The sequence below is a fragment of the Sulfitobacter sp. W027 genome (assembly GCF_025143985.1).
Taxonomy (GTDB): domain Bacteria; phylum Pseudomonadota; class Alphaproteobacteria; order Rhodobacterales; family Rhodobacteraceae; genus Sulfitobacter.
The window spans coordinates 2,436,791-2,492,258 of the sequence record NZ_CP083564.1 but is presented as its reverse complement, the minus strand read 5'-3'; the positions used below and the strand labels follow the sequence as shown (position 1 = coordinate 2,492,258).

The 55,468-nt window shown below is 60.3% G+C and carries 54 protein-coding genes, 2 tRNA genes and 1 pseudogene (1 of these 57 only partly in view); 18 read left to right on the top strand and 39 right to left on the bottom strand.

Annotated features, from left to right (window positions below; translation table 11 throughout):
- Window positions 1-37 precede the first annotated feature (37 nt).
- A complete protein-coding gene (locus K3759_RS12255) occupies window positions 38-928 on the bottom strand; it encodes a LysR family transcriptional regulator (RefSeq protein ID WP_259982171.1) in 891 nt (296 codons plus the stop codon).
- 95 nt (window positions 929-1,023) lie between these two features.
- On the opposite strand from K3759_RS12255, the gene K3759_RS12250 reads away from it, so the two are divergent.
- Window positions 1,024-1,518, top strand: a complete 495-nt coding sequence (locus K3759_RS12250) for a lactoylglutathione lyase family protein (RefSeq protein WP_243261161.1) — start codon at window positions 1,024-1,026, stop codon at window positions 1,516-1,518.
- A 17-nt stretch (window positions 1,519-1,535) separates the two neighbouring features.
- Here the strand turns inward: K3759_RS12250 and rimO are convergent, their stop codons facing one another.
- Window positions 1,536-2,909 (bottom strand): 30S ribosomal protein S12 methylthiotransferase RimO, encoded by a 1,374-nt coding sequence (gene rimO, locus K3759_RS12245; RefSeq protein ID WP_259982168.1) that lies wholly within the window; start codon window positions 2,907-2,909, stop codon window positions 1,536-1,538.
- 61 nt (window positions 2,910-2,970) lie between these two features.
- Between rimO and K3759_RS12240 the strand changes: the two genes are divergently transcribed.
- The 6 genes from K3759_RS12240 to K3759_RS12215 all read left to right on the top strand — a co-directional run bounded on the left by K3759_RS12240 (window position 2,971) and on the right by K3759_RS12215 (window position 8,284).
- Window positions 2,971-4,911 (top strand): AsmA family protein, encoded by a 1,941-nt coding sequence (locus K3759_RS12240; RefSeq protein WP_259982166.1) that lies wholly within the window; start codon window positions 2,971-2,973, stop codon window positions 4,909-4,911.
- 96 nt (window positions 4,912-5,007) lie between these two features.
- Window positions 5,008-6,240, top strand: coding sequence for a tryptophan synthase subunit beta (gene trpB / locus K3759_RS12235; protein ID WP_067625961.1), 1,233 nt, complete (start codon window positions 5,008-5,010; stop codon window positions 6,238-6,240).
- Between the two features lie 435 nt (window positions 6,241-6,675).
- Window positions 6,676-6,924, top strand: a complete 249-nt coding sequence (locus K3759_RS12230; protein ID WP_259982165.1) for a tryptophan synthase subunit beta — start codon at window positions 6,676-6,678, stop codon at window positions 6,922-6,924.
- A gap of 51 nt (window positions 6,925-6,975) precedes the next feature.
- A complete protein-coding gene (locus K3759_RS12225; protein ID WP_259982164.1) occupies window positions 6,976-7,242 on the top strand; it encodes a tryptophan synthase subunit beta in 267 nt (88 codons plus the stop codon).
- Between the two features lie 39 nt (window positions 7,243-7,281).
- Window positions 7,282-7,548, top strand: a complete 267-nt coding sequence (locus tag K3759_RS12220) for a tryptophan synthase subunit beta (RefSeq protein WP_259982162.1) — start codon at window positions 7,282-7,284, stop codon at window positions 7,546-7,548.
- A 202-nt stretch (window positions 7,549-7,750) separates the two neighbouring features.
- Entirely contained in the window at window positions 7,751-8,284 is a 534-nt protein-coding gene (locus K3759_RS12215; protein WP_259982160.1) for a LuxR C-terminal-related transcriptional regulator, read from the top strand.
- A gap of 16 nt (window positions 8,285-8,300) precedes the next feature.
- Here the strand turns inward: K3759_RS12215 and K3759_RS12210 are convergent, their stop codons facing one another.
- The 8 genes from K3759_RS12210 to trpA all read right to left on the bottom strand — a co-directional run bounded on the left by K3759_RS12210 (window position 8,301) and on the right by trpA (window position 14,917).
- A complete protein-coding gene (locus tag K3759_RS12210) occupies window positions 8,301-8,879 on the bottom strand; it encodes a DUF4893 domain-containing protein (protein WP_259982159.1) in 579 nt (192 codons plus the stop codon).
- 2 nt (window positions 8,880-8,881) lie between these two features.
- Window positions 8,882-9,265, bottom strand: a complete 384-nt coding sequence (locus K3759_RS12205; protein ID WP_259982157.1) for a DUF2237 family protein — start codon at window positions 9,263-9,265, stop codon at window positions 8,882-8,884.
- Window positions 9,266-9,281: 16 nt separating this feature from the next.
- Window positions 9,282-10,457: a serine hydrolase gene (locus K3759_RS12200; RefSeq protein ID WP_259982155.1), complete on the bottom strand. Its 1,176-nt coding sequence runs from the start codon at window positions 10,455-10,457 to the stop codon at window positions 9,282-9,284.
- 79 nt (window positions 10,458-10,536) lie between these two features.
- The gene (pth, locus tag K3759_RS12195; RefSeq protein WP_259982153.1) at window positions 10,537-11,235 is read right to left on the bottom strand and encodes an aminoacyl-tRNA hydrolase; all 699 of its coding nucleotides are present in this window, start codon (window positions 11,233-11,235) and stop codon (window positions 10,537-10,539) included.
- 178 nt (window positions 11,236-11,413) lie between these two features.
- Window positions 11,414-12,070, bottom strand: coding sequence for a 50S ribosomal protein L25/general stress protein Ctc (locus K3759_RS12190; protein ID WP_243261152.1), 657 nt, complete (start codon window positions 12,068-12,070; stop codon window positions 11,414-11,416).
- 114 nt (window positions 12,071-12,184) lie between these two features.
- Complete coding sequence (locus K3759_RS12185; RefSeq protein ID WP_243261151.1) at window positions 12,185-12,805, bottom strand: hypothetical protein; 621 nt, start codon at window positions 12,803-12,805, stop codon at window positions 12,185-12,187.
- Window positions 12,799-13,989, bottom strand: coding sequence for an alpha-hydroxy acid oxidase (locus K3759_RS12180; protein WP_259982150.1), 1,191 nt, complete (start codon window positions 13,987-13,989; stop codon window positions 12,799-12,801). Before K3759_RS12180 ends, K3759_RS12185 begins: the two co-directional genes overlap by 7 nt.
- A gap of 136 nt (window positions 13,990-14,125) precedes the next feature.
- Window positions 14,126-14,917: a tryptophan synthase subunit alpha gene (trpA, locus tag K3759_RS12175; protein ID WP_259982148.1), complete on the bottom strand. Its 792-nt coding sequence runs from the start codon at window positions 14,915-14,917 to the stop codon at window positions 14,126-14,128.
- A 154-nt stretch (window positions 14,918-15,071) separates the two neighbouring features.
- On the opposite strand from trpA, the gene K3759_RS12170 reads away from it, so the two are divergent.
- Together K3759_RS12170 and ychF are read left to right on the top strand one after the other, a co-directional pair.
- On the top strand, window positions 15,072-15,263 hold the full coding sequence (locus K3759_RS12170) for a hypothetical protein (protein ID WP_067261693.1): 192 nt from the start codon (window positions 15,072-15,074) through the stop codon (window positions 15,261-15,263).
- Between the two features lie 59 nt (window positions 15,264-15,322).
- Entirely contained in the window at window positions 15,323-16,420 is a 1,098-nt protein-coding gene (gene ychF / locus K3759_RS12165) for a redox-regulated ATPase YchF (RefSeq protein WP_243261148.1), read from the top strand.
- 88 nt (window positions 16,421-16,508) lie between these two features.
- On the opposite strand, the gene K3759_RS12160 is transcribed toward ychF, so the two are convergent.
- Window positions 16,509-16,811, bottom strand: coding sequence for a hypothetical protein (locus K3759_RS12160; RefSeq protein WP_259982147.1), 303 nt, complete (start codon window positions 16,809-16,811; stop codon window positions 16,509-16,511).
- 434 nt (window positions 16,812-17,245) lie between these two features.
- Here K3759_RS12160 and K3759_RS12155 point away from each other — a divergent pair.
- Window positions 17,246-17,335, top strand: a tRNA-Ser gene (locus K3759_RS12155).
- 609 nt (window positions 17,336-17,944) lie between these two features.
- Entirely contained in the window at window positions 17,945-19,531 is a 1,587-nt protein-coding gene (locus K3759_RS12150; protein WP_259982145.1) for a gamma-glutamyltransferase family protein, read from the top strand.
- 67 nt (window positions 19,532-19,598) lie between these two features.
- Here the strand turns inward: K3759_RS12150 and K3759_RS12145 are convergent, their stop codons facing one another.
- Entirely contained in the window at window positions 19,599-19,988 is a 390-nt protein-coding gene (locus K3759_RS12145) for a DoxX family protein (RefSeq protein ID WP_259982144.1), read from the bottom strand.
- A gap of 267 nt (window positions 19,989-20,255) precedes the next feature.
- On the opposite strand from K3759_RS12145, the gene K3759_RS12140 reads away from it, so the two are divergent.
- Window positions 20,256-20,330 (top strand) — tRNA-Asn (locus K3759_RS12140).
- A 119-nt stretch (window positions 20,331-20,449) separates the two neighbouring features.
- On the top strand, window positions 20,450-22,780 hold the full coding sequence (locus K3759_RS12135; protein WP_259982142.1) for a hypothetical protein: 2,331 nt from the start codon (window positions 20,450-20,452) through the stop codon (window positions 22,778-22,780).
- Between the two features lie 40 nt (window positions 22,781-22,820).
- Here the strand turns inward: K3759_RS12135 and K3759_RS12130 are convergent, their stop codons facing one another.
- From K3759_RS12130 to K3759_RS12120, 3 genes are all read right to left on the bottom strand, one after another.
- On the bottom strand, window positions 22,821-23,138 hold the full coding sequence (locus tag K3759_RS12130; RefSeq protein ID WP_259982140.1) for a hypothetical protein: 318 nt from the start codon (window positions 23,136-23,138) through the stop codon (window positions 22,821-22,823).
- A gap of 96 nt (window positions 23,139-23,234) precedes the next feature.
- Window positions 23,235-23,543 (bottom strand): hypothetical protein, encoded by a 309-nt coding sequence (locus K3759_RS12125; protein ID WP_259982138.1) that lies wholly within the window; start codon window positions 23,541-23,543, stop codon window positions 23,235-23,237.
- A gap of 106 nt (window positions 23,544-23,649) precedes the next feature.
- Window positions 23,650-24,042 carry a hypothetical protein gene (locus tag K3759_RS12120; protein WP_259982136.1) on the bottom strand — a complete coding sequence of 131 codons (393 nt, stop codon included), beginning with the start codon at window positions 24,040-24,042 and terminating at the stop codon, window positions 23,650-23,652.
- Between the two features lie 434 nt (window positions 24,043-24,476).
- On the opposite strand from K3759_RS12120, the gene K3759_RS12115 reads away from it, so the two are divergent.
- Window positions 24,477-25,976, top strand: a complete 1,500-nt coding sequence (locus K3759_RS12115; protein WP_259982135.1) for a YfjI family protein — start codon at window positions 24,477-24,479, stop codon at window positions 25,974-25,976.
- Window positions 25,977-26,207: 231 nt separating this feature from the next.
- Here the strand turns inward: K3759_RS12115 and K3759_RS12110 are convergent, their stop codons facing one another.
- From K3759_RS12110 to K3759_RS12100, 3 genes are read right to left on the bottom strand one after another with little or no spacing between them, the layout of a single operon-like run.
- Window positions 26,208-27,617 carry a hypothetical protein gene (locus K3759_RS12110; RefSeq protein WP_259982134.1) on the bottom strand — a complete coding sequence of 470 codons (1,410 nt, stop codon included), beginning with the start codon at window positions 27,615-27,617 and terminating at the stop codon, window positions 26,208-26,210.
- Complete coding sequence (locus K3759_RS12105) at window positions 27,614-29,707, bottom strand: site-specific integrase (RefSeq protein ID WP_259982131.1); 2,094 nt, start codon at window positions 29,705-29,707, stop codon at window positions 27,614-27,616. The genes K3759_RS12110 and K3759_RS12105 overlap by 4 nt, the downstream gene beginning before the upstream one ends.
- A gap of 27 nt (window positions 29,708-29,734) precedes the next feature.
- Window positions 29,735-29,959 (bottom strand): helix-turn-helix domain-containing protein, encoded by a 225-nt coding sequence (locus K3759_RS12100; protein ID WP_259982130.1) that lies wholly within the window; start codon window positions 29,957-29,959, stop codon window positions 29,735-29,737.
- A gap of 836 nt (window positions 29,960-30,795) precedes the next feature.
- On the opposite strand from K3759_RS12100, the gene K3759_RS12095 reads away from it, so the two are divergent.
- Entirely contained in the window at window positions 30,796-31,851 is a 1,056-nt protein-coding gene (locus tag K3759_RS12095) for a hypothetical protein (protein ID WP_259982129.1), read from the top strand.
- Here the strand turns inward: K3759_RS12095 and K3759_RS12090 are convergent.
- The 9 genes and pseudogenes from K3759_RS12090 to K3759_RS12050 all read right to left on the bottom strand — a co-directional run bounded on the left by K3759_RS12090 (window position 31,828) and on the right by K3759_RS12050 (window position 43,779).
- On the bottom strand, window positions 31,828-32,808 hold the full coding sequence (locus tag K3759_RS12090; RefSeq protein WP_259982126.1) for a DNA cytosine methyltransferase: 981 nt from the start codon (window positions 32,806-32,808) through the stop codon (window positions 31,828-31,830). The genes K3759_RS12095 and K3759_RS12090 overlap by 24 nt on opposite strands.
- 279 nt (window positions 32,809-33,087) lie before the next feature.
- On the bottom strand, window positions 33,088-35,247 hold the full coding sequence (locus tag K3759_RS12085) for a hypothetical protein (protein ID WP_259982123.1): 2,160 nt from the start codon (window positions 35,245-35,247) through the stop codon (window positions 33,088-33,090).
- 898 nt (window positions 35,248-36,145) lie between these two features.
- Entirely contained in the window at window positions 36,146-37,087 is a 942-nt protein-coding gene (rarD, locus tag K3759_RS12080) for an EamA family transporter RarD (protein ID WP_259982122.1), read from the bottom strand.
- Window positions 37,088-37,236: 149 nt separating this feature from the next.
- Window positions 37,237-37,481, bottom strand: a pseudogene (locus K3759_RS12075) (3-oxoadipyl-CoA thiolase); the annotation flags it as partial.
- Window positions 37,482-37,892: 411 nt separating this feature from the next.
- On the bottom strand, window positions 37,893-38,459 hold the full coding sequence (locus K3759_RS12070) for a poly-gamma-glutamate hydrolase family protein (protein ID WP_259982119.1): 567 nt from the start codon (window positions 38,457-38,459) through the stop codon (window positions 37,893-37,895).
- Window positions 38,460-38,493: 34 nt separating this feature from the next.
- Entirely contained in the window at window positions 38,494-39,429 is a 936-nt protein-coding gene (locus tag K3759_RS12065; protein ID WP_259982117.1) for a class II glutamine amidotransferase, read from the bottom strand.
- 231 nt (window positions 39,430-39,660) lie between these two features.
- The gene (locus K3759_RS12060; RefSeq protein ID WP_259982115.1) at window positions 39,661-39,948 is read right to left on the bottom strand and encodes an SH3 domain-containing protein; all 288 of its coding nucleotides are present in this window, start codon (window positions 39,946-39,948) and stop codon (window positions 39,661-39,663) included.
- A gap of 61 nt (window positions 39,949-40,009) precedes the next feature.
- Complete coding sequence (locus tag K3759_RS12055; protein WP_259982113.1) at window positions 40,010-42,403, bottom strand: PAS domain S-box protein; 2,394 nt, start codon at window positions 42,401-42,403, stop codon at window positions 40,010-40,012.
- Window positions 42,404-42,630: 227 nt separating this feature from the next.
- Complete coding sequence (locus tag K3759_RS12050; RefSeq protein WP_259982111.1) at window positions 42,631-43,779, bottom strand: alpha-D-ribose 1-methylphosphonate 5-triphosphate diphosphatase; 1,149 nt, start codon at window positions 43,777-43,779, stop codon at window positions 42,631-42,633.
- Window positions 43,780-43,826: 47 nt separating this feature from the next.
- Here K3759_RS12050 and K3759_RS12045 point away from each other — a divergent pair, with 47 nt between their 5' ends.
- The gene (locus tag K3759_RS12045; RefSeq protein ID WP_259982109.1) at window positions 43,827-44,504 is read left to right on the top strand and encodes a DUF1045 domain-containing protein; all 678 of its coding nucleotides are present in this window, start codon (window positions 43,827-43,829) and stop codon (window positions 44,502-44,504) included.
- On the opposite strand, the gene phnN is transcribed toward K3759_RS12045, so the two are convergent.
- From phnN to phnG, 7 genes are read right to left on the bottom strand one after another with little or no spacing between them, the layout of a single operon-like run.
- On the bottom strand, window positions 44,480-45,028 hold the full coding sequence (phnN, locus tag K3759_RS12040; protein ID WP_259982107.1) for a phosphonate metabolism protein/1,5-bisphosphokinase (PRPP-forming) PhnN: 549 nt from the start codon (window positions 45,026-45,028) through the stop codon (window positions 44,480-44,482). The two genes, K3759_RS12045 and phnN, sit on opposite strands and share 25 nt — an antisense overlap.
- Entirely contained in the window at window positions 45,025-45,708 is a 684-nt protein-coding gene (gene phnL, locus K3759_RS12035) for a phosphonate C-P lyase system protein PhnL (RefSeq protein ID WP_259982104.1), read from the bottom strand. The genes phnN and phnL overlap by 4 nt, the downstream gene beginning before the upstream one ends.
- A gap of 52 nt (window positions 45,709-45,760) precedes the next feature.
- The gene (gene phnK, locus K3759_RS12030; protein WP_007117460.1) at window positions 45,761-46,531 is read right to left on the bottom strand and encodes a phosphonate C-P lyase system protein PhnK; all 771 of its coding nucleotides are present in this window, start codon (window positions 46,529-46,531) and stop codon (window positions 45,761-45,763) included.
- Window positions 46,528-47,397, bottom strand: coding sequence for an alpha-D-ribose 1-methylphosphonate 5-phosphate C-P-lyase PhnJ (locus K3759_RS12025; RefSeq protein ID WP_259985636.1), 870 nt, complete (start codon window positions 47,395-47,397; stop codon window positions 46,528-46,530). Before K3759_RS12025 ends, phnK begins: the two co-directional genes overlap by 4 nt.
- Window positions 47,398-47,444: 47 nt before the next feature.
- Window positions 47,445-48,548, bottom strand: a complete 1,104-nt coding sequence (locus K3759_RS12020; protein WP_259982102.1) for a carbon-phosphorus lyase complex subunit PhnI — start codon at window positions 48,546-48,548, stop codon at window positions 47,445-47,447.
- A complete protein-coding gene (phnH, locus tag K3759_RS12015; RefSeq protein WP_259982101.1) occupies window positions 48,548-49,108 on the bottom strand; it encodes a phosphonate C-P lyase system protein PhnH in 561 nt (186 codons plus the stop codon). Before phnH ends, K3759_RS12020 begins: the two co-directional genes overlap by 1 nt.
- Window positions 49,108-49,566 (bottom strand): phosphonate C-P lyase system protein PhnG, encoded by a 459-nt coding sequence (gene phnG / locus K3759_RS12010; RefSeq protein WP_259982098.1) that lies wholly within the window; start codon window positions 49,564-49,566, stop codon window positions 49,108-49,110. Before phnG ends, phnH begins: the two co-directional genes overlap by 1 nt.
- A 101-nt stretch (window positions 49,567-49,667) precedes the next feature.
- Between phnG and phnF the strand changes: the two genes are divergently transcribed.
- Window positions 49,668-50,381 carry a phosphonate metabolism transcriptional regulator PhnF gene (gene phnF / locus K3759_RS12005; protein WP_259982096.1) on the top strand — a complete coding sequence of 238 codons (714 nt, stop codon included), beginning with the start codon at window positions 49,668-49,670 and terminating at the stop codon, window positions 50,379-50,381.
- On the opposite strand, the gene K3759_RS12000 is transcribed toward phnF, so the two are convergent.
- The 5 genes from K3759_RS12000 to phnC form a co-directional block, all read right to left on the bottom strand.
- Entirely contained in the window at window positions 50,378-50,992 is a 615-nt protein-coding gene (locus K3759_RS12000; RefSeq protein WP_259982094.1) for a chloramphenicol acetyltransferase, read from the bottom strand. The genes phnF and K3759_RS12000 overlap by 4 nt on opposite strands.
- Window positions 50,992-52,227 carry a phosphonate ABC transporter, permease protein PhnE gene (gene phnE, locus K3759_RS11995; protein WP_259985634.1) on the bottom strand — a complete coding sequence of 412 codons (1,236 nt, stop codon included), beginning with the start codon at window positions 52,225-52,227 and terminating at the stop codon, window positions 50,992-50,994. Before phnE (K3759_RS11995) ends, K3759_RS12000 begins: the two co-directional genes overlap by 1 nt.
- A gap of 65 nt (window positions 52,228-52,292) precedes the next feature.
- On the bottom strand, window positions 52,293-53,171 hold the full coding sequence (gene phnE / locus K3759_RS11990; protein WP_259982093.1) for a phosphonate ABC transporter, permease protein PhnE: 879 nt from the start codon (window positions 53,169-53,171) through the stop codon (window positions 52,293-52,295).
- A 73-nt stretch (window positions 53,172-53,244) separates the two neighbouring features.
- Window positions 53,245-54,153, bottom strand: a complete 909-nt coding sequence (gene phnD, locus K3759_RS11985) for a phosphonate ABC transporter substrate-binding protein (protein ID WP_259982091.1) — start codon at window positions 54,151-54,153, stop codon at window positions 53,245-53,247.
- A 45-nt stretch (window positions 54,154-54,198) separates the two neighbouring features.
- Window positions 54,199-54,993 carry a phosphonate ABC transporter ATP-binding protein gene (phnC, locus tag K3759_RS11980; protein WP_259982088.1) on the bottom strand — a complete coding sequence of 265 codons (795 nt, stop codon included), beginning with the start codon at window positions 54,991-54,993 and terminating at the stop codon, window positions 54,199-54,201.
- A 416-nt stretch (window positions 54,994-55,409) separates the two neighbouring features.
- Here phnC and K3759_RS11975 point away from each other — a divergent pair, with 416 nt between their 5' ends.
- Window positions 55,410-55,468, top strand: partial view of a hypothetical protein gene (locus K3759_RS11975; protein ID WP_259982086.1) — the start only. It continues 181 nt past the right edge of the window; only the first 59 of its 240 coding nucleotides appear in the window; the start codon lies at window positions 55,410-55,412; its stop codon lies beyond the right edge, outside the window.

Sequence of the window (55,468 nt, the reverse complement as noted above, 5' to 3'; positions counted from 1 at the left end):
GGTGTTTTGGTTCCACAATATCGGCGAATTACTCAACCTAGTGTAGCCTTGTGGCAGCCTCGGCGATGAGGTCTGCCGCCCTGCGCATTCGCGCAGGCAAGGGGCGTCCGCGACGTGAGGCGAGCCAGAGGTCATGCCAGCGTCGTTTGGGCAACGGCAGCAGCTGCAGTTGGTCTTTCGCGGCAAAAGTCTCGACCCCGCTGCGGGGCAAGAGCGTATAGCCCAGACCCCGCGCGACCGCTGCCGGGATTTGGCCGATCTGATTTACATAACCCCGCAGGCGCATCCGGTCCGCTCCTGGGTAGCTGTCGGGGAAATTCAACTGCAACAGGTCATCGGCGTAGGCAAAGCCATCGGGGTGCGCGATAAAACCGCGGGCTTCGAGATCAGCGAAACTCTCTATATCTTCCAGTGCATTAACCGGCAGGATGAGGCAAAGTTCCTCCCGCCCCAAATGCTGGGCTTCCAGCCGAGCGTGGGCGGGGTCATCGGCCAAAACGCCGAGATCAAATCGCCCATCCAGCAGCCCGGCGCGGATCGTGGCTTGGGGGGCGGCCTCGAGATGCAGGGTAAGGTCCGGCGCTTGGGTCATCCAATCCAACAGCAGGGGGTGTAGCAGCATGGCGAAACTGCCGGAACAGGCGATATGCACTGCACCGCGATCGGGCAGGTCAGTGGCAATCCGTTCGCGCAGAAGCTGCTCTTCGCGGCGGCGGGCTAGGCCCGTTTCAAACAGCGCCTCACCCGCTGGGGTCAGGGTAAAACTTTTTCCCTCCCGTGCGATCAGCGGTTGGTCCAGTTGATCCTCAAGCTTGCGCAAATGTTGCGACACGCCGGGCTGGGTCATGTTCAGCCGCTCCGCCGTGCGGGTGAAATGACCCGTTTCGCAAAGGGTAGTGAAGGTCTCAAGCCAAGTGGCGTTCAGCATGGGAAACGTTTCATTTTGATTTCTATGATGTTTGATAATTTCACATATGGGGTGCGCCTGTCTATCTCGACTTCAACGCAAACAGGAGAACACATATGACCACCCCCCGTACCTTTTCCCACATCGGCCTATCCGTGCCGGACCTCGACGCCGCCGTGAAGTTTTACTCGGAAGTTCTGGGCTTTTACGTCGTGATGCAGCCCACCGAAGCGGTGGAGGATGACACCGCCATCGGCGTCATGTGCACCGATGTCTTCGGCCCCGGCTGGGGTTCGCTGCGCATTGCCCATCTTGCGACAGCGGATGGTATCGGCATCGAAATCTTCGAATTCCCCGGCAATTACGCCCCAGAGGAAAAGCTGGAGCACAAGCGCCACGGCACCTTCCACTTCGCCATCCAAGACCCGGACGTCGAAGGGTTACTTGAGCGGATCGTCGCGGCGGGCGGCAAGCAGCGGATGCCGGTTCGGGAATATTTCCCGGGCGAGAAACCCTACCGCATGGTCTATGTCGAGGATCCTTTCGGCATCGTGTTCGAGCTTTACAGCCACAGCTATGAGCTGACCTATTCGGCGGGCGCCTACGTCTAAGGCCGCCCTAGGGGGCGTCAGGTGATCTGACGTCCCCAAAGATCGTATTCGCCGGCCTCTTCAGCTTCGACGGTGACGATATCGCCGACTTTGAGGTTCTGAAAATCCTCGTCGATGAAAAGGTTGCCGTCGATCTCAGGCGCATCGGCCTTGGTGCGGCAGGTGGCCGCGTCTTCGTCGATCTCGTCGACGATCACGTCGATGCGCTTGCCGACCTTGGCGGCGAGCTTGGCCTCGGAAATGGCCTGCGCCTTTTCCATGAAGCGGTCCCAGCGGTCTTGTTTGACCTCTGGCGCGACATGGTCGGGCAGGGTTTTCGATCGCGCCCCTTCAACGTTTTCGTATTGGAAGCAGCCGACCCGGTCGAGTTGCGCCTCGTCCAGCCAATCGAGCAGGGTCTGGAACTCTGCCTCAGTCTCACCCGGATAGCCGACGATGAATGTCGAGCGCAGGGTGATGTCGGGGCAGGTATCGCGCCATGCGGCGATCTCATCCAGCGTCTTGGACGCTGCCGCGGGCCGCGCCATGCGTTTCAGCACGTCCGGGTGGGCGTGCTGAAACGGGATGTCGAGGTAGGGCAGCACCAGACCTTCGGCCATGAGCGGGATCAGTTTGCGCACATGGGGGTAGGGGTAGACGTAGTGTAGCCGCACCCATGCACCAAGCGAGCCGAGGTCACGGGCCAGATCGGTGATATGCGCGCGGTGGCCGCGATCTTCGGCGTGTTTGATGTCAACGCCGTAGGCGGAGGTGTCTTGGCTGATGACCAGCAGTTCCTTCACGCCATTGTCGACCAGCCGTTCGGCCTCGCGCAGCACCGCATGGGCGGGGCGGCTTTGCAGACGGCCGCGCATGTCGGGGATGATGCAGAATTTGCACTTGTGGTTACAGCCCTCGGAAATCTTGAGATAGCTGTAGTGCCGCGGGGTCAGAGAGACCTGTTGCGCGGGCAGCAAATCGATGAATGGGTCGGGGCTGGGCGGCACCGCGCCATGCACCGCGTCGAGCACCTGTTCGTATTGATGCGGTCCGGTGACGGCGAGGATCTTGGGATGGTGCTCGCGGATGTAGTCGGGCTCGGCCCCGAGGCAGCCGGTGACGATCACCTTGCCGTTTTCGGTCAGCGCTTCGCCAATGGCGTCGAGACTCTCGGCCTTGGCACTGTCGAGGAAACCGCAGGTGTTCACGATCACCGCATCGGCACCTGCGTAATCAGGCGATACGCCATAGCCCTCGGCGCGCAGCCGCGTCAGGATGCGTTCAGAATCCACCAGCGCCTTGGGGCAGCCAAGGCTGACCATGCCGATGGTCGGCTGGCCGGGGCGGGCGGGGTTGCTGATCTTCGCCTGCGGGGCGAGGTCGGGGCGTAGATTGGGTGGGTTTGTGCTCATGCGGGGGCTATAAGGCAAGCAAACGGGCGGGGGAAGAGCCGCCGGGCAGGAGGAGAGAGCCATGAGATGGATTATTCGGGGCATCGGCGCGCTGTTGCTGATCGTTGTGATCATGCTGGGGGCGCTGTTCTTGCTGCCCGGCGAACGGATCGCGCGGATCGCTAGTGACCAACTCAGCCGGATGACCGGGCGCGAGGTGTCGATCACCGGAGATGTGGATGTGACGCTCTGGCCGGTGCTGGGGGTGACCGCTGGCGGGCTTGAGGTTGGCAATGCTGACTGGACCGATAAGGGCGCGATGCTGACGGCGGCCAATGCGGCGATCGGGGTGGATGCGGGTGCGCTGCTTCGTGGTGAGATACGCATTACCAATATCGCGGCGCAAAGCCCGGTGATCCGGTTGGAGCAACGCCGCGACGGGCGGGCAAGCTGGCAATTCACCGACAGCGCCAGCGGCGCGCAGATTGAGACAGAGAGCGAGCCGACCTCCAATAGGCGGCCCCTAAGCATCCAAAAACTGACGGTGACAGATGCCACGCTGATCTATGACGCGGAAGGGGCCGATGTGCTGCGTTATGAAGGCGTCGATCTGGAACTTGATTGGCCCGAGCGGGGCGGGGCGGCGGATATTACTGCCAGCATGGCGTCGGCGGGGGAAGCGGTGCAGCTTACCGCGCGGATCGACGGCTTTGCGGATTTTCTCGAGGGCGGCGTGCAGCCCTTGCGTGCGGATGTCGCGACGCGGGGCGGCGAAGTCTCTTTTGACGGGCGCGGATCGCTTAACGGTGCGCTGGCGGGCGACCTGCGGATCGACAGCGCGGATACGGCGCGGTTTCTAGCATCCTTTGGTGCGGGCGGTGTCACGCTGCCGCGGGGCTTGGGGCAGTCGGTCGATCTGCGCAGTGGGCTAACGCTGACGGCAGATCGGCGCTTGGCGCTGCGCAATATCGCGCTGGATTTGGGAGGCAACAGCCTGACCGGGCAAGCCGATCTGGCGCTGAACGGCACACCGAGGATCACCGCAAACCTGCGCACCGGGGCGCTGGACCTCTCGGCCCTGTCGGAAGACGGTGCCGAAACGAATGGCAGCAGCAGCCCAATGGAGGGCGACGGCATGGAGGGCTGGTCCCGGCAAGAAATCAACGTGGACTGGCTTGCCGCTTTTGACGGCGACATCGCGCTGAGCGCGGAAAGCATTGATCTGGGGCAACTCGACCTCGGCCCCACACGGGCCGTGCTGCGCAACGACCGCGCGCGGATGGTGTTCGAACTGCAGGATATGAGCGCCTATGGCGGCAAGGTCGCCGGTGAATTCGTGATGAACAACCGCAGCGGCCTATCCGTGGGGGGCAAGCTGAGGGCGCAGGGCGTGCAGATGCGCGACCTGTTGGAGGATGCCGCCGGAGTGACGCGCTTTACCGGGGACGGGACTGCGGAGGCGTCGTTCCTCGGCTCCGGGCAATCGGTGGATGCGATCATGCGCTCGCTCAATGGCAGTGGGACGCTGACCATGGGGCGCGGCACGATTGCCGGGATCGATCTGGACGCGCTCTTGGGGTCGGTCGATGCCAAGGGCGGCAGTACGGTGTTCGATTCCGTGGAGGCGAGTTTTGACATTGCCGGGGGCATCCTGCGCAATGACGATCTGCTGATGCTGCTGCCGAACTTCAACGCGACCGGGGCAGGGCAGGTCAATCTGGGCGCACGGACGCTCGACTATACCGTCACGCCAAAGGCGCTGCGCGTCAATGCGTCGCGCGGCGGGCTGGCGGTGCCGGTGCGGATCAGGGGGCCTTGGGCCGACCCTGAGATCAAGGCCGATCTGCGCGCTGCGATTGATCTGAACTTTGCCGAAGAAAAGCAGCGGGCTGAGGATGTGGTGCGCCAGAAAATCCAAGAAGAGTTGAACATCGCGCCGGATGACAGCCGCTCGACCGAGGATATCGTGAAGGATGAGCTGGAGAATGCCTTGAAACGCGAGTTGTTCAAACTCTTCGACTAGCGCGGAGCCTTGCCCGCCCGCCCTTCGCGCGAAACTCATGGTGGCGCAAGCGGGCGGGCTGCGGTAAGGCTGGCGCGACATTCTAGGAGAGGCGCAATGGCCAACGATCTTTTCAACAGCTTCATGACCGGCCCCGACGAACAGGGCCGTTTCGGCGATTTCGGCGGGCGCTTTGTCTCGGAAACGCTGATGCCGCTCATTCTTGAACTGGAAGAGCAATATGAGAAGGCCAAGACCGATGACAGTTTCTGGGCCGAGATGCATGATCTCTGGACCCACTACGTCGGCCGCCCCAGCCCGCTTTATCACGCCGAACGGCTGACCGAGCATCTGGGCGGTGCTAAGGTCTATATGAAGCGCGACGAGCTGAACCACACCGGCGCGCATAAGATCAACAACGTGCTGGGCCAAATCATCCTTGCCCGCCGCATGGGCAAGAAACGCATCATCGCGGAAACTGGGGCGGGGCAGCACGGGGTCGCGACCGCGACGGTCTGTGCCAAGTTTGGTCTGAAATGCGTCGTCTACATGGGCGCGCATGACGTGGAGCGTCAGGCGCCCAACGTCTTCCGCATGCGCCTGCTTGGTGCCGAGGTGGTGCCCGTGACCTCTGGTCGTGGCACGCTGAAGGACGCGATGAACGACGCGCTGCGCGACTGGGTGACCAATGTGCGCGACACCTTCTATTGCATCGGCACCGTGGCCGGGCCGCACCCCTATCCGGCGATGGTCCGTGATTTTCAAAGCATCATCGGCAAGGAAGTCCGCGAGCAGATGCAGGAGGCCGAGGGCCGTCTGCCCGACACGCTGATCGCCGCCATCGGCGGTGGGTCCAACGCGATGGGTCTGTTCTACCCGTTCCTTGACGACAAATCGGTCAACATCATTGGCGTCGAAGCAGGCGGCAAAGGCGTTAACGAGAAGATGGAGCATTGCGCGTCGCTGACTGGTGGCCGCCCCGGCGTGCTGCATGGCAACCGCACCTATCTGTTGCAAGACGACGATGGGCAGATCCTCGAAGGCTTTTCAATCTCGGCGGGGCTCGACTATCCGGGCATCGGGCCAGAGCATTCGTGGCTGCACGATATTGGCCGCGCCAAATACGTCTCGATCACCGACCGTGAGGCGCTGGAGGCGTTCCAGCTGTGCTGTTCCCTTGAAGGCATCATTCCGGCGCTGGAGCCCAGCCACGCGCTGGCGCATGTGATGAAGATCGCGCCTGAACTGCCCAAGGACCACCTGCTGGTGATGAACATGTGTGGCCGTGGTGACAAGGATATCTTCACCGTCGCCCGCGCATTGGATTTCGATATGGGTGAATTCGCCTAAAACCGCCTCCGAATCTGAGCCGAATTTGACGGGCCTGCGTGAGAACGCGGGCCCGTTTTGCTTTCGCTGTCACAAAGTTTGAGATTTGCGCATAAACTTTGGGAAGGGGGTGAAGTTCTTTCCAGAAAGAGCACGAAAAAACTTTCCCAATGAGAATAGAACAGCTAGCCTTTCTCTACCGACAGCGCGCCTGCCTGCGAAACCCGGTTTCACCCTTACAGGCTTGACGCTAAGGAATCCTCCCGTCGTTTTTTGCTTTGCAAAGGCACCGTAAACCAAAGTTTATGATGCTCCTACAGGGGTTTAGATCGGACGATTTAAACCCGAGGCTGATAGCCAATCCCCCCTCGAATGCCCTTTTCCCTGTCATCCCAACGACGCCGCGTCACTGATGATCGGCGCGCAACCCACCCCGGGACTGAAAAGGAACACGATATGAAAAACGCATTCGCAACCGCTGCATTGATCTTCGCTACAGCAGGCACCGCCGCTATCGCTCAAGGCATGGAAGGCCAGCAAGTTGGCTATAACGCGGATAACACAGACGCTGCTTATTCCACACGCAACGTCACATCCGACGCTCTGAGCTTTGATGATCTGCGCGCCGAGAAACCTGCCGAAGCGACCGCGACCGTATTCGTGACCACCGAAGACGCACAAAAAGATGGCCGCTTCGTCCGCTAGTCGCGACCGACGGCTCCTCCCCCTAACTTTCCTCCCCGAAAGGCTACGACAATGAAAATGACACTCGCAACAACCGCCCTGATCCTCGCCACAGCAAGCACCGGTGCTTTCGCTCAAGGCATGGAAGGCCATCGCATCGGCTATAACGACAAGACCGACAATGGCGTTTCCTATTCCAGCCGCAGCGAAGCTGTGGATGAGACCAAACTCGACGTCTTCAAAGACGGTATTCTGCGCGCGGAAGACCTCTCCGACATCACGATCACCGTCTTCCCGACCGCGCAAAGCGACGAGTCCGTGAACCGCTTCCCGCGCTAATCGCGGACCAAACCCAACTTTCCCCCGAAAGGACACGACATGAAAAAGACACTCGCAACAACCGCCCTGATCCTTGCCACAGCAGGTTCCGCCGCTTTCGCACAGGGCATGGAAGGTCACCGCATTGGCTATCACGATCAGACCAACGCAGGCGTCTCCTACTCCAGCCGCAGCGAAACCGTGGATGAGGCCAAACTCGAAAACTTCAAGAAGGGCAACCTGCGCGCAGAAGACCTGTCCGATGTGACCATCACCGTCTTCCCCGCCACTCAAAGCGACGAGTCTGTGAATCGCTTCCCGCGCTAATTTCGACCTGCTGCCTGATAGGGGCGGCGCTGAAAGACTCTTTCGGTCAGTGAATTGACTTAAGAACTGGCCTCAAGAAATTGCACTCGCCCTTTGGGGCGGGTGCCAAATCACTAAGGGTTGATCGTGGCGCATGGCCGCCATCCCTTGCACTTCGGTGTGCCGCGGTTAAATACGGCGGATACTAAGGCAAGGCTTCACCATGAATAATAAGAAAAAAATCGCTCTGTGGGTTATCGCCGCTCTACAGTTTAACGCCACTGTGTATTTCGTGCTCGTTTTTGCATTGGAAGGGCGCGGTGTGACGTTTTTGGGGACACCGCTCGCTGATATTGGACCGAACAAGGGAATTCAGGTTCTGGGCCTGATCCTCGGGGTCATTCTGGGCTGGATCGCCCTGCGGATGAGCCTTCAACGTGCTGAGCGGGCAGAGACGGCCCTGCGCCATTGCACGGTGGAATTCGCTGACGTGCTCGAAGAACACTTTCGCGAATGGCACCTCACCCCGGCTGAACGGGATGTGGCGATTTTTCTGACTAAGGGTTTGAATACACGGGACATTGCTGAGATGCGCGGCACCTCTGAAGGGACCGTGAAGGCGCAGACCAATGCGATCTATCGCAAGGCCGGCGTTACCGGGCGGACGCAGCTTTTGAGTACATTTATCGAAGACTTGATGGACGACGCGCTGATGCCGCGCCCCAAGTCCAAGCTGCACCTCTGCCATGCGGCCTAAGGGCGGCGTGGCGCCTTTAGCGCGTCAATTCCAGAATATCGAAATCGCTTTCCACCGCTGGTAACGGAAACAGCAGCCGGGCCCGTGTCGAGCTGATCCGCTGGAACACCGCTACATCGCTTTGCACCTTACCACCCGATGAGAAATCTTCGGGCAGGTCGGCATAGTCGGGCGCTGTTTCACCATTCACATAGCCCACGCCAGCATAAACCGCGCGGCCATCGCGCAGGGTAATCTCCCCGCGGGTCAGCTGCGATCCCGTCAGCTTTTCAAAGGCGAAACCGCGATCGGTGGCGGTAAAGCGGCATTTGAACGGGGAATAGACAACAAGTGGGCTGATCCCGCCGAGCTTGATCGTGCGGCAAGACCAATCGCCCTGCAGATCGGCCGAGAAAGCGACCTGCGGTTCGCCCGACAGCGCGCGCGTCAAAGCGGTTACATCCTTAGCCTCGCTTGCGGCAAGTGCCTGCATCACGGCATTTCCAAAGGCCGCATCAAGGTTATCCAGCCGCGCGCTGTCGGCGGGGCGTAGCGTTGTTTCGGCCCAAGAGGTGGCCGGGAGAAGCAGCAGGAAGGGCAGGAGGCACAGGCGCATGGTTACCCCTCGCTCTGGTCGATGGCATGGTCGCGCAGTACCTCCAGCGGCACGATATCGAGCGCGCGCAGATGTGTGGCGGCCAAGTGGACCCGTGGTGCGCAGCCCTCATCAGCGGCCTGCAAAAAACGCGCAGCACAAAGGCACCAAGGATCACCCGGCTTGAGCCCGGCAAAGCCAAACTCGGGGCGCGGGGTGCTGAGGTCGTTGCCGACGTATTTGGAATAGGCCAGAAACTCGGCCGTCATTACCGCGCAGACCGTGTGGCTGCCCTGATCCTGCGCGCAGGTGTTGCAATGTCCATCACGGAAGAATCCCGTCACCGGGTCAGTCCCGCAGATCACAAGCGGCTGGTTCAGGACGTTAATGCTGCTGTCGGGTGTCATATCTTGCCTTTCTGCCTTAGGTCCCGCCTGAGACGGAGGCCGCGATTTCGCGGAAAATCTCAATGTTCTGCTCTGAAACGCCGGCTTCACGGAATTTGCGGTCGGCGGCGTTGGTGGCGATGACCACATCGCGGGCGGTGTCGACATAGATGTACTGCCCATAGATGCCGCGCGCCATATATTCCCCCTCTGCTGCGCCCACGGGGACCCACCATTGGTAGCCGTATCCGATCTGCCCCTCCGCAGTGGGGGCGGTGGGGCTGGTTGATGCTGTCACCCAGTCTTCGGGCACGACCTGCTTGCCGTTCCATTGCCCACCTTGGGCGTACATCTGGCCAAAGCGGGCATAGTCGCGCGTGGTCATGTTCAGCCCGCCCAAGACAAAGGCGGTGCCTGAACCATCAACGATGTAATAGGGCGCATGTTCCAGCCCCAAGGGCGCAATGACCTTTTCGCTCAGCAACTCCGGAATACCGCGCCCGGTGGCTCCGCGCACCACCATGCCGATCACATGGGTATCGATCGAGACATACTGCCATTGGCTGCCGGGTTCCGCGAAAGTCTCGGTCAGTTCGGCAGTGAAGTCATCCAGCCTGCCGCCCAAGGCCACGACCCGGCCCATGCGGTTGATGTCAGAATCATAGTCAAGATAGTCCTCGTCAAAAGTGACGCCGCTGGCCATATGCAGCACATTGCGTAGGCTTGCCCCGTCATAGGCGCTGCCCTCGAGATTAGGCGCATATTTCGTGACCGGATCGTCAAGGGATGCGATCTTGCCTTCGTCCAGCAGGATGCCCACCAAGGCGGAGAGATAGCTTTTCGCCACCGACCAGCTTATCCGGCGATCTTCGGGGCCGGTGCCCTTAAAATAATTCTCATAGACGATGGCGCCGTCTTTCAGCACCACCAGCGCGGTCACATCGCGGGCGGCGATCCAGTCATCGACCGTTTCGGGCAATTCGGTCTCGGGGCCGTAGGGCAGCTCGCTCGTCAATCCATCCCCGCGCGAGACGGAGACCGAGAGGAAGGCACCATCCATATGGCTGAAGTTGTGCACGATCTTTTCCTCCGAGAACAATGAGTTCACGGCGAGCAGGCGCGCAATCTCTTCGCGCTTCCAGAGCCCGATGACGACCGCCGCCACCAAAAGCGCCAGCAAGACCCGGCCAAGCCATTTTCCGAATGTACGCATGATGTCCCCTCAATATTGACCTGAGTGAACCACGCGGCGCGGGCGGGGACCAGCCCGACATTGCGTCAGGCGGAATTGCTCAGCGGAAGCGATCCATCAACTTTTGCAGCGGCGACTGTGGCTCGGCCTCCGGCTCGGGCTTGCTGGAGGCGGGCTTTGGCGAGGCTTCTGCGGGTTTCTGTGGGCCTTTGCTTCCGGTTCCCGAACGGGGCGGGGTCACGCGTAGGGCCACGGCATTCATAAACCGCCCCGTATCGCCTCGCGCCAGATCGGCAGCGCCGTCTGAAATCCCGCGCAGCACATCGTCCAGCCAGCCTTCGTCAGCCTTGGGAAAATCGCGTAGCACATAGCCCGCCACCGCGTCCTTATGGCCGGGGTGGCCAATGCCGAGACGCACGCGGTCATAGTCAGCGCCGATATGCGCATGGATCGAGCGCAGGCCGTTGTGGCCCGCATGGCCGCCGCCGGTCTTGCATTTGACCTTGCCGGGGGCGAGGTCGAGCTCATCGTGAAAGACGATCACATCGCCCGCGTCGATCTTGTAGAACTTCATCGCCGCCTGCACCGATTGGCCGGAGTTGTTCATAAAGGTCTCAGGCTTGAGCAGCACCGCCCGGTCAGAGCCGAAACGCCCTTCGCTGACGCTGCCCTGAAACTTGCCCTTCCACGGGGCAAAGCCGTGATCGTCGGCAATGCGGTCCAGCGCCATGAAGCCGATATTGTGGCGATTACGGGCGTATTTGCCGCCCGGATTGCCAAGGCCGACGATGAGTTTCATGGGCTTTCTCCTGTGGTTCGGTGGAGTTTAACAAGCGGGGCAGGGGGATGGAATGGCCTGCTGGGTATCGGAATTTTTTGAAAATTCCGTAGTGATTTCTTTTAAAGAAATCACCGTTTAAACGCAAAACGGGGCCGCGTGATGCGACCCCGTTCCAGCAGTGCCTTGCGACAGATGCTTATTCTTCACCGTCGGGCGGGCCCATTTCGGTTGTTGGCACTTCGTCTGCCGCAGTTTCGTCCTCGTCGTCATCCGACGCGGACAGACCGGCAGGAGCCGAAACCGTAGCGACAACGAAGTCGCGGTCGATCGTGGGCTTGGCACCTTCGGGCAGATCAACACGGCTGATGGTCGCGCTGTCGCCGATCTCAAGACCAGTGACGTCGACGGTCACGAACTCAGGGATGTCCGCAGCAGTCACGACCAGTTCAACTTCCGGACGGACCAGAGTGAGCACGCCACCCTTTTTCAGGCCGGGGCATTCTTCTTCGCCTTTGACTTCGACGTTGATGAACAGGTTGATCTTGGTGGTCCGCTTCAGGCGCATCAAGTCGATGTGTGTGGGCAGGTCTTTGACAACGTGGCGCTGAACGTCGCGGCAGATCACACGAACGTCGTCGTGGCCTTCAACCTTGAGGTTGAACAGAGTCGCCTTAAAGCGGCCCTGACGCAGACGGGTCAGTAGCTTGTTGAATGGGATGTTGATCGGCAGCGGCTCTTTGTCGCCACCAAATACAATACCAGGAACCATGCCGTCACGACGTGCTTGGCGAGCGGCGCCCTTGCCTGTCCCCGCGCGTACCTGGGCTTCAAGATCAGGAATCTCTCCGGCCATTTTAGTCTCCAAATTTGTTAGGGCGGGAATCCTCCAAGGCTGTATTCCCGCGTGAAGCCGCGCGTATAGACCGGTTTTGTCCGGCTGGAAAGGGCAAAAGGGCCGGGAAGCCCGCTATTCCTGTGGCGTATGCAGGTAGCCATCCGCGGCCATCAGCCGGTCATAGAGGGCGAACTCCTTGGCTCGTGCAGCGCGCAATTGGGATTCGACGTTCCCTGACAGTGGCGCGGGCAGATCAGGCGAGACGTTCTTCGGCTTCAGTTTGATCTCACGTCCCAACCGCTCGGCCAGGAAGTCGCGGAAGGCGGGCTGACGTTCGTAGGCAAAAAGGTGCTGCACCAGCAGGTCGTCCTGGTCGGATGTCAGAAAGGAAAATTGGCTGCCGATCTGCGCGCGGGGCGGGGGCGTGTCTGAGATAACCTCAAGGGCGAATTCCTCGAATGTCAGGCCCTTGGTGCTCAGCTTTTTGCCATCAAGCCGGGGCTGGCTGCGATAACGATACCAGCTGCGGATTTGCTCTACAGGATCGCGCATCACGGCCAGTGGTTCGGGCGAGGCCGAGAAGGTCTCTTGCAGGAAGGGCAGCACGCGCCGCTGATAGCGCAGCGCGGTGAGATGTTTGCGGCTGCGCGAAAAGACAATCTCGGCTTCGGGTTTCAGCGCCATTTCCACGGCGGTGGTCCCGGTTTTCGGCGTGGCGAGAAAGGTCAGTTCGCGGCTGAGAAAGATCAGCATTTGGCGGGATCACGCGGCCATTCCTGCCAATCGCCGCTAAAGTTACGTGGGATCAACAGGTTATGGCGTCCAAGGTTGGCGACCTGTGTCTCGCCGCAAAGCGCCATGGTCAGGTCCAGTTCGCGGTGGATCACCTCCAACGCGCGGGTCACGCCTTGCTGGCCCATCGCGCCCAGCCCATAGATGAAGGCGCGTCCGATATAGGTGCCTTTCGCGCCCATCGCCATGGCCTTCAGCACGTCCTGACCCGACCGGATGCCGCCATCAAGGTGCACTTCGATCTGGTCGCCGACCGCGTCGAGGATCTCTGGCAGCATGCGGATCGAACTTAGCGCCCCGTCCAACTGTCGCCCGCCGTGGTTGGAGACGATAATCGCATCCGCCCCGACCTTCAGCGCCATCCGCGCATCCTCGGCATCCAGAATGCCCTTGAGGATCACCTTGCCGCCCCATTGCTCTTTGATCTTAGCAATTTTGTCCCAATCGAGCGACGGGTCAAACTGCTCTGCCGTCCAGGCACCAAGGTCGGCGTTGTCGGTCACCCCATGCACATGGCCGACGATATTGCCGAAATGCCGCCGCTTCGCGCCCAGCATTTCGATCCCCCAGCCCCATTTGGTGGCAAGGTTGGCGAGTGTTTTGGCCGTGAGTTTGGGCGGAGCCGACAGGCCATTTTTCAGATCCTTATGCCGCTGTCCAAGGATTTGGAGGTCGAGTGTGATGACGAGGGCTGAGCAGTTAGCGTCTTTCGCCCGCTGGATCAGGCGGCTGACGTAGTCCTGATCGCGCATGGTATAGAGTTGAAACCATAAGGGTTTCGTCGTCGCCTCGGCCACGTCTTCGATGGAGTTGATTGACATGGTCGAGAGGGTGAAGGGCACGCCAAAGGCTTCTGCTGCCCGAGCGGCTTTAATCTCCCCATCCGCGCATTGCATGCCGGTCAGCCCAACCGGAGCAAGTGCCACCGGCATGGCCACATCTTCGCCGATCATCTGGGTTGCTGTGCTGCGGCCCGACATATCCACCGCGACCCGCTGGCGCAGGCGGATTTGGTCAAAATCACTGCAATTCTCGCGAAAGGTCTGCTCCGTCCAACTGCCCGATTCCGCGTAATCGTAGAACATCCGTGGCACGCGCCGTTGGTAGATACGCTTGAGGTCGTCGATGTTGGTGATGACGGGCATGGGCCACCTATGTTGCATGGGTCAACTTTGGGTAGCAAGTGGCGGGGGACTTGGCAATTGTGAAGGGCGTGGAAGCGACAAAGCCCGCGCGGCCAATAGGGCAGCGCGGGCTTTAGTTCGTCTCTTTAAAATAGGCTTACGCTGAATGCGCCCCATCGGCGAGGGCTTTGACGAAAGCCAAAACATCCTCGGTGCTGTCGCCATTGGCAATGCGGTTCACGATGGCCGAGCCGATCACCACACCGTCAGCCACTTCCGCGATGGCACGGGCTTTTTCGGGGGTGTTCACGCCAAAGCCCACGATCACCGGCAGGCCGCTGGCCTTTTGGATGCGCTTAACTTCAGGGGAAACATCCGTAGCATTAGCCTCGGCCGAGCCGGTGATGCCGGTGATCGAGACGTAATAGACAAAGCCAGAGGTGTTTTGCACGACGCGGGGCAGGCGTTTGTCATCGGTGGTCGGCGTGGCAAGGCGAATGAAGTTCAGCCCGGCGTCCTGCGCGGGCAGGCATAGTTCGATGTCTTCTTCGGGTGGCAGGTCAACCACGATCAACCCGTCGATGCCGGCATCCTTGGCTTCGGTTAGGAATTTCTCAACACCCATGGAATAGATCGGGTTGTAATAGCCCATCAGCACGATCGGTGTCGTGTCGTCATTCTCGCGGAAGGCGCGGACCATTTCGAGCGTGCGGTTCAGCGTCATGCCCCCTTCTAGGGCGCGTTGACCGGCAAGCTGGATCGTGGGGCCGTCGGCCATTGGATCGGTGAAGGGCAGGCCAAGTTCGATGATATCCACCCCGGCGGCTGGCAGGCCGCGCACGATCTCAAGGGAGCGATCGAAATCCGGGTCCCCGGCCATGACATAGGAGACAAACGCCTTTTTGCCGCGGGCGCGGAGGTCTTCGAATTTGGCGTCGATACGGGTCATGTGGCTTGCCTCATTTGGTGCTTTCCTCGGCAATGCCGAATGTGGCGGCGAAAATCAATCCACCGCGGGGCAGGGGGCGGCAAAATTCCCTGATCAAGGCCGTTTCGCGCGTTGCGCCCTTCCATTTGGCGCAAAGCCTCCTATCTCATGGCGCATGAATTATGTACTCGCCCTTTTCCTGCCGCCGCTGTCGATCCTTTTGATCGGACGGCCGATCCTGTCCATCGTGGTGTTCCTGATCTGGCTGCCCGCGATCATCTTCTCAGGCGGGCTGACACATCCGATGTTCATCCTGCTGGCGTGGATCTTGATCTATCAGGCGCATCAGGACCGCCGCGCGCGCTGAGCCTTGCGCTTTGCCCCGGCTACCCCTAACACACGCGCAGCTTTTATAGGGGTATCGTCATGGGTTTCAAAATGGGCATCGTCGGTCTGCCGAACGTCGGCAAATCGACCCTTTTCAACGCGCTGACCCGCACCGCAGCGGCACAGGCGGCGAATTTTCCGTTCTGCACGATCGAGCCCAATGTCGGCGAAGTGGCCGTGCCCGACGCGCGGCTCGACACGCTGGCTGAAATCGCCAAGTCGAAAAGCATCATCCCTACGCGCATGACTTTTGTCGATATCGCTGGTCTGGTGAAGGGCGCGTCGAAGGGCGAAGGCTTGGGCAATCAGTTCCTCGCCAACATCCGCGAAGTCGACGCTATCGCCCATGTGCTGCGCTGCTTTGAAGACGGGGATGTCACCCACGTCGAAGGCCGCGTGGACCCGGTGGCGGATGCCGAAACGATCGACACCGAACTGATGCTGGCCGACATTGAAAGCATCGAGAAACGCTTGCAAAATATCGTGCGCAAAGTGCGCGGCGGCGACAAGGAAGCGGTGCAGCAGGAACGTCTGATGCGCATGGCGCTTGAGGCATTGGAAGCTGGCAACCCCGCGCGCGTGGTTGAGGTAGACGAAGATGACGCCAAAGCATGGCGGATGCTGCAACTGCTGACCACGAAACCGGTGCTCTACGTCTGCAACGTAGGCGAGGCGGAAGCCGCTGAAGGCAACGCGCATTCCGCGAAAGTGGCCGAGATGGCCGCAGCGCAGGGCAATTCGCATGTCGTAATTTCGGCCCAAATCGAAGAAGAGATCAGTCAGCTAGAGGCCGAAGAGGCCGAGATGTTCCTCGAAGAGATGGGGCTGAAAGAGGCCGGTCTCGATCGTTTGATCCGTGCTGGCTATGAGTTGCTGCATCTTGAGACCTACTTCACCGTCGGCCCCAAGGAAGCGCGTGCTTGGACGATCAAATCCGGCACCTCTGCTCCGAAAGCGGCTGGTGTGATTCACGGCGATTTCGAAAAGGGATTCATCCGGGCCGAAACCATCGCCTATGACGACTTCGTAAGTCTGGGTGGAGAAGGTCCTGCCAAAGAGGCGGGCAAGATGCGCGCGGAAGGCAAAAGCTACATCGTTAAAGATGGCGACGTGCTGCACTTCCTTTTTAACACCTGAATATCTTTTTGCGTGGGTCGCAGGGCCCACGACCATAAAAAGCCCGGCAGCCTGCGCTGCCGGGCTTTTTCGCTGGGAGGCTAACAGCTTATTTGCTGTCGTTGCCGGGGCCGAAACCACCGTAGACATAACCTTCACCGGGGCTGCGCAGAGCGTTGCGCGTGCTCAGCACCGTGTCATCGTTCTTGGCTGTGTCGGCAGTGTTCAGCATGATGTCATTGGCGCGTGTCGACTCGCCTGTGGTCCGCATGCGGTCATTGTTGCCATAGACGTCGTTTGTTTCAACAGAGGCCGATGTGTCCAGAAAGATGTCGTTGTAGCGGCTGGAGTTATCCGCAACGGCGGCGGTGGAGATCAAAGCGGCGGCGGCTGTTGTAAGAATAAGTTTCATTATCTGTTCCTTCGGGTTTGTCTAATTTCGCATGATTGCGATGTCATCGTTTGTGGTGAAGTAACGGCCCTCGGCGTGGGAAAGTTTCGGCTCTGCAGCGAGATTGAGTGGAAGCTTGGGTGTCTAAGGGTGATGAAAGCGAGGGTTGGGGTCTGAAATCCTATGATAACAGGGGGATAGAATGGATTTTTCCGGGCTTCACATGTCATTCACGCTCCCGTGTAAGTTGCTACAGGGGCGCTTGATTGCCGGAAAACAGCACCGAATTGCATCCCGTCTGAGGCGTCTTTCTGCAGAGCAGCACCGTAGCCTGAGCTTATCCACACCCGAAAAACCGCACCCGTTGGGCCGGACAAGCGGGACCCGGAGAAAATGCGAAATTTCTGGCCAATTTCGCCTTGTCACTCGGGCGCGACCTCTCTAAACGGGTCGACGGAGACGTGGCCGAGTGGTCGAAGGCGCTCCCCTGCTAAGGGAGTAGGCCCGGAAGGGTCTCGAGGGTTCGAATCCCTTCGTCTCCGCCATACCCGCCTTAAACCTCGGCGTCTTGCCCTGCGTTCCGGCCTGTCATCAATCCCAATTCCACCCACCGTACGCCTGTTACGCGAAGCCTTAATGTTCGCACCGCATGGTTTAAGCTCCCCTCCGCCTTATTCTCGGCAGAATTCTAGGCCAGCATGCAAACCATCGGGGGGACCAAATCCTAGGCTTCAAAGGCATCGAAATGTCTTGGCGCCATGCGAAAGGAAGGTTCCAGATGTGGGTTAATGTTCGAGACTGGTCTCGCGTCCTTCACAATTGCATCTTCGCAGATGCCGATCAGTCGCTTTGTGCAAGGGCATGGCAATATCGGAAAGATAGCCGCCTTTGGGCGATCTGGGTCATGGTCTTCACCCCATCTCATTGCGAACGAAGCTTTAGGCATCACAGAACAGTTCTGCGCCTAAACGCCCGTAAGCGGGGCGGCAGGCCGGGCTAAAACCTTCGGCCCTACTCCTGACTTCCAAAACCAACTGTCACGGAATTATCCCGCTGAGCAGTTGCATGCAGATGCATTCGCGTTCAGTTTGCCGGCAATGCCGCAGGCGGCCGGTTTGACCGCGCCGCTGGCCTTACCCAAGCAAAGGACAGCTATGCTTCGTCACGATCCAATTTACCCGTCCCACCGATCCCCCGTGGTTGCCGATAATGTCGTCGCCACGTCCCAGCCGCTTGCGACGCAGGCCGGTCTTTTGATGATGCAGCAGGGGGGCAATGCGGTGGATGCGGCGATTGCGACCGCTGCGGCGCTGACGGTGGTGGAGCCGACGGGCAATGGGTTGGGCTCTGACGCCTTCTGTATCCTGTGGGACGGGGAGAAGCTGCACGGGCTGAATGCCTCGGGCCGCGCCCCGGCGGCCTGGTCGCCTGAGCGTTTCCCCGATGGCATGGTCGAACATGGCTGGGAGAGTGTCACGGTGCCGGGGGCGGTCAGCGCTTGGGTTGAGTTGATGGAGAAGTTCGGCAAGCTGGATCTGGCGACCGTGCTGGCCCCGGCGATCCGCTATGCCGAAGAGGGTTTTCTCGTCTCGCCCACCATCGCGACGCTCTGGGCCCGTGGGGCCGAGGTTCTGGGCAAGCAGCCGGGCTTTGCCGAAACCTTCCTCCCCGAGGGCCGCGCCCCGAAAGCGGGCGAGCGGTTCCGCAATCCCGGTGCTGCGCGCACCCTGCGTCTGATCGCGCAAACCAATGGCCGCGCCTTTTATGAAGGGGAGATCGCCGAAGAGATCGTCGCCCATGCCAAGGCCAATGGCGGCGCGATGACCATGGAGGATCTGGCGGCCAACAAGCCGGAATGGTGCGGTACAATCAGCCAGAGTTTCGACGACGTGGAACTGCATGAGATTCCGCCAAACGGGCAGGGCATCGCCGCGCTCATGGCGCTCGGCATTCTGGAGCATAGCGATATTCGGGATCACGGCGCTGATGATCTGATGGCGGTGCATCTGCAGATCGAGGCCTGCAAGTTGGCCTATAGCGATTTGCACGCCTATGTCGCCGACCGCTCTGCCATGACTGAGGTGGATGAAAAGGCACTGCTTGATCCGACCTATCTCAAATCCCGGGCGACGTTGATCTCAACCGAAAAGGCGCAAGATTTCGGTGCAGGCGCGCCGAAACAGGGCGGAACCGTCTTGATGAGTACTGCCGATGCTTCCGGCATGATGGTCAGTTTCATCCAGTCGAACTACGCGGGCTTCGGCTCGGGCGTGGTGGTGCCGGGGACGGGGGTGTCGATGCAAAACCGTGGCTTTGGTTTTACCACCGAGCCGGGGCATCAGAATATCGTGGCGGGGGGCAAGCGGCCCTTCCATACGATCATCCCCGGTTTCGCGATGAAGGACGGCCAACCGCTGATGGCCTACGGCATGATGGGCGGCCCGATTCAGGCACAGGGCCATATGCAACTTCTGCTGCGCACGCAGCTTTGGGGGCAGGACGTTCAGGTCGCCGCCGACGCGCCGCGCTGGCGTATTCTTTCGGGGTTGGAGGTTGCTTGCGAACCGGCGATGGCTCCCGAGCTTTTGCAAGGGCTGCGCGATCTGGGCCATGTCGTCCATGTAGAAGCGCCTGATAACGCTTTTGGCTTTGGCGGGGCACAATTGGTGCAGCGTTTGCCCGAGGGCGGATACGCCGCCGGGTCCGATCCACGCAAAGACGGGCAGGCTGCGGGTTTCTGAGCCGTACAGAATGTTCTTAGGCGATCGGCATGGCCCACAACGGGCCATGCCTTTTTCATATCCGGCCTCAGCTCTGGTCACGCATCGCATCAACCGACCATGGCCCGGGGCCTGCGGCGGCAAGGTAAAGGAAGGCAAAGCTGTAAAGCGCTGCCAATTCGCCGCCGTTCAACAGCGGATAGAACCCCTGCGGCATATGCGCGATGAAATAGGCTGCAGCCGTCAAACCGCTAAGAATAAAGGCTGACAACCGCGAGAAGAGGCCGATCACCAGCAGAATGCCGAAGACCAGCTCAATGACGCCTGCAATGCCACCCATGGAGGTGATAGGCACGCCGCTCATCTGACTTGCCGGAAAGCCGAGGATCTTGGTCGTGCCATGTTGCAGCAGCAACAGGCCCGACATGATGCGGAAGATCGATAATATCTGCGGTTGGTAAGGGGTGAGGAAGGTCATGGTTTTCCTTTTCATAACGTAAGGTTGCGGTAGCTGCGAAAGTATCAACCCCAGTCCGCAGCACCCGTCCAGCGTGAAGGGCCGAGAAGGGGCGATTGTCACACAGCTGTGATCGCTAGACGTCTGTGTCGATAGTCACTTTCACAGGCGGATGCAGGTAATCGAAAAAAATTCGAGATTAAGCGCCAATTGCTCTTGCGCACCCCGGACCGCCCACGCTAAAGAGCCGCTGTCCGGTGGTGTTGCCCATCAGACAGACATAGGCATTCCGGCGTAGCTCAGCGGTAGAGCAGTTGACTGTTAATCAATTGGTCGTAGGTTCGATCCCTACCGCCGGAGCCAATTTCCCAGCTACCTTCTGAAATCATTGCGATTTCCCGCTTCGGAATCGAAGCTCGACGACGAGGTGCACAATCTGGTGCACACGGCGGTGCACAACGTGTGCACAGGAGGGCATTTGCATGCCCCGAAATCGCAACTTTCCACCCCACCTCGAGCTCCGCTGTTCAAGCTTCTTCTGGCGCAGACGTCTGCCCCGGTCCCGTAAGGACCGGTGTAACTCTCGATCCGTCGAGGCCGAAAAGAAGATCTGCACCCCATCGAAAAAATCGTCCCTCTGCTTCTCGCTGCGCACCCACGTCCTCCGCGACGCGAAGATCCTGGCCCGTCGTCTCACCGAGATGAGCGATCTGGTCTTCGCCGCAGAAGCGGAGATGACGATGGAAATGACACTGGAAACGAAGGCTTGGATTTTGGAATCCCTCGTTCGCTTCGAGATCGAGGCCTTCGAACGTGCCCGTGCCACTGCCGCCCCCCGCAGTTCCGAGCTCGCCGCCATGGATCTCCGCCGCGAGGAGGTGCTCCAGCACACGCTTCGACAGGCGCTCTACTGCGGCAACCGAGAAGTGGCACGGAATCCGCTTCGTCATGTTGCCGGTCAACTCGGCATTACCCTCGATGAAGACGACAAGGACTGGGTGACGCTCGCTTACGACGCCACCAAGGTCCTTCTCGACATCAGCCAAGAACGCGCCCGTCGGCAACAGGGTGTCTACGAACAGCCTACGGTGTTCTTCCGTCGTGCCGTAAGCGCGCCCGCGAGTGGCTTGGCGGCGCAAGTTTCAACGCAACCTGCTTCGAGCATCGCTCCGGCGACCTTCGCCGCGTCGAACCCGACGCCGATCGTTATGCCCGCGGTATCGGTGACCGAGGAGCAAGCACAGGCTACTGCGCCGCAAAGTGCAGCGCCCGCTGCTCCGCAGGAACAGGCTTCCTCACCCGCGTCTTCGGAACCGGCCCCGTTGCACGAAATGGCATCTGCCAAAGCACGCGGACCGCTCGCGAACTCGACCTTCCTGACGCCCATCATCATACCGGCAGGTCTCGAACAGCCCGCGAATTGTGACGAGACCCGCTGGCAGCAGGCCCGCATCATCGCGCGGCCGCCACGCATCCTGGTCGACAAGAGCCTTCTGTCGAAAGGATCGCGCGAAGCCCTCAAGAAACAGCGCGGCATCACGCTCGTCGAAGCGATCGAGCTCTATTTTGAAGTTTTGAGTTGGGGTTACAAAGCCCCGTTTTCGAAGCAGCAGAAGCGGAAGAAAAAGATTTTGGAACAGGACAGAAACGTGACCCTGGAGGAGCGTCTTTGTGAAGATCACCGGAACAAATATCGGCTTGCACGGGGTTTCTGGCCGTCCGTAATCGGAGATGTGCCTGTAGACGAGATCTGCTTCGAAGACGTCAATGATGCCCTCGAGCGTTTCTGGGCCGTCCCGGCAAATCATGCGCGCTCTTCGAAGGATCGGGCCAAATACAGCCTGATCGAGCGTATCGAGAAGGCGGTTGCTGCTGAAGCGCAATTGGAGAAAGATATTCAGGCCGCAGAAGCCCGAGGCGCCGGGGCCGAGGAAATCGACAAGATGCGACTAAAGGGCCACAAACCGCGCATCACGGTTGCCACCTACGTCAAGCATGGACGTGTGCTGCGCGCCATTGGCGAAATGTTGTGGGATATGCAACTGATCGACAATGATCCTTTCGCCATCTGCACGTGGTCCAACGATGAAGAAGTGGCCCTGAAAAAATCCGAAGGCCAGCGCAAACGAGAAGCTTGGGACGACCGCATCTACCATCTGTGGGGCTCGCGTATCTACCAGGAGCATCTTGAAGATGTGGGAGATCCCCTGTTCTGGGCACCACTGATCGCGCGGCATCAGGGAATGCGCATGGAAGAGATCCTTCAGCTCGGACCAGACGACTTCGGCACGGACAAAGGCATCCCTTATCTGCGCATCCAGAACACCATCATCAACGGTGTGAAGACCCTCAGCAGCGAGCGGACGCTTCCCATCCACCCGCAGCTGATCGAACTTGGATTGCTGAAGTTGGTTGCCCTGCGCAAGAAGCAGGATCGCATCCGGCTCTTCCCGTTCCTGAACCGCGGGAAGCAGAAGGGCACGTTTTCGGCGAACTTCAGCAAGAACTTCGGATACTACCGGCGGACCAATGAGTGCTACTGGCCCGGCCTGGATTTCCACGCTCTGCGCACGACGTTCCATCATGACCTGCTCGGCGACGACAAATCTGACGCGATCCGTTGCCGCCTGATGGGACATACCTATACCGACGAGGGTGATCGTCACTACGGACAGAACCTCGGGATTGAGAAGCTTGCAGAGCGCATGAAGTCGGTTGTGGTCGACATCTCGATGATCCGGCGGCCCTTCGATACGCTGAGGGCTGGTGCCGAAACCCCGGCCCAGGGTAGCCACCTGCGCATCGTGGTGTAACGAGCTGGCATGGCGGCCGGCGGGAGGATGGCATCCGACCTCAACCGGCTCCCCGGTCTCCATTGGGATAACAGCCCAACCATCCGGTTCGGGCCCTGGCGCGCTTCACCTCGGAAACACCATCAGCTTCCGCGAGGAAGACCATCCGTTGGTGATTGGAGGCTCGTTCCAAACCCATCAGAAGGGCGATCAGGGTGCAGGTGTAGAATTCGACGGCTTCCTCGGGGCTGCCCGGCTCCGTCGGCATTTTGGACCAGAGAAGCAGTCGTCCATAGTAGGCTTCCAGCCGCCGGGTTTCGAGATCCTGGGTTAGGATAATCTTTCGGAAGGCGATTTCGATGAGGGCATCCTCCGCCATGGTATTTCGTCAGAATAAGCCGCTCGAGGCTGGGTTTTACCCCTTCGACCCGAGCGGCCAGTTGGTCCTGATTTGCTTTCGATCAGGACCCATCGTTTATCCCGGCAAACGCGTAGCGAGATCGTTGAGTCGCGCACCGTGCCAACGGAGTGATGCCCCGAACTGGCCGTTCAGCGCGTCGGCTTCGGCGAGTAGATCCCGCATCTCCCGAAGTGCTTTTCCCACCCGAAGAGTGTCAGGATTGAGGCGATCCAGCAGGCGGTCGGCGGTGCAATAGGCATCGACGCCCTCCACACCGGCGACAAGGTCCAGCAGTTCGGTGAGGCTGTTCCCATGGCGCCGCAGGAAGTCCTTGGCGTCGAGCGCGGCGAGAAGCACGGGCTCAGAATCGACCGTCTTGTTCATGGTTTTTCTCCGGGCACGAAGGGCCGACCGATTGGCCGGACTATGGCCTTGTGCCGTCAAGATCGCCGACGAGTATCGTCGGCGATGTCAGGGCCATCACTGAAGGCTACGCCTTACCTTGACCGATGGTGCTCGCACTTGAGCATTCGAATGCATGACGCAAACCGTCTGACAGCAGGCAAATTTCCTCCACGACGGGGTCGAGTGGGTCGATCGCTGCGAAGTGTTCCATGTATGGAAGTGCGGGATCGTCGACGTTCTCCAGAGTGAGAACATCCAGGATCTGCTTCAGCATTATCCGCGTGCGCCGCGTCAGGCAGCGGTCGTGCAAAAGGAGTTCGACGCACCGGTCGACCAGCCGGGCGGTTTCGCGACCTCCCAAGCGTTGTGCTGCATACCACAGCCCTTCGTGATGCGCGGAGATGAAGAGAAGGATCGGTTCAGGAGAAGGCACATGTGACTTCTCTTCAACGAAGGCGGATTTAGGTTCAATTTTCATGATTGGCTCCGGTTGGTTTCCGCGTCATTCGCGGGTCAAGAAGTCGAACCGGTTGTCACGCACTTACTCTTCTCATCGGTTGCTCAGGCCCTTGGGGATCTGCTTCGTTGGGCGCGGTCTCACCGAGATGACCGTGGCCTACGACGCCTGATACCCATCGATTGCGGGCTCATCTGGAGAGCAGTGGGATGATGGTCTCGTCCGGTGTGCCCCGCCCTGACAAACTTTTCTCTTTCCATCTCGAGCCGCTGCCGGATGATCGTTGCGATCCGTCTCACGCCCAGGAGAGATGGATCGCAACGATCATCCGCGCGCGCTATCCCCCATGAGGATCGGATTTCCGCCCAGCGCCGTTGATTTCTGCATTCGGGCGTTTCCGGCGAAAACAAGATCGACCGATCTGATTAGGACACCGAGCCTACAGGAGAGCCGCCGTGTCCAAATTCTCGATCATTCAATCGTTCCAGCGTGTGATTGCGAGGGGCCGCCCCCCTCATGATGCCGAGCTGATGAAACCGACCACGCGCGTCAAACTACCGAAAGGCGAAGGTAAAATGGAATGGCCCCATCCTTCGCCGCTTCCCCATGCCGAAGCGCCCGCAACGGATTATCCCGTGAACTGCCTGAGCCCGGGACTTCAAAAAGTGGTCCAGGCGATCAGCAATAAGACCCAAGCCCCTGAAGCGATCGCGGCGCAGTCGGTGCTCGCAGTCGTATCGCTGACCATGGCCAGCCACGCGAAGGTCCGCACCCTCGGCACCTCACTCGCGAACGCAGCATGCTACTTTGTCCTTGTCGCTCTTTCCGGAGAACGGAAAAGCGCAACGGACAAGTGGGCGATGGGGGGCGTGAACCGCACTGTTCTGGAACTTCGGGAACAGCATGCGGTGCGCCTTAAAGAACACAAGGAACACGTCGCGTCGCTGGAACGGAGCGCAGAGAAGCCCCAAGCGCCTGTTTGTCCGAATTTCCTCGTTACGGAACCGACCATCGAAGGCGCGTTCAAGGCCATTTCTTCCGGTGCCGGGTTCCTGGGTTGGTTTTCTGATGAAGCCGCCATGTTCTTTGGCGGGCATTCGATGTCGCAGGAGAAACAGGCGCTCACTTGCGGCATCCTGTCGAAGCTGTGGGATGGTTCGTTCATCTCTCGGCCGCGCGCCACGCAGGAAGGAGACGGTTACGTTCCCCCCACCCCCACCACGGTGAACATGATGTTTCAGCCGAACCTCATCCGGCAGGCATACGGTAACGACTTTATGCTCGGTCAGGGCATTCTTGCGCGCGTTTTGCCGGCTTGGCCCCAAAGCAAGATGGGCAGCCGCCGCTATCGCCGCAGCGACCCTGCCGATGACGGTCTCATTGTAGATTTCCAGAACGCTACGGCCGGAGCCTTGCGCAAGTCTTTGGAAGAATCTTCCGAGAAATCGCTCGAGCTCTCCGAAGCTGCTTTTGCCGTATGCGTGGCATTCCACGATGCCGTCGAAGATGAACTCGGGCGCGGCAAATGGGCCGCAGATATTGGCAGCTTCGCGGCGAAGGCGCCGGAGCATGCCTGTCGGATTGCGGCCCTCCTGACCCTTTACGAGGACCAGGAGGCGACCGAAATTACTGAGGATATGATGAATAACGCCGTCGAAATCGTTAAATACCACCTTGGGCAATTCAAGTATCTCTGCGTGGCCGGAACAAATGAGGATGCGGTGAGCCACGCGCAAAAACTTCTGGACTGGCTCAAAACCAACCTGGCGCCCGGAAGCGGCTTCGCAACCGAAATCATCTTGCAGAATGGACCGGTGACGACCCGGAACCGGAAGGCCATGGACCAAGCTCTCGCAATCCTCATCGAATACGGTTGGGTCGCGAAGCTTCCGGATGGAACGGTCGTGGGCGGAAAGAAGCGTCGTCGGGCCTACATGCTGAATCCCAAGGCCTGATGGCTTGGGGATTGGGGTGCGACGCGACGACGACGGCTGGCCTCGCGCTGTTGATCCAGGCGCACCCCGCCCTGCGGCGGTTCACGGCGGTTGACGCACCGTAGGGAGATTGTTGAAAAAGGGTGGGTTCCACCCCGTGCGGGTGGAACCCACCCGTTTTCAACACAGCAAAAAAATTCATTATTTTACAGCGTGTTGCGGCGGAGGTCGGCGGCAAGTCCGACGTCCTTTTCACAGGCGCAGGTTCGCCGAGAACGAGCGCCGAGACGCCACGAACTCCGCATGATCGCGCGCTGCCCTCAAGCCTTCAGCATGATCGTAGCTCGCCATCGTCGTCGCCGGGTCCCGATTGTCGAGCAGGACCGGCGCGATGTAGCCGCCTCCCGAAAGCTCTTCTGACGCCTCCGTGGCCACGTTGTCCCGGATGCGGTGAATGCTCACCCTGATCCCCAGATGCTTCTGGGTTAGGTTCCCAGCGAGGCACCCCAGCCGCTGGGCAGAAACCTTGCCGCCTACTTCCAAAAGGCTCGGAAACAATGCGCTGCCATTGTCGAATAATGGCCGGAACACGCGCTTGTATTCGTCTATAGCATCCCAGAGGACCGGATTTCCCAGCACCCGGTCATACCGGGCTTTGTGCTTCTCGTGCTCCCTGAGTTTCAATGCCGTCCCCGGAAGCGAAACTTGGACATATGGACGTTCCAGGAGCCTGATCGTCTGGCCGATTTCGAAGTGCGAAAGCGCCCGAGCTCGCTGCGGAACCGCCGCAGCCGCCAGTAGGAGGAGGCCGTTGCGGTAATCCCGCGCAACGAATAGATCCCTCGGCCCTAATGCGCGAGCTCCGTCGATGATCTTTTCTCCAAGATCGAAGATTGCCGAGGCGCCGACCAGCTGTTCGCCAGTCTTGGTCGGACGCCCTTCGGCCTTACCCTGTGCGTTGAGCTTAGCGATGACGTGATCGCACGCCATATTCCTGAAGCCCGGGTCGCATGCGCTCGCGTAACCCGAAAGTATACGACCCAGGTAATCGCCCACGCTGCGTGAGGAGACGCCATCCTCCGACAGATCACGGGCATAGGCAAAGAAGGCAACTCCCGATGGTGTGACAACGAAGCCCGAGTTGTCACACCAATCAATCCAGCGCAGAAGCGCGTAGGCAATGGCCCTCAGATGCGCGTTGCTCCATTTTTGTTTCCGGTTGCCTGGCCCGCAAGAGATCCTCTCCCCCAAGCCAGCGCGCCATCCTTCCGGAAGCCGTGCAATCAAAGCCCGAAGGGGCTCTTCATTGCTCTGCGTCTTCGTCTCGGAGCCGCGCTGACGCTGCCGTCGAACGATTGCGATCATGGAAGCGTAAGGCATGCCCCAAAGGACACAAGCGGCGGACTGAATGCGGTGCAATTTCAGGGCGGCGAGGTGGCTCCCGTGTTCCGCCGAGCACGCAGCGAGATAGCGCTCGACTTCCTGCTGCGAGGGCGGCGCCGTGAGGGGGAGCTGAGCCCCCCTCCAGTTCGCGAACGCCCCGAGCTCATGCAAGACGCGCCCGCAGTCGAGGTCCGGTCGGTCGGCTGTCAACGACGCTCGAAGGTCCTGCCAGACAGCCTCGGAAACCAAGGCCGCCCCCGTCCTGATGGCGTGTTTCATCGGAATCCTTTCTTGTTGAAACCGGCTGGCTGCCGCGATTTTTTGTCCGACAGGTAGGCCTGCCAACGTTCGAGCGCGAAGTGCTCATCGATCTCTGCGTAGAACTCAAGCGTCGTCTCGAGACTGATATGCCCGAGCAGACGCTGGACGTCTGGAAGCCTGTTCGGGTCTTCCTTGAGCCAGAGCCATCCGATGAAATGACGGTAAAGGTGCGGGTTCATCCGGATGCCGGTGATACGGTGCGTATGACGCATCAGCCTTTCCAAAAGGCTGACATAAGGCTGGCCCCGCGCAGCGGTCGGCCCTTGGGCTGGGAACAGGAACGGATTGAACTCGTCGCCTGCACGCAGCGCTTTCGGACGGATCTTGTCGAGATACATGCGAAGCCGCCGTGACTCGTTTTCTCCCAAGGGTATCGGGAGATCCGGATCGTCACTGGTGCGCATTTTCAGTTCCACGTTCGGGACCGTAATGGTTGCCAGATCACCGCGCCACGAAATCCACGAAAGCTTCGCCTTGGTCACATTTGCCCTGCGCGGCGCCCGCGCGAGCAGAATATCGCTTGCCAGCACGCACATGATGTTCCGCACCATCTCGGTATCGAAGAGCTCGAGACGAGGGGTGCCACGTTGCTTGCGCGCTCGCTGATCAAGTTTGCTATTGATTTCGTCGACCAAGATCTCCCCGAGATCCAGCAGGCGCTGCTGCCGGGCGCCGATGATCTGCCGCAGTTTGTCCTTGTTGCGCTTTGCGATCCCCTTGTCACCCGCACTATAATCGCTAACCGTTGCAGCAATAGCGCGGATATCCGTCAGATCTCGGCCAACATAGTCGCGCGCAAGCTTTTTGATGGCCCTGCCCAGCGTCGAGGCGTAGCTGCTCTGAAATTGGCTTTCGCTATTACCAGCTTGGACGGCCTCGAGCACACCTTCCAGCACCACCGGGTTGGTATATTCCTCCACGCTTTCGATTAGGTATCCGGTCGCGGCATATAGCGCTTTCGCTCCGGCGATAATGATGCCTCGGCGGTTCGCGATCGTTTCCTGTGACCACGTTTCGTCATTAGTGAGGAAACCGGCCGAGCGACGCTCCTCTTCCGTCTGCTTTCGTCCGTTTCGCTTCGGCCTCAGTAACGCCAGCTTGCCGGTCGTCGGGCGTTGCGGCTGCGTCTCGTCGAGCTCGACCAGAAATTCTTCGTAGGAGAGCCCGTCGCGAGATGCCTCCCCTTGGACCCATCGCGTAACCGGTCCATCGAACTCCTGGAGAAAGCTGTCCAGTAACAGCGTCTGCACCCCATACTTGTCCCGGCCGTCATCGAAAGGATGATCAACGGCAGGAAACCGGTATTCTACGAATGCGGGTTCCTCTGCCAGCCGGGTGCACATGGCCGCGACGCGCTTCACGTGCTTGCGGCAGACGCTCTCGCTCTTTTTCGCTTCCGCGCAGCGGTGGCGATAGTAGTCTTCCAGAACCACTTCGGTGATCTCGGCCGGAAGCAGGCTATTCTGATCCAAGAAGAATAGAAATGAGCCGGAGATCAACTTCATGTCCTGCGGGAGTTCTGAGGCCGCAATTGCCGCATGGATTTCGCGGTAGAGGCCGGAAACATCACAGATGCCAGGCTTTCGGGTGCGGCCGCATACCTCATCGATTGCGGCAAGCGCATCGGACTTATAAGTGCTGAAGCTACCGGGCGAAATGCCAAGGGTCGCCGGCGTCCAAGCTGCGAAGCACTCGATGACACGGACACGGTCCACGTTTTCGATTTCCGGGACCCAGCCGGCCGCACGTATCACCCTTTTCAGACGCGAAGCGCGGATCGCATTCCGATGATCGACAACTACATCACCGGTCTTTTCGCAGAGACAGGCAATCAACTGCGCGTAGGTCTTGCGCGGTTCCGGTTCGGCCAACGGAAAACCCATCGCCTCGCCGAGCGCTTCGATGGAATTCCGCTTCGCGCGATGCCCGGGCCGACTAAGGATATCCGAAACCGCTTTCGGATTGAGGCCGGCGCGCATGGAGAGTGAGCGCATGGAGTCGCCCGATATATCAAGGTATTCGCGTATCTGCTCTTGCAGTGACATCATTCAAAGTCCCTTCTCAATGGCGGGCGCTCACTCGACGTCGAGATCCGCCCTCCGCGAGGGGCGGATTCGATGTTCGAAGAGCTCCAGCCACTCGGGATGGACCAACCAAGACTTTCCGACCTTCGTCGCATCCAGATGAACGCGGCCACGCTCGGTGACGCATCCTTTCGCGACCCAATCGCGGATCGTCCGAGGGTGTTTTCTGAGAACCTTTGCGACCTCCGCTATCGTCAGGTATCTGTTTTCTTCCATCTTGCCTTTCTCCTTTTTCTCAACGGACTTACGCCCCATGCGCGGAGAGCAAAGCGAGGGCTGAGAAAATTTTGGTAGAACTCCGGCGATTTGGAACTTTAACGGCGCGGGTTGGCTTCTAATTTTGCTAATCTCGGTCGGAAATCTCAGGATTAGCAGGCACTCCAGCGCTTCTGTAACGAACGCAATTTAGGCTACGCCCTGAGACCATCCTTCAACGCGCTTGTCGCGCCGATAGCGGTGACCAAGTGGCACTGCCTCGGATTCGCACCCTGGCTTGCCTGACGTCCAGAGAGATCCCTTCCGATCAAACCGATCGGGGGGCACCCTCTTTTCACGCACGCCATTCGGGGCGCGACAATCACTGTTATGGTTGGCATAGGCTATAAACTTCAAGGAACTTGATATGTCTCGCGAGATACCTTTCCACATGATCGAACGCGATCCGTTCAGGGCTTTCGTCTATTGGATATACATTTTTGACTACAGTGACGTCGCCAATTTCTTGGCATGAGCCGTATCGACCGAGGAAATGCAGGATCGCGCATCGTGGTGAACCGCTACATGGTTCGAAAGCGAGTTTCATATGGAAGTTTTGAAGAAACGCCGTCGCCCCTTAGGGCCTGCCACTTTGTCTCCGCCTGAGCGGATATGAAATTCGCCGCAGTGGGTTCTACTGCGCCGCGCTTGCCCGCTGCTGTCCTCGGCTGCGTTTCTGCGTCCACATCGCTCTCTATTCTTTTCGCGGCAAGGTTGAGAACGCAGAAATCGAAACGAGAATTGCTGGACGCCCAGAACCGCTGTAGACAGAAATATAACTTGGAGGGGGCAGGGCCTTGAGCGCCACGGATAATGCGCAACAACTGGTGTTCGACACCATACAGAATTTTATCGACCACGATTCCGCTCGAGATGCCGCCATCGCCGCGGCGCCAGCCGCGCTGCCAGAAGAAGTCATGGCGGATATCGATATCGTGATCCCGGATCGAAGAACCAGCTATCGAGATGGACTCGTCATACAGTTCTCCTTCGGCCTGGTTGACCCAGACTGGGACATCACACGACGCCCGACCGGGGGACGCACGCTGGGTAAAGCTCTCGGCCTCTTTCTCGCGGATCGGCATATCCCATTTGTGAAGGACGCGTATCAGAACATCGGTAAGAACAGCGAGATCATGGTGCGGGGCAACTTCGCTGAGTTCGACCGCTTGCTGACTTGGGGACAGACGGCCCCCACCCAGGAGCGACAGATAGCATTCGACTATACCTGCGCGCGGATCGCTGCAACAGCGCGCCCCGTCCTTCCGATGCCTGAACTGAACCGGTCGACGCTTACCTTTGCTCGAACCGCTGAGCTTCTCCTGGGGCTTGTCGAAGTTCCATCCCAAGGAGCATACGATCAGTTCACCACGGCCGCCCTGCTACAGACACTCGTCGCAGAACACGACGCCAGCGCGGCCAGGGTGGAAACCAAAAACCTGAACGCCTCGGACAAGAGCTCGCGGGCGGCAGGAGACGTTCAGATCCTCGCCGGCAGCCACGTCCTTGAGGCGTTCGAGGTCACGGCCAACAACTGGTCGACCAAGATTGACGGCGCTTCGAAGACGATCCGCGACAACGACCTCTCCAGGCTTCATGTGATCGCCCGTCGGCCTGATGCCGAACGCGCCGCTTCAATCGAACGCCTGAAGGAGCTTACAGAAGACGTCGCAGTTCTGGATGTCCGACAGGTCATCGAGGTTCTGGCCGCGGCTCTCACACGCCCTCAGCGTGCCGATGCCTTGGTTCGGCTGTATGAACTTTTGGACCGATATCAACCGGACGTGGAGCGCGTTAACGCCTACGTCCGGAAGCTCAACGAGGCGGGGTTAGTGGAGCGCGGAAGCGACTGATGCACCGATCACCTCGGCGAGGCGCGGAGGCACGGCGTTTCCGATCTGGGTGTATTGCGAACTCTTCGAACCCTCGAACACCATGTCGATGTCGAATGTCTGAAGCAGCGCCGACTCCTTCACAGTCAGGCGTCGACCACCCTCAAGGGTGCCCTCGCGAGGCTTGCCACCGTTCTTCAGGTGTCGGTGATACACTGGGACGAGGTCCAACTCGTCGATGAAGTGAGTCTTGTTGCCACCTGCTGCGGCCAGGATCGTCGGGGCCGGCTTGCTGAGGTCGATCGCACGGCCGCCGCCGTTAAAGAGCTGCCCAGCGTATGGGCTCTGCCGAAGATCGGGATTGCGGGCATAGACGACCTTCGACTCGTTCGGAATTCCCTGGACCTCGCCTGGCCGGATGACCGAGCCGGCTGCGACACGGTTCATTTCACGGTGGGTTGGCGCAGGAAAGGTGATCGAGCCTTTAAGCATCCCGATCAGGACGATGCGGAGGCGGTTCTGTGGCACCCCGTAGTCAGCCGCGTTTACGAGGTGCGGACCGGTAATAGTATAGCGATCATCGAACTGACCAAGGACCTCGGCGAGATACTCGCGGTTGCGAGCTGCAAGCAGGCCAGCGACGTTCTCCATGATAAAGGCGCGTGGCATGATCTCGTTTACGGCACGCGCGAAGTGCGGGAGCATGTCGCGGCGGTCCTTCGCGGCGAGGCGCTTCCCACCGTTCGAGAACGGCTGACATGGCGGGCCACCGGCGACGACGTCGACGCCACGCCACTGCTTGAAGTCATAGCCGACTACGGATTTCTCCTCCGCCTTCGCGTGGGGCAGGTTCCGCGCATAGGTCGCCAGCGCGTCGCGGTTGGTGTCCAGGCCCATGACCGATCGGAAACCCGCACGCTCCAGTCCGATGCTCAGCCCGCCAGCACCGCAGAACAGATCTAAGCTCGAAAATTCCAACTGCCTCTCCCTAAATTTCTTTTTGCCGATAAAGCCAGAGTCGCACCCAAAGGACAAGAACATATTGACAACACCGGCGGAAAAGCGTAGGTGCCGCGATCCTCAGGTAGGGCTCGATCGCTGAAGTCACCACCGCATCTTGTAAAGTTCGTTCATCCAGCGGGTTGGACCTTCGATCACTGGCGGCGCGCCGGGGTCATGCGTCAATATCAAGCCGCCGACCCGTTCACCGGATCAGGTTGTCTCCTTGCAGCTGAGCGCGTTACCGAGGGCTGCCAGTCACAGCGCCTTAACTTCTGCATAGATCTTTCGGAGGTGCTCGTCAGACATATCCAGAATCGGCTCATACATGAACGAGTTGAGGTGAATGTTCTCGGGCGTCATGAGGACGACGCGGTCCATCACTGCCGTCGCATTATCATCCGGGAAGCGCTCCTTGAAGCATCTTAGCAGCGCCGTCGTCTGCATGCCACGGATGCCCGCAATGGCCTCCGGGTCGTCGATCCGCCCAATCATGTATTGCTCTGCACGCAGGCGCGTGGCGATGGACAGGACGATCTTGTTCTCGAAGTTCGCCCCGTCGGCCTCGACCAAACATGCATCGGCTTCCTCATAGATCAGGTCGAGCGCGGTGCCGGCAGTAGGAGTGGCATTTCGCGCGGCAGCGCCAAAGATACGGCTGTAAAACTCGAATAGCTCAGCATCCGTGATCGTTGCCGTATTCGGTTTTACGTGAAGGAGCGCGGTAAGGGCTCCGTAGTCAGGGTCTTGGGTGCCCTTCGTGAACTCCACGAGGTTCCGCATGAAAGGGATCGAAGCGATACGCTTCCGAGGTGCCGTGCCGAAGTGGACCTTCCAGTCGTTGACAAAGATGTTCCTGATTCCGACGGCCTGACTGACCTCGACGCCGCTCTCCTTCCTGGCTACCATGAAGCAGCTGTCCCTTCTCAGAAAGCGGCTCTCAAGCGTCCTGAAGAAGTCGAAGTTGTGGGTCAGAATGATCTGCCGGAAATTCTCGTCCTCAGAGATGTCCTTTAGATATTGGATAATGGCATACTTGTTTTTGTAGTCGAACGAGTCCGCAACATCATCAACAACCATTAGCGTTCTCTGGCCGGATTTCATCCGGATCTGAACCTCGAAGATGATATTCAGAATGTATAGCGCTTTCCTTTCACCTGTGCTCAGAACTTCCAGAAGGGCGTTCTTGTCGACGTCCTTCCGATCCTCACCCTCTTTGAACGTGAACCCAAGTTTCGGAATTTCGCCTCCGAGAACGGCCGAGGTGAGATTCTTTACGCTCAGCTCGAATGGCACGAAGAAGCGGCTGTTGAAGATATCGATAACTTCCTGCCATGCGGTCCGCTCGTTGCGGGCGGCTTCCTCTATCTGCTTCCTCCTCTCAGCTGCATCTCGGATTTCCTGGACAAGCCGATCATATGCGTCCCGATGCTTGACGATGTAGCTCTTCCAGACCTGCTCCTTAAAATTACCGATGTTCGAAAGGGCGGGAACGATATCCTCCCGGTTGGATATGAATGAGTTGAAGTCCCGCACGCTGACATTTCGGTGAAGCAGCTTCTCGACGGCTTCGAACGTCTTGCGTAGCTTTGCGTCAGCCGCGATCCCTTCTTTCTCTGCTTTGACAAGGTCCTCGAGCTGCTGCTTCGTGGTGATCTCAACGTGCTGGTCCGCGTTCAGTCTGACGCTATGCGCGGCGTCGAAGAATCCGTTGCTTTCGAGCGCTTTGGCAATCTCACCAGCGTTGTAGTATGTGAAGGTGCCGCGCTTGAAGTAGGTGGACTGGTCGATCAGCTCGTTGAACCGGGCTACGTAGTCTTTAAGCGCTTCCTGCACTTGCTGTTTCTCGAGCATCTCGACGACCTTCGCATCGAATACCAGGTCGTAGGGGATGTCCGCGAACGGCGCTTCGGACTGGATCTTGATTTCGTCATTTATTCGGATGACCGCCGTCAGGAACTGATTTTCGGTCCGAGTGAACGTCGCCGATATCTCGGCAGCGAGGTCGCGTTTTGAACCAGACTGCTCCTTCATGGCGGCGAGGAAGGCCTTCTTTGCATCCTCGACGCCCGCATTCAGCTTTTCGTAGTCTCTGCGCAGTGCAGCGTTCACAAGGAGCGTCGAGGTATTCGCGCCGGGGCCGAACTCCTCATCATATGGGCGGACAACCAGGATTGACTCAGGATCAAGCTCTGCACCGTTCTCGTCGACGACCACACGCTTGGTTGCCCGATCGGGGAACATCCGATCTGAAGACTTCTTCCCGTCTGCGATGTCTTGAAAAGTCTTCGCCAGAGACGATTTCATGGCGCCGTTCGGGGCATATAGAGCCGTTGCTTGGCATTCAGTGAAGTTGAACGTGTGCTCGAGCCGGCGAATGCCGTAGCAGTGCTCGAGATCGAGCTTCAATTCGTCCATGGTCGTCCCTCGTGTTCTTGTTGCGACCTTTGTAGGACGGACGGATGCTGCATGCCACGGATTCGATAAACAAGCTCGCCTAACGGAGGCAGCTCAGGTTTGTGGCGGGCGAAGAACTCCTACTGGATACGCTCGAAGGAGTGGAGATGGGTAGCGGATTGTGGTCTGAATAGCTGATCATGGTGTAGCAATTCCTTCCGACAACGCTGCGGAACTTGGAGGTTGAGTCGGACATAGGTTTCGCGCAGTCAATCTTGTTTCCGGTCCATAGACCAAACCCCACACGATCACGCCCTCGTTTGGGGTCGGCAAGCTTCCCGAGAGATACGCCCCGCCCGCCCCGTCTCTGCGAAAGCGCTTCGGACTCGTGCGCCTCTTGACCCGGTGCACAGGTTACGGCACAAGCTGGGTCACACCGCCGGGTTCGGTGCCGGAATCGGAGAATTTCCCTTTGATTTCAGTGGTGCTTAGCTGTTATCTCCTGCCCCTACCGCCGGAGCCAATTTCCTGACAAGCATCTGAGAACAAACACATTTCGTGTTTGGCTCCGATGCCTTTTCCCTGAATTGGCAGATTTGGTTGCACGTGAGGTTGCATATCAAGTTGCCTCTGCTCCATTTCACCCTTCGGCGTCAAGATGTGCAGAGCCATACCTTTGCAGCTTCAGCAACGCTATATGCCCCTGTGAGAGACCCGATCAATGGGTCCGCGTTCGATGGAGCATCGCGCTCATATCAAACAAGTCTGTGTTCGGGGCGGGCTACCTGCCTGTGGTATGTTTATAGCGATCAAAAAAACCGATTATGAATCGTACGAGGGGATAGTGTGCGAACTCGCGGATGAACGGAAAGGACTACCGCGCTAAGCAAGCTCCCAGCCGCAGTTATCCACCTAACGCTCAACCTTGACCTACAGGCCTCTTGGCAGAGCGGCTCCGACGCATCTGTTGAAGCATCGATGACGAGTAAAGGATCAGCGCCGCCCAGATCATCGGGAAGGCGATCATTCGCGCGCGGCCAAACTCTTCGCCAAATACGAATACCGCAACGATGAAGATCATGGTTGGCGCGATGTACTGCAAAATTCCGATGGTCGAGAGCCGCAAGAGCTTGGCGCCGTTGGCATAGACAAGCAAAGGCACCGCTGTAACCGCGCCACAGCCCAGCAAAAGCCACGTATCGATCGGCGTTCCGGTGAGGAAATTCCCCTGGCCGGTGGACGTAAGGTAGGCGATATAGGCGAGGGCCGGGACGAGCAGGAGGAGCACTTCGAGAAGGAAGCCTTGGTTCGGCCCGATCGGCAGGCTCTTCTTGGCCAGCGCGTAAAAGCCCCAGCTCAAAGTCAGCCCCAAGGCAACCCATGGGATCGATCCAGTGTCCAGTGCCAGCACGAGCACGGCCCCCACGGCGAGGCCCACTGCGAGCAATTGCCGCTTGGACATGCGTTCCCCCAAAAGAAGCGCGCCCAATAGAATGCTGAACAGAGGGTTGATGTAATAGCCCAATGCTGCATCAAGCGCGTGGCCCGAGGCGATCGCCCAGACATAGATGCCCCAGTTGATCGAGATCAGCGTGGCCGTCACCGCACCCATGAGCAGCGTGCGGGGGGAGAGTAGCGCCGCTTTCAAATCCTGCGTCCGCCGCATCACCACCAGTACAAGCGCTGCGATGGGTACAGACCAGACCACCCGGTGGGCGACGACCTCGGCCGCCGGGATATGCGCCAGCGCCTTCATATAGAGGGGCAGGAACCCCCAGAAGACATAGGCTGCAATGGCAAAGGCCAGACCTTGAGGTGTGTCTTCGTTGGGTCTGGTCGTGAGGCTGTCAGGGTTGCGCATGGGGGATCCTCCGCATCCGTCCTAACCCCTTCCACCAGCGCCTGCCAGCGTCAACTATTCGCGGGGTAGAACAGTTGGATGTTGCAGACAGGGCTTTAGTTACCCACGCGCAACAGAGTGAGTCCTATCCCCACACTACGGCCAGCGGTTCAGACGGCCTCCAATGCGATGGCAATCCCTTGGCCGACGCCGATGCACATCGTGGAAAGGGACTTCTCGCCGGGTTTCAACTCCAGCATGGCCGTGCCGGTGATCCTGGCCCCTGACATGCCCAAGGGGTGGCCAAGGCTGATTGCGCCGCCGTTGGGGTCACCCGTGGACCGTCGTCTGCGATGCCCAAATCGCGCAAGGTGGCGAGGCCCTGTGACGCGAAAGCATCGTTCAGTTCGACGACGCTGGCAGTGGCCTTGGATAAGGTTTCCAAAATTGAGGCTGCGGTAACTTGAACTCACGCTTTGCAGGGGCAAGGATTGACGGTTTGCGACTTGGTTGCGGAGGATAAATGCGTCGTGAACGTGGTGCAATTTTCGACGTTTCTACAAGGCACTATGTCCGTCGGCTAAGAAGTCGGCACCGCTGTTTCCGATTAAGCTCGCATAGCTGAACACAATGCTGCTGCGCGTTGGCCCGAAGACGTCATTAGCAACTGCGATGTTCGATCCGCTGAAAGAAGGGTCGAGCCCGCTGCTCCACGCCGTGTCGCCGCTGTTCATGCTAGGCGCGTCATTATTTGGTGCTGCAGGGTAATCCTGTTCCAGAAACGGAACTGAGAAATGGCAGGCCCGCTCTGGGCTTGCCGCCTCAGCTAAAGCGCCCTGCGCACCGCCAGACAAAACGCCTCAAGAAGCGCGGCATCTTCCGCCAACATTCGCCTGAGCGACCGGGGCAGTTCAAGCTGCACCCCCTCGCCAGAGCGGGTTCGGTTGCAGATGTTCGTCTCATGCACGCCCGGCAGGGTGGTGTTTAGCGCCGCCTCAAACCCCGCCTCACGCAGGGCCGCGCCGATCGCGTCGCGCAGGGCCTCGGCGCGTCCCCCAAGCCAGACGGTCTCGGTGCCATCATCTTTGCGCCCGTGGATCGCCACGGCGACCTGCGCGTTTGCCACAAGTTCCAGCGCCTGCGGCTCATCAAAGCGGTGCGAGGTGATGTGGAAATCCCCATGCGCCCCGGCTTTCAGCGCCTCAAACAGGTAATAGGAATAGTCGCGCCCCGCGATGGCCTCGGCGATCAGGCTCGTCTCAGGCTCAACCGTGCCGCCATGTGGGGCAAGCAGGATCACAGCGCTGCCCCGATCCTCGGCGCGTATGCGGTAATCGACATCTGGCTTCATCTTGGCCGAAAGGGCGGCAAAACTGTCGAAACGATCTGTCATGGGGGCTCCTATCGGCTGGGGGCAGGGGCGGCGGTCAGACGTCGAGCTTGCTGACCGTTTTGGCGATACGCCCGTCTTTCCGCTCCAGAAACACGATCTCGCCAAAGCTGATGCTCAGCCATTCATCCCCGTCTTCGGTCAGCGGCTCGGAGGCAAAAATTGCCGATGTCGCCTCCCCCTCGGGGCATGCGTCGACCTCGTACGACCCTTCATAGTCCTGAAAATTTGCGCCCGTCAACACATAGACGGGTTCAAGCAGCATGGAGAGGGGCAAGTCCTCATCCCGCAGCTTCTTCCAATCACCGGTCACATCGGTTTCGCCCTCATGGCCGCAGCCATAGTTCACGCCGATGATCCGATCCGAACTGACGAGTGCGATCTTGAGCTTGGTCAGCGCCGCAAGATCAAGCTTGCGAGCCGCCTCGCAGATCAGTTTCAGCATCTTCTCAAACCCGCGCTTCACCTCCTCATCACTGTCGTCTTCCAAGAGGGACAGCAGCAGCACATAGAGAAATTCCGTATCCGTCGTGCCGCGCATCTGGGTGAGGTATTTATCTTTGCAATGGGTCAGAAGTTCGCGCTGCAACTGCCGCCAATGGGGCAGGGCACCGTTCTGGGCGATGATCCAAGGGGTATGCTCAAAGGAAAACGGGTGGCAGTTCTCATCGGCCTGCACGACGCTGGCGTCATAAGAGGCCGCGCGGATATGCGAGAGCATCGTATGGGCCTGCAGGCTGGGGATTAGGGTCTTGGCGTTGTCGTCGTGAAAGGCCGCCTTTGGCCGGTGATAGAGCAACGGCGCGTCGGGCTTCAGCAAATGCCCGCTCCATGCGGCAAAGCCCCAACCGGCCAGTTGCAGGCTTGGGTGCAGTTCCGGATCAAGGCTTTGGTTCAGCAGGCTGTTCTCAGGGGCAAGGAGCAGCGCCTCGATTGGCAGTTCAGGTCCGATATAGGCGAGGAAGCGGCACATATTTGTCCTAACTCTTGAGAGACTTCAGTGGCTTTCACGAAGGGTGTGAAGGCCTGAGATAGAGTGAACTTAGAGTAAATCGACCCATGTGCCGGACGGGGGGCGATTTCTTCGCCGGAACGGCGAAGGGACGCTGGGGGCAAGTTTTTAGGAATGCCCATGCGGGCGGGGCCACCGTGTCGGCGGAATGGGCGGCGCTCCAAACGCGCCACCCTCAATCTGACCTATCGTTCAGATGTCTGAGATATAATCCGCCGAGACATAGCCTTGCACCTCGGGCGCATCGGCCAGAGATACCCGGCACCAAAGCTGGCCAATCTCGGTCACACAATCGCGGCGGTTCAGGACGGTGCCATCGGGCAGGCCCATGATGACCCCGAAATCAAGCCCCGGCCCGGAACGCAGCTTCAAAAGCTCGTTTGGCCCGGTGCGGTGAACCATCACTTGGTCGGCGGCGATGCCTGCGCAACCTGCGACGAAGATAAGGGTGGAAACTGCTGCGAATGTAATGCTGCGCATGATCTGCCTCTCTTTTGTTTTCTCACGTCATAGATCGAAAACCGGGCTGATCCTAGCCGCCTTATCCTGCCGTTTCCCTACACTGCTCCAAGGCGCGTTTCAGGGAATGCTCATCATAGGGTTTCATCAAGCTAACATAGCGTGTGGCCTCGGTTTCGCCTTTGGCATATTCCCGCGGATCGGCCCCCGATGCGATGATAACGGCAATCTCGGGCCGCAGTTGCGTGACATGCTGCACCAAATCCATGCCAGAGCCGTCGGGCAGGCCGAGATCGGTGAACATCAGGTCAAACCGCTCCGCCGCAAGGCAGCGCTCGGCGGCGGCGACACTGTCGGCTTCTGTGACAGCATAGCCCAGATCGGCGAGCATGTCTGAGGTGGCCATACAGATCAGCGCGTCGTCTTCGACCAACAGAATCTTCGGCGCATCACTGGCCGGGGCCTGCTCTGCTTCGCGCGCCATGTGGGTGGTCTCGGAATGACGGGTCAGAATCTCATGGATTTTCAGCGCCAGTCGTTCGCGGGTATAGGGTTTGCTGAGCAGATCAACTCCTTCGTCCAGTCGCCCGGCGTGGACGATGGCATTTTGCGTGTAGCCCGAGGTAAAGAGCACGCCCACATTCGGCAAATGTGCCTTGGTTTCACGGGCAAGCTCGGGGCTGCGGACCTTGCCGGGCATGACCACGTCGGTAAAGAGCAGGTTGATCTTCACCCCGCTTTTGACAATTGCCAAGGCGCTGTCGGCGTTTTCAGCCGTAAGCACGGCATAGCCCAGATCGCGCAGCAGATCGACGGCGGTTTCGCGCACGGCGGCGTCGTCTTCGACCACAAGGATCACCTCACCGCTGCCGATGGGCGTCTCAGTGGCGGCAGTCTGTGGCGCGCTTTCTTCCTTGCGCTGCGTGCGGGGCAGATAGACCCTTACGGTCGTGCCCTGAGCCTCTTCGCTGTAAAGTTTGATATGCCCGCCGGATTGCTTGATAAAGCCGTAGACCATGCTGAGGCCTAGTCCTGTGCCCTCACCAGTCTCCTTCGTGGTGAAGAAGGGGTCAAACACCTTCTCCATAATCTCCGGCGCGATGCCAGAACCGGTATCGGTGATCGCCAACATGACATATTGTCCGGGTGTCACATTGGGCTGGCTGCGCGCATAGGCGTCATCAAGGGCCGCGTTGCCCACCTCAATCGTCAGCTTGCCGTGATGCGCCATCGCATCGCGGGCGTTGATCGCAAGGTTCAGGATCACGTTTTCCAGTTGTGCCGGATCGACGAGACAGTTCCACAGCCCGCCCGAGATCACAGTCTCGACCTCGATGCCTTCGCCTAAAGTGCGGCGCAGCATGTCGTCCATGCCCCGCACCAAACGGCCAAGGTTCTGCGGCTTCGGCTCAAGCGGCTGCTGCCGACCGAAAGCCAGCAACTGCGCGGTCAGCTTCGCCCCGCGGGATACGCCCGCCATGGCGTTGTCGACAAACCGCCGCTTGGCGTCGCCCTCAGCCAGTTCTTTCGATAACAGCTGAAGGTTGCTGCCCACCACTTGGAGCAGGTTGTTGAAATCATGCGCGATGCCGCCCGTAAGTTGGCCTACGGCCTCCATCTTCTGGGCCTGAACCAACTGCGCCTCAAGCCGATCCCGTTCAGCCATGGCCTCTTCGATCTTAATCTTGAGCGCATTGTTGAACTCAATCTCAGCGTTGCGCGCACGCAGCTCTTCGCGCAGGTCGCGGACCTCGATCACCGTGCCTACGGTCTTGCCCGCCTCGTTCTTCATCGGCGATGCGGTAAAGCCCACGGGATAGAAGCTGCCGTCCTTGTGAACGAAAGTTTCCTCGCCCTGGGTCTGGTGGTTTTCCGGGAAAGCGCGGTCGATGGCGCAGTCTTCAATCGGGAAATGCCGCCCGTCGGGATGGGTGTGGTGGATCACGTCATGCAGCGGTCTGCCGGCGGTCTCCTCGAATTTATAGCCAGTCAGCTCTTCAGCCGCACGATTCATAAAGACGCATTGCTGCTGGTCGTCCATCATGAAGATGGCCATGGTGGTATTGCTCAGGATCGCATCTAGCCGGGTAGAGGCCTTGGTCAGCGCCGCGTTGGTCTCTTTTTGTTTGGTGATGTCCTGTATCGCGGCGTAGAAAACCTTCTCACCCTCGGTGATGATCAGCTGCAAATGGGTCAGAACGCTATAACGCGAGCCGTCCTTGCGCTGGTGGACCGTCTCATATTCAAGGGTCGTCTTCTCGCCGCGAAGCAGTGGCTGTACAAGGTCAAGAAAGGCATCCGCCGACAGTTCGGGCTTGATGTCCCATGCCACCATGCTGCGCAGTTCATCCATGGAATAGCCAAGGTTCTCGCGCGCGCCCCGGTTGACGAGGGTGAAGGTGAAGTCTTCGGCTGAGAACAGGTAAACTTCGCTTGCCGCGTCTTCGACGATTTGTCCAAGACGATCGCTGGCCAATCTAAATGCTTCTTGCACCGCTTCCCTCAAATTTGTCGGTCCCGATAACCGGCTGAAATCTATCTGCAAGACGCAGAGTAGGCGTTATCTAGCTTTATGAAGCGGTAAGACCAGCGCAAAAAGCCACATTCTTTGCAGGGGCGGGTTTTTGCGCAGCAAAGGCGGCGCAGAGACGGGGGCACACCCGCCAAGTTCGGCGGATGCACAGTTAATAAATGGCAGCTCGTTTACGCCACGCGGTTGCCCATGGCATAGACCGACCGCAGGATCGGCGCGTCCTTCATGACCTCGAATTGGATCAGATCGGCCCGCGCACCCAAGGCAATCTCGCCCCGGTCGGTCAGCCCTACGTGATGGGCAGGCGTGCGGGTGACGGTCGCCAGCCCCCGCGCCATATCGCCCCACAGATGGCCCAATTGCACGGCGCCCAACAGCAGGGCGGCGGGGACATAGTCAGACGACAGAATGTCGAGCAGGTCCAGTTCCGCCAAGTCCCGCGCCGCCACATTGCCCGAGTGCGACCCGCCGCGCACGAGGTTGGGCGCGCCCATGATCGTGGCGATGTTTTGGGTGTGACAAGCCTCTGCCGCCTCGCGGGTGGTGGGGAATTCGGCCAAGCGCACGCCGTGGGCGTGGCTGGTCGCGACCTGCTCGGCCGTGGTGTCATCATGGCTGGCCAGCGCCGCGCCGTAATGCGCGGCTGCTGCCACCGCTGCCGCCTCATGTTTCGCGCCCAGCCGTTCTTGCAGCCCATGCAGGAAGGTGACGTAATCGCCGAAATCCTCACGGGGCAGACCGTTCTTGCCGCAGACGTAATCCTCGAACTTTTGCACATCGCGGAACTGGCGCTGGCCCGGCGTATGGTCCATCAGGCTGACGATGCCGACCTTGTCGTCGGGGCCGAACTCGGCCAGTTCCTCCTCTAAAGTTTCCGAACAGATTTCGGCGCGCAGGTGGATATGGTGGCTGATCGCCAGCGCCCCGCTGTCGCGCATCATCAGAATTTCATCGGCCATGTCGCGGGCGTATTTCCCGTAGCGTTTGCGCCCCTCATCCGAGAGGATCGACCCGACCCGGATCGCGTCGAAAACCGTGGTGATCCCGGTGCCTGCCAGCTCGCGGTCATGTGCGATGATCGCCGCGCGGTGCGGCCAGTCGACCTTGGGGCGCGGCTTCATGTGGCGCTCAAGGTTATCGGTGTGGAGTTCGACCAGCCCGGGGGCGAGGTAGCCGCCCTCGCAATCGACCGCTCCTTTGGGCAGGGCGGTGCCTTCCGCGATATCGGCGATCACCCCGTCACGCAGCACGACGCTGCCGGGGATCACCGCATCGGGCAGGATGATTTTGGCATTGGCGAGAATGGTTTCTTTTGTCATGTGAACGTCACGCTTGTTGCGCATCTTTGGATGCAGGGAGAAGATGAATGAAGTTCGACCGCTATGCGATCTATTTTACGCCGCAGGGCAGTCTGGCCGAGGCCGGAGCCGCTTGGCTGGGTTGGGATCTGGCGCGCGGGCGCACCGTGGCGCATCCGGATGTGGCCGGGCTTGACGTGGCCGCCCTGACCGAAACGCCGCGCAAATACGGGCTGCATGCGACGATCAAACCGCCCTTCGTTTTGGCCGAAGGCGCATCGGCTGATGGATTGCAGGCCGCGTTTGAGGTGCTTTGCACGAGGCTTGCGCCGGTCACGCTCGATGGGGTGGCGCTCACCCCGCTGGGCCGCTTTTTGGCACTGACCCCAGAAGGCGACACCGCCGCGCTGAACGCTATGGCCGCCGAAGTGGTGCGGGGCCTCGACATGTTTCGCGCGCCGCCGACCGAGGCCGATCTGGCCCGCAGGCGTCAGGCCAATTTGACACCTGCACAAGAGGCGAACCTCATCCAATGGGGCTATCCCTACGTCATGGACGCTTTCCGCTTCCACATTACCCTCACCAGCAAGCTGCCCAAAGCCGATCTGCCGCAGGTCACCGCAGCGCTTGATCCCTACATCACGCCGCATCTGCCACAGCCCTTTGTGCTGAGCAGCCTGACGCTGGTGGGGCAAGCCAAAGACGGTATGTTCCATGAGGTTCACCGCGCCGCCCTCTCGGGGTAAAGTGCCGCCTGCGCCTGCGCCACGGTTTGCTCCAAAGGGCCGGAGTTCTCAATCTCCATCGCCGCAATATGATCGGGCAGGGCGCGCTCGGCCCGTGCCAGACGGGCGGTGATCTCCTCCTCCGTCTCGCGCCCACGGCCCCGCAGCCGCGCGGCCAAGACTTGAGGGGAGGCGCTCAGCGACAGCACCTCGAACCGCGCAAACCGTAGTTTTGCCTCGGTCAGCACCCCGCGTGAGAGGTTGGCGAGCACATCGCGTCCCTCGGCCAGCGCCGTCTCGACGGCGATGGGAATGCCGTAGTGCAGCCCATGCGCGGCCCAACTCAGGGCAAAGGCGCCATTTGCTTCGAGCCGCAGAAACTCCTCCTCGCTGATCCCTTCGAAATCCTCGCCTCCGGCCTCACCGGGCCGGGTGATGGCGCGGCGGGCGAGGAAGAGGTCGGGCAGGGTTTCCGCCAGTCCTTCCATTACACTATCCTTGCCGACGCCGGAGGGGCCTACGACTGCGATAAAACGCCCGCTCATGCGGCCAATCCGGGGGTGAAACGGGTCACGTCCACTTCGCGGTCGCAGATTTGATCGCGGGCGGCCTCATCATGGAAAATACCCAAGATCGCCGTGCCGCGGGCTTTGGCCTCTTCGATCAGCGCCAGCACGGTGGCGCGGTTGGTGGCATCAAGGCTCGCCGTCGGCTCATCCAGCAGCAGGACGGGATAGGGATGCGCAAAGCCGCGCGCGATGTTCACCCGCTGCTGCTCCCCGCCTGAAAAGGTCGTGGGGCTGAGCTGCCAGAGGCGTTCGGGGATGTTGAGCTGCGCCAGCAGTTCTCCGGCCCGCGTCCGTGCGTCGGCTTCGTTGCTACCCACCGCGCGCAGGGGTTCGGCCACCACATCCAGCGTCGCCACCCGCGGCACGACACGCAGGAACTGGCTGACATAGCCCAGCACATGGCGGCGCAACTCCAGTATCTCACGCGGGGCGGCGCGGGCGACATCCAGATCGCCCACCATGACCCGGCCCGAGGCGGTCAGGTAATTGCCATAGATCATCCGCATCAGCGTTGATTTCCCGGCCCCCGACGCCCCGGTCAGCGCCACGCATTCGCCCCGCGCCACGGTCAATTCACCGCCGCGCATCACCGGGATCACCGCCGCACCCTGATTGTGCAGGGTGAAGGATTTGCTCACATGTTCAACGCGTATCATGGTTTAGCCTTGTTTAGTATAACTTTGAAATTGAATGGTTTTTCTTGCATGATTACACCTGTAGCACGCTAGAGACCAAAAGCTGGGTATAGCCATGCTGCGGGTCGTCCAAGACTTGATCGGTCAGTCCGGTTTCCACCACATGGCCGTCTTTCATCACCATCAGCCGATCCGCCAGCAGCCGCACCACCGCCAGATCATGGGTCACGATAATGGCGCTCAGCCCCATCTCGCGCACCAGACCGCGCAGCAGGTCGAGCAGTCGTGCCTGAACGCTTACGTCCAGCCCGCCGGTGGGTTCGTCCATGAAAACCAATCGTGGCCCGGTCACGAGGTTGCGGGCAATCTGCAAGCGCTGCTGCATCCCGCCAGAGAAGGCCGAAGGCCGGTCGTCGATCCGGTCTTCGTTGATCTCCACCCGGCCCAGCCAATCGGTGGCGCTGGCGCGGATGTCGCCGTAGTGCCGTGCGCCCACGGCCATCAGCCGCTCGCCCACATTGCCGCCTGCGCTGACGTTCATGCGCAGCCCGTCGCGCGCGTGCTGGTGGACAAAGGCCCAATCGGTGCGCGACAGCATCCGGCGCTCCGGCTCGCTCATCGTCACTGTGTCGCGCAGCCCATCGGCGCGGGTGTCGAAACGCACCGCCCCGCGATCCGGCGTGAGATGTCCTGCCAGCGTGTTCAGCAGCGTCGACTTGCCCGAGCCGCTCTCGCCGACGATGCCCATGACCTCACCGGGGTAGAGATCAAAGCTGACATCAGTGCAGCCTATCCGCGCGCCATAGAATTTCGCGATGTTTTCAACTTGCAGCAAAGGAGTCATGCCATGCCCTCCAACACAGGGGCCGCATCCGCGCCGCGATGCCCGGCGGCCTGACGGGCCGCGCAATAATCGGTGTCGGAGCACATGAACAAGCGCCCCCCTGCGTCATCGACGATCAACTCATCCAGATAGCTGTCTTCGGCCCCGCAGAGGCCGCAGGGATGGTCGGCCTTGCTCGCCTCAAAGGGGTAATCCTCGAAATCCAGCGAGACGACCTGCGTATAGGGCGGCAGCGCATAGATCCGCTGCTCACGCCCTGCGCCGAAGAGTTGGATCGCGGCCATTTCCAGTTTCGGATTGTCGAATTTGGGGATCGGCGACGGGTCCATCACATAGCGCCCCTCGACCTTGACCGGATAGGCATAGGCCGTGGCGATCGCACCATGTTGGGCGATGTCTTCGTAGAGCTTCACATGCATCAGCCCGTATTCCTCCAGCTCGTGCATCTTGCGGGTCTCGACCTCCGAAGACTCAAGAAAACGCAGCGGTTCGGGGATTGGCACCTGATAGACCAGCACCTGATCTTCGCGCAGCGCGGCTTCGGGGATGCGGTGCCGGGTTTGGATGACGCTGGCCTCGGTCGTGGCTTCGGTCACGGCGACCCCGGCGGTCTTTTGAAAAAAGCGGCGGATCGAGACGGCGTTGGTCGTGTCATCCGCCCCTTGGTCGATCACCTTGAAGGTATCCTCGGGCGTCAGCACCGCGGCGGAGACCTGCACCCCGCCAGTGCCCCAGCCGTAAGGCATCGGCATCTCGCGGCTGGCAAAGGGCACCTGATAGCCGGGGATCGCCAACCCTTTCAGGATCGCGCGGCGGATCATCCGTTTGGTCTGCTCATCCAGATAGGCAAAGTTGTAGTCGTTCATGCCCCGGTCCTCATGCCTGTCTTGGTCACTCTGTGTCATGGCGGGGCTCATTCCGCGGCCTCCCGTGCTACGTCTTGGGCCGCGGCTGTCGCCTCGCGGCGCAGTTTGCGGATCAGTTCGAGTTCGGATTGGAAATCGACGTAATGGGGCAGTTTGATATGCTCCAAAAACCCCGTCGCCTGGATGTTATCGGCGTGATAGAGCACGAATTCCGCATCCTGCGCAGGCGCGCCGAGGTTGTCTTCGCCCAACTCCTCCCAACGCAAGGCCCGGTCTACCAGCGCCATTGAGATCGCCTTGCGCTCGGACATGCCAAAGACCATCCCATAGCCACGGGTGAACTGCGGCGGCTCGGTCTTGGAGCCTGCAAATTGGTTCACTGTCTCGCATTCGGTCAGCTCGACCTCGCCGATCTCAATGGCGAAGCCGAGTTCGGGAATGTCCATTTCGACCGCGACTTTGCCGATGCGCAGTTCCGCGACGAAAGCGTGGTTGCGCGCATAGCCGCGCTGCGTGGAGTAGGCCATGCCGAGGACGAAGCCCTCGTCGCCGCGGGTCAGCGCTTGCAGCCGCAGGTCGCGGGTGGCGGGGAGTTCCAAGGGCTCGCGGGTCAGGTCGCGCGGCGGGGTCTTGCTGTCCGTGTCGCGCTGCATCAGCCCTTCGCGGTCGAGGAATTCCATGATGTGCGGCGTGTCCTTAGGCGGCTCTGCATCGGTCGCCTCAGGCGCGGGCGACACCTCACCATCGGCGGCCAGTTTGAAATCCAGCAGCCGGTGGGTGTAGTCGAAGGTCGGCCCCAAAACCTGACCGCCAGGCGCATCCTTGAAGGTGGCCGAGACGCGGCGGTCGCAGGCCATGGTGCCAGTGTCCATCGGGCGCGAGGCGCCAAACCGGGGCAGGGTGGTGCGATAGGCGCGGATCAGGAACACCGCTTCGATCAGATCGCCCCGGGCCTGTTTGATCGCCAACGCGGCGAGGTCGGGGTCGTAGAGCGAGCCTTCGGCCATCACCCGGTTCACCGCCAGCGTCATCTGCTCGCGGATTTGCGCGACGCTGAGTTCCGGCACGCTTGCGTCACCGCGCCGCTCTTCGGCAAGCCAAGCGTGGGCGTTGTCAATCGCCCGCTCGCCGCCTTTTACCGCTACATACATCAGGACACCTTTGTGCTTCGGGGCAGCGCCGCCAAACGGTCGCTGCAGGTGAAAATGAAATCCAATCCACGCGGAAAGAGCGCCGCGTTTTGCTGGAAGGCCGTACGGTCGGGCAGCGACAGCGCGGCACTGTCTTTGATGCCGGGGCCGGTGAGGGTCGCGCCATCGCTGCGCAGATCATCCACCTCAACGATCAGCGTGGCCGAGCGGTCGGGGTAGGCGGCAGTCCCAAGGGGGAAGTCGCCGCGCGGCAGCTCGTCCCAAGCGCCCAAGGCGAAGTGCGCCGCAGTTGCGGGGGCGAAGGGCGCGCCGGTGTGGAAGGTGATCCAGTCGCGCAATTCGGGCCGGTCGAAGCCGGGGGCGAGGTAAAGCGGCGTTTCGGGATCGCAGAGCGTCAGCAAAACGACCCCGGCTGCGATGGACAGGCCCGCAGGCGGTTCGGCGCCGGTCACGCTGTTGATCTCACCCGGTTTGGCCATGGCGTTCATCACCGCGCGAAAGGCAAAAGCGGCGTCTTTGGGCGCGTCGCGAAACCCGCCGGTCAGCGATAGGGTCTGCATCAGTCTTCTCCTCTGACCATGGTGAAAAAGTCGACCTTGGTGGCCGCAGCCTTGGCGGCACGGCTGGCGCGGCGCTGGCTCTCGATCTCGGCCAGCGGGTCGAGCAGTTTGGCGCGGACCTCATCCGCCGCATTGCCTTGCATCAGCGCGTCCGTAAGGGCCGCTTGCAGCGCCTTGTCGCGGCTGCGGCCTTGCACATAGGCGTGGCCGTCTGGCCCATCCGCCAGCCGCACGGAACAGCGCGTAACGGACATTTCACCCATGTTGAAGGCGTCGCCCACAGCGCCCATCCGGCCCCGCAACATGACGCCACCGATCTCGGGCGCGCGGAGCACCTCATGAGCGGGCAGGGGGCCGAAGCCCTCCCAAAGCCGGGCGAGATCGCGGGCCTCGGCCCGCGCAAGCAGGCCCATCCAAGCCTGCCGATCGCTGGTCTTTTCTTTGGTTTCAACGGTCATCTAGACACCTTGTGCATTTGTCTAACTTACTATACAACTAGACAAGTATTAGCCGCTGGCCTCCTGCTGGCGCAAGCTTGGATATGTGAAACTTCTGCGACATGGTCCGTACTGCGATTTGGAAAACCATCACCGCCACGCTGACCCACGATATCGCCACGGGGAAATACGGCTCCGGCGATCGGCTTCCGACTGAGGCGCAATTGGCGGCGCGCTTCGGGGTGAACCGCCATACGGTGCGCCGCGCGATCAGCGATATGAACGAGAGCGGGCTGACTTATAGCCGTCGGGGTGCGGGGGTCTTCGTGGCGCAGCGGCCCACGGATTATCCCATCGGCAAACGGGTGCGGTTTCATCAGAACCTTGCGGCGGCGGGGCGGGTGCCGGCCAAGGAGATTTTGGCGTTGGAGACCCGCGCGGCCTCGGCCCATGAGGCCGCGCAGTTGGGGCTGGATGGGGAGGCGCTGGTGCATGTCTATGAAGGGCTTTCGCTGGCCGATGAGCAGCCCATCGCGATCTTTCGCAGCATCTTTCCCGCCGCGCGGTTCCCCGACCTGTTGGCGGCGCTTGAGGCCAGCCGCTCGGTCACCACGGCCTTGGCGCAGGGCGGGGTGGCGGATTACACCCGCGCCTCGACCCGGCTGACGGCGAAGCTTGCCAATGCCACGCAGGCGCTGCATTTGCGGCTGACCGAAGGCGCGCCGATCCTGCGCTCTGCCGGGATCAACGTGGACCCCGAGGGCGTGCCGGTGGAATACGGGGTGACGTGGTTCGCGGGTGATCGGGTGACGCTGACCCTCAACCCCGGCGACTAGCCGTATTTCTCCAAAAACGCTTCGGCGGGCATGGTCTGGAAATCCTTGAGCGATGCTTGCAGCCGGTCATGGGGCCAATCCCACCACGCCAATTCCTCCATCCGCGTGGCGATGCTTTCGGAAAAGCGGCGGCGTAGGGGTTTGGCGGGGATGCCAGCAACGATCATATAGGGCGCCACATCGCGGGTGACGATGGCTCCGCCCGCGACAACCGCGCCAGCGCCGATGGTCACCTCGGGCCGGACCTGCGCGCCGTGGCCCAGCCATGTGTCATGGCCTATCACCGTGCGGTGGCTGCGGCGGAGGGCGAACCAATCGGCGTCATCCTCGGCCCCGTCGAAGTAGTCTCCGGCGCGGTAGTGGAAGTGGTGCAGGCTGGCCTTTTCCATTGGGTGATCCGTGGCCCCGATGCGCACGCTTGCGGCGATATTGCTGAACTTGCCAACTTGCGTGTTGGCGATGTCGCACCAGCGGTCGCAATAGGAGTAGTCGCCGATCTCGGAGTGAGCGAGGCGCGTGGCGCGCCCGATCTCGACATAGCGCCCGAACTGCGTGTCAGTGACCTCGCAGTCCGGGTGGAGGAAGGGCGCGTCGGGTTTAAGACGAGCCATCAGTGGCCCGCCTCATTACCCGCGATCAGCTTGCGGCGCAGCCAGCCCGAGAAACTGTCCATCGCCACGACCATCAGGATGATCAGCACGATGTAATAGCTGACTTCCTCCCAATCCTTCTGGGTGATGATCGCTTGGGTCAGCAACAGGCCGATGCCGCCGCCGGTGATCGCGCCGATGATTGTGGCAGAGCGGGTGTTGGACTCCAGATAGTAGAGCACTTGGCTGAGCAGGACCGGGGTGATCTGGGGGATCACGCCAAAGCGGTAACGCTGTACGGGGGCTGCCCCGGTGGAGGCGATGCCTTCGATCTGTTTGTCATCCACATTCTCCAGCGCCTCGGAGAAGATTTTGCCGAAGGTGCCGGTGTCGGTTAGCAGGATCGCCAGCGAGCCGGTCAGCGGGCCGGGGCCAAAGGCACGGGACAGCACGATGGTCCAAATGAGCCCATCGACGCCGCGTAAGAAGTCGAAAAGACGCCGTGCGGCGAAGCGCAGACCGCCAAGCGGAGAGAAGTTCTTGGCCGCGAGGAACCCCAGCGGCAGGGCAATCATCGCCGCGCCAAAGGTGCCGAGAAAGGCCATCAGGACCGTCTCGACCAGTGCCCAAGCGACATCGCCATGACGCCACATCTTGTTGGTCCAGAAGTCCTGCCAGATCGCGCCGTATTCACCGCTGCGCAGCAGCTCTAGCGGAGACATGCCGTGATAGGGGCTGTCGAGCGTGAAGAAGAACAGCTCCCACCCGTTGAAATAGCGAAAGACCTCGGCCCGGTTGCGGGTGATCGTGAGGCGGCCTGCCTCCGTGGTTACGGCAAGACGGTTTTTCGAGGCGTTGATCCACTCGGGCAGGGGGCCGTCGGGCAGGGTGGCGTTGACGCCGCTGCTGCCCGGTGTGGCGGTGATTAGCCCGTAGCCCGGCACGTCATAGCGCACCTCTGGCCCCAGTTCGACGGTATGGCCGTTGCCCAATTCGACGCGGGTCGTCTCGCCCAAGGTGACCCAATCGGGGGCGGTGCCCGGCGCATAGCGGCCCTTGCGCTCGCCCTCGATGGCGATCTCTATCTCGCCGTTGCGATTGTCGCGGGCGACATGGGTTTTGTAGCTGTAACTGTCAGCGACCAACGTCTTCATGTTCGACACGTTGATGCGATCGCCCAGTCCGGCCACGTCGAAGGCAAAGAAGACGTAGGTGAGGTAGGCAAGGATCAGTACCGGAGCGGCAAGGCTCGCCATCCGCTTGCGGCGGAAGCTGCGGCTGGCGACCTGCTGAGCGGGGAGGGTGGAAGCGGTAAGGTCGGTCACAGGATGGCTCCCTTGTCCTTATAGGCGCGGCCATGGGTCAGCCGGTTGCGGAAATGGCTTGAGACTTGGTCAACGATGATGATCGTGCCGAAGAGCAGCAAAAAGATCGCCGCCGCCTCGTCGAATTTGCCTTGGCCCCAAGACATCGTGTTGCGCAGGTCATAGCCGATGCCGCCTGCGCCGACGAAGCCGAGGATGGCCGAGGCGCGGATGTTGATCTCGAACCGCAGCAGCGCGTAGGAGAGGTAGTTGGGCGCGACCTGTGGCACGACGCCCAGCACCATGCGTTGCAGCCAGCCCGCCCCGACAGAGGCAAGTCCGTCGACGGGTTTGAGGGAGGCGTTCTCGTTCACCTCAGAGAAAAGTTTGCCAAGCGCGCCCACGGTATGCAGCGCGATGGCGATCATCGCAGGCACCGGGCCGCCGCCGAGCAGGAAGATCAGGACGAGGGCGACGACAATTTCGGGCACGGCGCGCAGCACATCCAGCAGGCGACGCAGAGGGCCGACGAGCCATGGCGCGGGGGCAAGGCCACGGGTGGCCAGAAGGGCGGCGAAGAACGCGAAAAGTGCGCCGATCAGTGTGGCGGCCCCGGCGATGTTCACCGTCTCGATGAGAGAGGGGAGGTATTTCACGAAATAGCCGGGCAGCAGATGGGCGCGCTCCCAAGCCTCGCCCAGCACATCGGCGGGGAAGTCAAAGACATTGGGCAGCCCGTTCCAGAACCCGCCAGCGTTGCGGGCATTGGCGGTGCCGAAACCGCCGATCAGCAGGGCCACGAAAACGACCAGCAGGATCATATTCATCACCCGCTTCTGTCGGGTATGGGCAAGGTAATCCGCTGTGATCTGTGGCGCGGTGGTGGTCTGGTGCATCTGTCGTCCCCCTATGACGACAGGCCCCGACAATCGTTGCCGGGACCTGCCATATGTCTTTCGTCCCTAAGGATCAGTTGGATTTCGCCTTGCGCGCTTCGACGATCGAGACATAGGCGTCATGCGCAATCGGATCGAAGCCAAGGCTCTCGCCCGCAGCCACGCTATAGGCGCAGTCGGCATCCATCTCGTGCAGCTCATCCACCAGTTGGGTCATGGTCGCTTTGACCTCTTCAGGCAGGTCTTTGCGCAGCACGACCGGGCCTTCGGGGATCGGCTTGGAGCGCCAGATTTCCACCAGATCATTCATGTCGACGAGGCCCGCGTCCACGGCTTTGCGCAGCGCGCCGGAGTTATAGCCGTCTTCCCAGTTGCCCTGACCGTCGGCCCATGTCACGCCGCCCGCCACATCACCGTTGTTGACCGCGACGATGGTCTGCTCATGACCGCCGGTGAATTTCACTTCACCGAAGTAGTCGCCGGATTCCATGGTGGCACCGGTCGTCTGGGGGATTTCGATGGAAGGGATCAGGTAGCCGGAGGTGGAGTTCGGATCGCCAAAGCCAAAGACCTTGCCCTGCATGTCTTCCAGCGTGTTGATGCCCGCATCTTTGCGCGCGAAGCCGATGGAGTGGTAGCCATAGGAGCCATCAAGGTTGATCTTGACCAGTACTGGCTCGACCGCTTCGGGGTCTTGCAGGTAAACGGCGGCATAGGCCGAGGCACCCAGCCACGCCATGTCGAGCGTGCCGCCCAGCAAGCCTTGGATAACGCCGTTATAGTCGGCAGGGGCAAAGAGTTTGGCCGGAACGCCAAGGCGCTCTTCGGTGTAGCCGCGCAGACATTCGTAGGAGTTCATCCGGTCCTGCGCGTTTTCCCCGCCGAGGATGCCGATGCGAAATTCGGTGACATCTGCGGATTGAGCCAGTGCAGCGCCGGTCAGGGCCGTGGTTGCCAGTGCGGCGGCGATGAGCTTCTTCATTTTGTCGTCTCCAGTTTGAAAATATGCCCTTTGGGGCGGGTCGTGTCAGGCTGGCACCTTGTCCAGCGTTTCGATCTCGGTTGAGGTGGCGGCTTCGGAGAAGCTGCTGTCCGCACCGTAGATTTCGCGGGCCATGCTGGTGGTCAGTTGCTCGGGCGTGCCGTCAAAGACGATCTTGCCGTCGCGCATCCCCACCACGCGGTCGCAGTAGCGGCGCGCGGTATCCAGCGTGTGAAGGTTGGCGATGACCATGCGGCCATCTTCCTCGTGGATGCGGCGTAGCGATTGCATCACCACCTGTGCGTTCATCGGGTCGAGGCTGGCGATGGGTTCATCGGCCAGAATGATCTGCGGGTCTTGCATCAGGGCGCGGGCGATGGCGACGCGCTGTTGCTGCCCGCCGGAAAGCGCCTCGGCCCGTTTGGGCGCGTGCTGCGCGATGCCCAGACGGTCGAGGATTTCGATGGCGCGGGTGATGTCAGCATCGGGATAAAGGTTGAAAATGCTGCTCAGCGTCGAGCGGCGGTTGAGCGTGCCGTGCAGCACGTTCGACACCACATCCATCCGCGGGACGAGGTTGAACTGCTGAAAGATCATCGCGCATTCTGCCTGCCAGCCGCGCCGGGCGGCGCCGCGCAGGGCGGTCACATCGCGCCTTTGGAACAGGATCTGCCCCGAAGAGGAATCGGTCAGCCGGTTTAACATCCGCAGCAGCGTGGATTTCCCCGCGCCGGAGCGGCCGATGATCCCGATCATCTGCGGTTTGTCGACCTGCAGATTAGCGCGGGCCACCGCTGTGTTTGCGCCGAATGTTTTTGTCAGTTCAGAAATGACGAGCATAAGTCCCCCGGGGTTTGCGGGGCGAGCTATCGCAGCGGTGAATGTCACGAATGTTTAAGTTTGACGAAGCTTTTGTAACGCGGCGCTTTTTCGGGAACGGGCGGGCAAGTCACTGCGTCTGTGCTGTTTTTTGTGCAGCTTAGAGGATTTGTAGCGGTGACAAGACGCGCGCAGATTGCTGGGTGACCTTTATAAAAGTCCTTCCAAAGCCCAAATAAATAAGGGCTTGCGGAACGACGCTTCTGGTTTAATGCTTTCTCTCACACGGCGGTTCAGATAGGGCCGAAGTTGGTCCGCCTGCGCGACCCGGCGGGGCGAACCTTGTTATCTCAGGCCAGATCACCGTCTGCGCAGTCCACCTGCCCGCGCACAATTCGGTGATACGGCCCCCGACTAGCATATAGAGGAGCGCATTTATGGACGCCCAGATTATCGCATTTTTGATTCTGCTGCCGATCACACTGGTCTTTGTCTA

Excerpts from the sequence above, each read along its gene's own strand:
- phnE (WP_259985634.1), bottom strand. The coding sequence starts at position 52,227 with ATGGCGAGCCTTGCCGCTCCGGTACTGATCCTTGCCTACCTCACCTAC.
- K3759_RS12000 (WP_259982094.1), bottom strand. The coding sequence starts at position 50,992 with ATGGCTCGTCTTAAACCCGACGCGCCCTTCCTCCACCCGGACTGCGAG.
- rarD (WP_259982122.1), bottom strand. The coding sequence starts at position 37,087 with ATGCGCAACCCTGACAGCCTCACGACCAGACCCAACGAAGACACACCT.
- K3759_RS12060 (WP_259982115.1), bottom strand. The coding sequence starts at position 39,948 with ATGCGCAGCATTACATTCGCAGCAGTTTCCACCCTTATCTTCGTCGCA.
- phnN (WP_259982107.1), bottom strand. The coding sequence starts at position 45,028 with ATGAGCGGGCGTTTTATCGCAGTCGTAGGCCCCTCCGGCGTCGGCAAG.
- K3759_RS12110 (WP_259982134.1), bottom strand. The coding sequence starts at position 27,617 with ATGAAACACGCCATCAGGACGGGGGCGGCCTTGGTTTCCGAGGCTGTC.
- K3759_RS12020 (WP_259982102.1), bottom strand. The coding sequence starts at position 48,548 with ATGTATGTAGCGGTAAAAGGCGGCGAGCGGGCGATTGACAACGCCCAC.
- K3759_RS12170 (WP_067261693.1), top strand. The coding sequence starts at position 15,072 with ATGAATTATGTACTCGCCCTTTTCCTGCCGCCGCTGTCGATCCTTTTG.
- K3759_RS12105 (WP_259982131.1), bottom strand. The coding sequence starts at position 29,707 with ATGATGTCACTGCAAGAGCAGATACGCGAATACCTTGATATATCGGGC.
- K3759_RS12120 (WP_259982136.1), bottom strand. The coding sequence starts at position 24,042 with ATGAAAATTGAACCTAAATCCGCCTTCGTTGAAGAGAAGTCACATGTG.
- K3759_RS12205 (WP_259982157.1), bottom strand. The coding sequence starts at position 9,265 with ATGACACCCGACAGCAGCATTAACGTCCTGAACCAGCCGCTTGTGATC.
- K3759_RS12230 (WP_259982165.1), top strand. The coding sequence starts at position 6,676 with ATGAAAAACGCATTCGCAACCGCTGCATTGATCTTCGCTACAGCAGGC.
- K3759_RS12130 (WP_259982140.1), bottom strand. The coding sequence starts at position 23,138 with ATGGCGGAGGATGCCCTCATCGAAATCGCCTTCCGAAAGATTATCCTA.
- phnF (WP_259982096.1), top strand. The coding sequence starts at position 49,668 with ATGGTCCGTACTGCGATTTGGAAAACCATCACCGCCACGCTGACCCAC.
- K3759_RS12255 (WP_259982171.1), bottom strand. The coding sequence starts at position 928 with ATGCTGAACGCCACTTGGCTTGAGACCTTCACTACCCTTTGCGAAACG.
- K3759_RS12145 (WP_259982144.1), bottom strand. The coding sequence starts at position 19,988 with ATGACCTTCCTCACCCCTTACCAACCGCAGATATTATCGATCTTCCGC.
- K3759_RS12070 (WP_259982119.1), bottom strand. The coding sequence starts at position 38,459 with ATGACAGATCGTTTCGACAGTTTTGCCGCCCTTTCGGCCAAGATGAAG.
- pth (WP_259982153.1), bottom strand. The coding sequence starts at position 11,235 with ATGAAACTCATCGTCGGCCTTGGCAATCCGGGCGGCAAATACGCCCGT.
- trpA (WP_259982148.1), bottom strand. The coding sequence starts at position 14,917 with ATGACCCGTATCGACGCCAAATTCGAAGACCTCCGCGCCCGCGGCAAA.
- phnL (WP_259982104.1), bottom strand. The coding sequence starts at position 45,708 with ATGATACGCGTTGAACATGTGAGCAAATCCTTCACCCTGCACAATCAG.
- K3759_RS12240 (WP_259982166.1), top strand. The coding sequence starts at position 2,971 with ATGAGATGGATTATTCGGGGCATCGGCGCGCTGTTGCTGATCGTTGTG.
- K3759_RS12190 (WP_243261152.1), bottom strand. The coding sequence starts at position 12,070 with ATGGCCGGAGAGATTCCTGATCTTGAAGCCCAGGTACGCGCGGGGACA.
- ychF (WP_243261148.1), top strand. The coding sequence starts at position 15,323 with ATGGGTTTCAAAATGGGCATCGTCGGTCTGCCGAACGTCGGCAAATCG.
- K3759_RS12225 (WP_259982164.1), top strand. The coding sequence starts at position 6,976 with ATGAAAATGACACTCGCAACAACCGCCCTGATCCTCGCCACAGCAAGC.
- phnH (WP_259982101.1), bottom strand. The coding sequence starts at position 49,108 with ATGCAGACCCTATCGCTGACCGGCGGGTTTCGCGACGCGCCCAAAGAC.
- phnG (WP_259982098.1), bottom strand. The coding sequence starts at position 49,566 with ATGACCGTTGAAACCAAAGAAAAGACCAGCGATCGGCAGGCTTGGATG.
- K3759_RS12210 (WP_259982159.1), bottom strand. The coding sequence starts at position 8,879 with ATGCGCCTGTGCCTCCTGCCCTTCCTGCTGCTTCTCCCGGCCACCTCT.
- K3759_RS12200 (WP_259982155.1), bottom strand. The coding sequence starts at position 10,457 with ATGCGTACATTCGGAAAATGGCTTGGCCGGGTCTTGCTGGCGCTTTTG.
- K3759_RS12045 (WP_259982109.1), top strand. The coding sequence starts at position 43,827 with ATGAAGTTCGACCGCTATGCGATCTATTTTACGCCGCAGGGCAGTCTG.
- K3759_RS12125 (WP_259982138.1), bottom strand. The coding sequence starts at position 23,543 with ATGAACAAGACGGTCGATTCTGAGCCCGTGCTTCTCGCCGCGCTCGAC.
- K3759_RS12215 (WP_259982160.1), top strand. The coding sequence starts at position 7,751 with ATGAATAATAAGAAAAAAATCGCTCTGTGGGTTATCGCCGCTCTACAG.
- phnK (WP_007117460.1), bottom strand. The coding sequence starts at position 46,531 with ATGACTCCTTTGCTGCAAGTTGAAAACATCGCGAAATTCTATGGCGCG.
- K3759_RS12100 (WP_259982130.1), bottom strand. The coding sequence starts at position 29,959 with ATGGAAGAAAACAGATACCTGACGATAGCGGAGGTCGCAAAGGTTCTC.
- K3759_RS12185 (WP_243261151.1), bottom strand. The coding sequence starts at position 12,805 with ATGCTGATCTTTCTCAGCCGCGAACTGACCTTTCTCGCCACGCCGAAA.
- K3759_RS12025 (WP_259985636.1), bottom strand. The coding sequence starts at position 47,397 with ATGAACGACTACAACTTTGCCTATCTGGATGAGCAGACCAAACGGATG.
- K3759_RS12180 (WP_259982150.1), bottom strand. The coding sequence starts at position 13,989 with ATGCCCGTCATCACCAACATCGACGACCTCAAGCGTATCTACCAACGG.
- K3759_RS12160 (WP_259982147.1), bottom strand. The coding sequence starts at position 16,811 with ATGAAACTTATTCTTACAACAGCCGCCGCCGCTTTGATCTCCACCGCC.
- K3759_RS12250 (WP_243261161.1), top strand. The coding sequence starts at position 1,024 with ATGACCACCCCCCGTACCTTTTCCCACATCGGCCTATCCGTGCCGGAC.
- K3759_RS12135 (WP_259982142.1), top strand. The coding sequence starts at position 20,450 with ATGCCCCGAAATCGCAACTTTCCACCCCACCTCGAGCTCCGCTGTTCA.
- trpB (WP_067625961.1), top strand. The coding sequence starts at position 5,008 with ATGGCCAACGATCTTTTCAACAGCTTCATGACCGGCCCCGACGAACAG.
- K3759_RS12085 (WP_259982123.1), bottom strand. The coding sequence starts at position 35,247 with ATGGACGAATTGAAGCTCGATCTCGAGCACTGCTACGGCATTCGCCGG.
- phnD (WP_259982091.1), bottom strand. The coding sequence starts at position 54,153 with ATGAAGAAGCTCATCGCCGCCGCACTGGCAACCACGGCCCTGACCGGC.
- phnC (WP_259982088.1), bottom strand. The coding sequence starts at position 54,993 with ATGCTCGTCATTTCTGAACTGACAAAAACATTCGGCGCAAACACAGCG.
- phnE (WP_259982093.1), bottom strand. The coding sequence starts at position 53,171 with ATGCACCAGACCACCACCGCGCCACAGATCACAGCGGATTACCTTGCC.
- K3759_RS12065 (WP_259982117.1), bottom strand. The coding sequence starts at position 39,429 with ATGTGCCGCTTCCTCGCCTATATCGGACCTGAACTGCCAATCGAGGCG.
- K3759_RS12220 (WP_259982162.1), top strand. The coding sequence starts at position 7,282 with ATGAAAAAGACACTCGCAACAACCGCCCTGATCCTTGCCACAGCAGGT.
- K3759_RS12050 (WP_259982111.1), bottom strand. The coding sequence starts at position 43,779 with ATGACAAAAGAAACCATTCTCGCCAATGCCAAAATCATCCTGCCCGAT.
- K3759_RS12150 (WP_259982145.1), top strand. The coding sequence starts at position 17,945 with ATGCTTCGTCACGATCCAATTTACCCGTCCCACCGATCCCCCGTGGTT.
- rimO (WP_259982168.1), bottom strand. The coding sequence starts at position 2,909 with ATGAGCACAAACCCACCCAATCTACGCCCCGACCTCGCCCCGCAGGCG.